This window comes from Candidatus Woesearchaeota archaeon, from assembly GCA_021735165.1.
GTDB lineage: Archaea > Nanobdellota > Nanobdellia > Woesearchaeales > 21-14-0-10-32-9 > JAIPET01.
On the sequence record JAIPHP010000008.1, the window covers coordinates 1 to 50,189 of the forward strand.

At 30.5% G+C, this 50,189-nt stretch carries 53 protein-coding genes; 24 read left to right on the plus strand and 29 right to left on the minus strand.

Translation table 11 applies throughout. The features are described 5' to 3' along the window. The coding region (locus K9L97_02805) for a hypothetical protein (GenBank protein ID MCF7871940.1) at positions 1-988 on the plus strand (988 nt) is incomplete at its 5' end. Beyond that, complete coding sequence (locus tag K9L97_02810; protein ID MCF7871941.1) at positions 989-2,179, plus strand: hypothetical protein; 1,191 nt, start codon at positions 989-991, stop codon at positions 2,177-2,179. Positions 2,180-2,182: 3 nt separating this feature from the next. On the opposite strand, the gene K9L97_02815 is transcribed toward K9L97_02810, so the two are convergent. Both K9L97_02815 and K9L97_02820 read right to left on the minus strand, forming a co-directional pair. Further along, positions 2,183-4,120, minus strand: a complete 1,938-nt coding sequence (locus tag K9L97_02815; GenBank protein MCF7871942.1) for a methyltransferase domain-containing protein — start codon at positions 4,118-4,120, stop codon at positions 2,183-2,185. Positions 4,121-4,391: 271 nt separating this feature from the next. After that, the gene (locus tag K9L97_02820) at positions 4,392-5,021 is read right to left on the minus strand and encodes a hypothetical protein (protein ID MCF7871943.1); all 630 of its coding nucleotides are present in this window, start codon (positions 5,019-5,021) and stop codon (positions 4,392-4,394) included. A 106-nt stretch (positions 5,022-5,127) separates the two neighbouring features. Between K9L97_02820 and K9L97_02825 the strand changes: the two genes are divergently transcribed. Continuing rightward, positions 5,128-7,374 (plus strand): DEAD/DEAH box helicase, encoded by a 2,247-nt coding sequence (locus K9L97_02825; GenBank protein MCF7871944.1) that lies wholly within the window; start codon positions 5,128-5,130, stop codon positions 7,372-7,374. After that, the gene (locus K9L97_02830; protein ID MCF7871945.1) at positions 7,361-7,681 is read left to right on the plus strand and encodes a hypothetical protein; all 321 of its coding nucleotides are present in this window, start codon (positions 7,361-7,363) and stop codon (positions 7,679-7,681) included. Before K9L97_02825 ends, K9L97_02830 begins: the two co-directional genes overlap by 14 nt. Here K9L97_02830 and K9L97_02835 read toward each other — a convergent pair. Continuing rightward, a complete protein-coding gene (locus tag K9L97_02835) occupies positions 7,678-7,890 on the minus strand; it encodes a hypothetical protein (protein MCF7871946.1) in 213 nt (70 codons plus the stop codon). The two genes, K9L97_02830 and K9L97_02835, sit on opposite strands and share 4 nt — an antisense overlap. A 10-nt stretch (positions 7,891-7,900) precedes the next feature. On the opposite strand from K9L97_02835, the gene K9L97_02840 reads away from it, so the two are divergent. Then, positions 7,901-8,266, plus strand: a complete 366-nt coding sequence (locus tag K9L97_02840; GenBank protein MCF7871947.1) for a hypothetical protein — start codon at positions 7,901-7,903, stop codon at positions 8,264-8,266. Here the strand turns inward: K9L97_02840 and K9L97_02845 are convergent. After that, on the minus strand, positions 8,162-8,515 hold the full coding sequence (locus K9L97_02845) for a type II toxin-antitoxin system VapC family toxin (protein ID MCF7871948.1): 354 nt from the start codon (positions 8,513-8,515) through the stop codon (positions 8,162-8,164). The genes K9L97_02840 and K9L97_02845 overlap by 105 nt on opposite strands. Positions 8,516-8,538: 23 nt before the next feature. Next, positions 8,539-8,778, minus strand: coding sequence for an antitoxin VapB family protein (locus tag K9L97_02850; GenBank protein MCF7871949.1), 240 nt, complete (start codon positions 8,776-8,778; stop codon positions 8,539-8,541). Positions 8,779-8,914: 136 nt separating this feature from the next. Here K9L97_02850 and K9L97_02855 point away from each other — a divergent pair, with 136 nt between their 5' ends. Continuing rightward, on the plus strand, positions 8,915-9,655 hold the full coding sequence (locus K9L97_02855) for a hypothetical protein (protein MCF7871950.1): 741 nt from the start codon (positions 8,915-8,917) through the stop codon (positions 9,653-9,655). A gap of 157 nt (positions 9,656-9,812) precedes the next feature. Here the strand turns inward: K9L97_02855 and K9L97_02860 are convergent, their stop codons facing one another. Both K9L97_02860 and K9L97_02865 read right to left on the minus strand, forming a co-directional pair. Then, positions 9,813-10,364 (minus strand): hypothetical protein, encoded by a 552-nt coding sequence (locus K9L97_02860; protein ID MCF7871951.1) that lies wholly within the window; start codon positions 10,362-10,364, stop codon positions 9,813-9,815. 88 nt (positions 10,365-10,452) lie between these two features. Then, on the minus strand, positions 10,453-11,325 hold the full coding sequence (locus K9L97_02865; GenBank protein ID MCF7871952.1) for a hypothetical protein: 873 nt from the start codon (positions 11,323-11,325) through the stop codon (positions 10,453-10,455). Between the two features lie 136 nt (positions 11,326-11,461). Here K9L97_02865 and K9L97_02870 point away from each other — a divergent pair, with 136 nt between their 5' ends. The 5 genes from K9L97_02870 (at position 11,462) to K9L97_02890 (ending at position 13,789) form a co-directional block, all read left to right on the plus strand. After that, on the plus strand, positions 11,462-11,860 hold the full coding sequence (locus K9L97_02870; protein ID MCF7871953.1) for a DoxX family protein: 399 nt from the start codon (positions 11,462-11,464) through the stop codon (positions 11,858-11,860). Positions 11,861-11,880: 20 nt separating this feature from the next. After that, positions 11,881-12,327 carry a multicopper oxidase domain-containing protein gene (locus K9L97_02875; GenBank protein MCF7871954.1) on the plus strand — a complete coding sequence of 149 codons (447 nt, stop codon included), beginning with the start codon at positions 11,881-11,883 and terminating at the stop codon, positions 12,325-12,327. 42 nt (positions 12,328-12,369) lie between these two features. Next, positions 12,370-12,801 (plus strand): DUF192 domain-containing protein, encoded by a 432-nt coding sequence (locus K9L97_02880; GenBank protein ID MCF7871955.1) that lies wholly within the window; start codon positions 12,370-12,372, stop codon positions 12,799-12,801. 4 nt (positions 12,802-12,805) lie between these two features. Further along, positions 12,806-13,003 (plus strand): hypothetical protein, encoded by a 198-nt coding sequence (locus K9L97_02885; protein ID MCF7871956.1) that lies wholly within the window; start codon positions 12,806-12,808, stop codon positions 13,001-13,003. A 255-nt stretch (positions 13,004-13,258) separates the two neighbouring features. After that, positions 13,259-13,789 carry an SET domain-containing protein-lysine N-methyltransferase gene (locus tag K9L97_02890; protein MCF7871957.1) on the plus strand — a complete coding sequence of 177 codons (531 nt, stop codon included), beginning with the start codon at positions 13,259-13,261 and terminating at the stop codon, positions 13,787-13,789. On the opposite strand, the gene K9L97_02895 is transcribed toward K9L97_02890, so the two are convergent. The 4 genes from K9L97_02895 to K9L97_02910 form a co-directional block, all read right to left on the minus strand. Beyond that, complete coding sequence (locus tag K9L97_02895) at positions 13,781-14,230, minus strand: hypothetical protein (GenBank protein ID MCF7871958.1); 450 nt, start codon at positions 14,228-14,230, stop codon at positions 13,781-13,783. The two genes, K9L97_02890 and K9L97_02895, sit on opposite strands and share 9 nt — an antisense overlap. Positions 14,231-14,257: 27 nt before the next feature. After that, on the minus strand, positions 14,258-17,431 hold the full coding sequence (locus K9L97_02900) for an ATP-binding protein (GenBank protein MCF7871959.1): 3,174 nt from the start codon (positions 17,429-17,431) through the stop codon (positions 14,258-14,260). A gap of 74 nt (positions 17,432-17,505) precedes the next feature. Next, positions 17,506-18,081, minus strand: coding sequence for a TATA-box-binding protein (locus tag K9L97_02905; GenBank protein MCF7871960.1), 576 nt, complete (start codon positions 18,079-18,081; stop codon positions 17,506-17,508). A 376-nt stretch (positions 18,082-18,457) separates the two neighbouring features. Next, the gene (locus K9L97_02910) at positions 18,458-18,865 is read right to left on the minus strand and encodes a hypothetical protein (protein ID MCF7871961.1); all 408 of its coding nucleotides are present in this window, start codon (positions 18,863-18,865) and stop codon (positions 18,458-18,460) included. A gap of 260 nt (positions 18,866-19,125) precedes the next feature. Here K9L97_02910 and K9L97_02915 point away from each other — a divergent pair, with 260 nt between their 5' ends. Then, positions 19,126-19,533, plus strand: a complete 408-nt coding sequence (locus K9L97_02915) for a translation initiation factor IF-2 subunit beta (protein MCF7871962.1) — start codon at positions 19,126-19,128, stop codon at positions 19,531-19,533. Positions 19,534-19,737: 204 nt separating this feature from the next. Here the strand turns inward: K9L97_02915 and K9L97_02920 are convergent, their stop codons facing one another. The 7 genes from K9L97_02920 to K9L97_02950 all read right to left on the minus strand — a co-directional run bounded on the left by K9L97_02920 (position 19,738) and on the right by K9L97_02950 (position 31,646). Next, a complete protein-coding gene (locus K9L97_02920; GenBank protein ID MCF7871963.1) occupies positions 19,738-20,415 on the minus strand; it encodes an SDR family oxidoreductase in 678 nt (225 codons plus the stop codon). A 133-nt stretch (positions 20,416-20,548) separates the two neighbouring features. Further along, positions 20,549-24,010: a DNA polymerase II large subunit gene (locus K9L97_02925; GenBank protein MCF7871964.1), complete on the minus strand. Its 3,462-nt coding sequence runs from the start codon at positions 24,008-24,010 to the stop codon at positions 20,549-20,551. A gap of 20 nt (positions 24,011-24,030) precedes the next feature. After that, entirely contained in the window at positions 24,031-25,602 is a 1,572-nt protein-coding gene (locus tag K9L97_02930) for a metallophosphoesterase (protein MCF7871965.1), read from the minus strand. Between the two features lies 1 nt (position 25,603). Beyond that, positions 25,604-26,842: an ORC1-type DNA replication protein gene (locus K9L97_02935; GenBank protein ID MCF7871966.1), complete on the minus strand. Its 1,239-nt coding sequence runs from the start codon at positions 26,840-26,842 to the stop codon at positions 25,604-25,606. A gap of 891 nt (positions 26,843-27,733) precedes the next feature. After that, positions 27,734-29,407 carry a phenylalanine--tRNA ligase subunit beta gene (pheT, locus tag K9L97_02940; protein MCF7871967.1) on the minus strand — a complete coding sequence of 558 codons (1,674 nt, stop codon included), beginning with the start codon at positions 29,405-29,407 and terminating at the stop codon, positions 27,734-27,736. Between the two features lie 10 nt (positions 29,408-29,417). Next, entirely contained in the window at positions 29,418-30,035 is a 618-nt protein-coding gene (locus tag K9L97_02945; GenBank protein ID MCF7871968.1) for a TIGR00725 family protein, read from the minus strand. A gap of 75 nt (positions 30,036-30,110) precedes the next feature. Next, complete coding sequence (locus tag K9L97_02950) at positions 30,111-31,646, minus strand: phenylalanine--tRNA ligase subunit alpha (protein MCF7871969.1); 1,536 nt, start codon at positions 31,644-31,646, stop codon at positions 30,111-30,113. 83 nt (positions 31,647-31,729) lie between these two features. Here K9L97_02950 and cysS point away from each other — a divergent pair, with 83 nt between their 5' ends. Then, positions 31,730-33,118, plus strand: a complete 1,389-nt coding sequence (gene cysS, locus K9L97_02955; GenBank protein MCF7871970.1) for a cysteine--tRNA ligase — start codon at positions 31,730-31,732, stop codon at positions 33,116-33,118. A gap of 180 nt (positions 33,119-33,298) precedes the next feature. Here the strand turns inward: cysS and K9L97_02960 are convergent, their stop codons facing one another. From K9L97_02960 to K9L97_02980, 5 genes are all read right to left on the minus strand, one after another. Beyond that, entirely contained in the window at positions 33,299-34,081 is a 783-nt protein-coding gene (locus K9L97_02960) for a hypothetical protein (protein ID MCF7871971.1), read from the minus strand. A 76-nt stretch (positions 34,082-34,157) separates the two neighbouring features. After that, positions 34,158-34,973 (minus strand): hypothetical protein, encoded by an 816-nt coding sequence (locus K9L97_02965; protein MCF7871972.1) that lies wholly within the window; start codon positions 34,971-34,973, stop codon positions 34,158-34,160. A 77-nt stretch (positions 34,974-35,050) separates the two neighbouring features. Beyond that, a complete protein-coding gene (locus K9L97_02970; protein ID MCF7871973.1) occupies positions 35,051-35,929 on the minus strand; it encodes a hypothetical protein in 879 nt (292 codons plus the stop codon). Continuing rightward, positions 35,926-36,702, minus strand: a complete 777-nt coding sequence (locus K9L97_02975; protein MCF7871974.1) for an inositol monophosphatase — start codon at positions 36,700-36,702, stop codon at positions 35,926-35,928. Before K9L97_02975 ends, K9L97_02970 begins: the two co-directional genes overlap by 4 nt. Beyond that, positions 36,696-37,727, minus strand: a complete 1,032-nt coding sequence (locus K9L97_02980; GenBank protein ID MCF7871975.1) for an mRNA surveillance protein pelota — start codon at positions 37,725-37,727, stop codon at positions 36,696-36,698. The genes K9L97_02975 and K9L97_02980 overlap by 7 nt, the downstream gene beginning before the upstream one ends. Positions 37,728-37,783: 56 nt before the next feature. On the opposite strand from K9L97_02980, the gene K9L97_02985 reads away from it, so the two are divergent. The 7 genes from K9L97_02985 to K9L97_03015 all read left to right on the plus strand — a co-directional run bounded on the left by K9L97_02985 (position 37,784) and on the right by K9L97_03015 (position 42,589). Next, on the plus strand, positions 37,784-38,569 hold the full coding sequence (locus K9L97_02985) for a patatin-like phospholipase family protein (protein ID MCF7871976.1): 786 nt from the start codon (positions 37,784-37,786) through the stop codon (positions 38,567-38,569). Positions 38,570-38,788: 219 nt separating this feature from the next. Next, on the plus strand, positions 38,789-39,112 hold the full coding sequence (locus K9L97_02990; GenBank protein MCF7871977.1) for a hypothetical protein: 324 nt from the start codon (positions 38,789-38,791) through the stop codon (positions 39,110-39,112). Positions 39,113-39,145: 33 nt separating this feature from the next. Then, entirely contained in the window at positions 39,146-40,087 is a 942-nt protein-coding gene (gene radA / locus K9L97_02995; GenBank protein MCF7871978.1) for a DNA repair and recombination protein RadA, read from the plus strand. 101 nt (positions 40,088-40,188) lie between these two features. After that, positions 40,189-40,614: a TRAM domain-containing protein gene (locus K9L97_03000; GenBank protein MCF7871979.1), complete on the plus strand. Its 426-nt coding sequence runs from the start codon at positions 40,189-40,191 to the stop codon at positions 40,612-40,614. Positions 40,615-40,715: 101 nt separating this feature from the next. Next, a complete protein-coding gene (gene thpR / locus K9L97_03005; protein MCF7871980.1) occupies positions 40,716-41,237 on the plus strand; it encodes an RNA 2',3'-cyclic phosphodiesterase in 522 nt (173 codons plus the stop codon). Positions 41,238-41,373: 136 nt separating this feature from the next. Then, positions 41,374-41,970, plus strand: a complete 597-nt coding sequence (rpsB, locus tag K9L97_03010; GenBank protein ID MCF7871981.1) for a 30S ribosomal protein S2 — start codon at positions 41,374-41,376, stop codon at positions 41,968-41,970. 70 nt (positions 41,971-42,040) lie between these two features. Next, positions 42,041-42,589, plus strand: coding sequence for a hypothetical protein (locus K9L97_03015; protein ID MCF7871982.1), 549 nt, complete (start codon positions 42,041-42,043; stop codon positions 42,587-42,589). A gap of 22 nt (positions 42,590-42,611) precedes the next feature. On the opposite strand, the gene radB is transcribed toward K9L97_03015, so the two are convergent. From radB to K9L97_03030, 3 genes are read right to left on the minus strand one after another with little or no spacing between them, the layout of a single operon-like run. After that, entirely contained in the window at positions 42,612-43,295 is a 684-nt protein-coding gene (radB, locus tag K9L97_03020) for a DNA repair and recombination protein RadB (protein MCF7871983.1), read from the minus strand. Between the two features lie 44 nt (positions 43,296-43,339). Next, on the minus strand, positions 43,340-43,732 hold the full coding sequence (locus tag K9L97_03025; protein ID MCF7871984.1) for a hypothetical protein: 393 nt from the start codon (positions 43,730-43,732) through the stop codon (positions 43,340-43,342). 20 nt (positions 43,733-43,752) lie between these two features. After that, positions 43,753-44,142 (minus strand): hypothetical protein, encoded by a 390-nt coding sequence (locus K9L97_03030; GenBank protein MCF7871985.1) that lies wholly within the window; start codon positions 44,140-44,142, stop codon positions 43,753-43,755. Positions 44,143-44,355: 213 nt separating this feature from the next. Here K9L97_03030 and K9L97_03035 point away from each other — a divergent pair, with 213 nt between their 5' ends. Then, a complete protein-coding gene (locus K9L97_03035) occupies positions 44,356-45,417 on the plus strand; it encodes an NFACT family protein (GenBank protein MCF7871986.1) in 1,062 nt (353 codons plus the stop codon). Here K9L97_03035 and K9L97_03040 read toward each other — a convergent pair. Together K9L97_03040 and K9L97_03045 are read right to left on the minus strand one after the other, a co-directional pair. Next, the gene (locus K9L97_03040) at positions 45,414-45,614 is read right to left on the minus strand and encodes a hypothetical protein (protein ID MCF7871987.1); all 201 of its coding nucleotides are present in this window, start codon (positions 45,612-45,614) and stop codon (positions 45,414-45,416) included. The two genes, K9L97_03035 and K9L97_03040, sit on opposite strands and share 4 nt — an antisense overlap. A 5-nt stretch (positions 45,615-45,619) precedes the next feature. Beyond that, a complete protein-coding gene (locus K9L97_03045; protein ID MCF7871988.1) occupies positions 45,620-46,615 on the minus strand; it encodes a hypothetical protein in 996 nt (331 codons plus the stop codon). 249 nt (positions 46,616-46,864) lie between these two features. On the opposite strand from K9L97_03045, the gene K9L97_03050 reads away from it, so the two are divergent. The 3 genes from K9L97_03050 to K9L97_03060 all read left to right on the plus strand — a co-directional run bounded on the left by K9L97_03050 (position 46,865) and on the right by K9L97_03060 (position 49,429). Next, a complete protein-coding gene (locus K9L97_03050; protein ID MCF7871989.1) occupies positions 46,865-47,749 on the plus strand; it encodes an RsmB/NOP family class I SAM-dependent RNA methyltransferase in 885 nt (294 codons plus the stop codon). After that, positions 47,743-48,234, plus strand: a complete 492-nt coding sequence (locus K9L97_03055) for a phosphatase PAP2 family protein (GenBank protein MCF7871990.1) — start codon at positions 47,743-47,745, stop codon at positions 48,232-48,234. Before K9L97_03050 ends, K9L97_03055 begins: the two co-directional genes overlap by 7 nt. Positions 48,235-48,364: 130 nt before the next feature. Next, positions 48,365-49,429 carry a hypothetical protein gene (locus K9L97_03060; GenBank protein MCF7871991.1) on the plus strand — a complete coding sequence of 355 codons (1,065 nt, stop codon included), beginning with the start codon at positions 48,365-48,367 and terminating at the stop codon, positions 49,427-49,429. A gap of 233 nt (positions 49,430-49,662) precedes the next feature. On the opposite strand, the gene K9L97_03065 is transcribed toward K9L97_03060, so the two are convergent. Continuing rightward, the coding region (locus tag K9L97_03065) for a hypothetical protein (GenBank protein ID MCF7871992.1) at positions 49,663-50,189 on the minus strand (527 nt) is incomplete at its 5' end.

Genomic DNA, 50,189 nt, shown 5'->3' on the forward strand with positions numbered 1-50,189 from the left:
AGAACAATCTGACTCTTGGTATTGCTACAATGGAACTAATTGGGAAGAAATAAGAACAACAAACACAACACAATCAGGATACATATACGAAGAAGCAATGTTCTGGGCAATAGAAACAACATACGAACAAGGAATACAAATAAACCTAGACAACATAACAAACGAATACTTAAACCCTGAAGATGAATGGATATTCAGTTGCCAAGCAACAGATATAAATGGCTTGGTTGGAGAATGGACAAACAGCACAACAACAACAATACAACAAAGCAACACACCGCCAACAATTCCAATACCTGACTATCCTGATGATGGCGATATATTTTTCATAAACAGAACACCAACGTACAACTGGACAGAAAGCACGGACGAACAAGATGACAATCTAACGTATGACTTAGAAATCTCCACAGACGAAACATTCACAGTCATAATATTAAACCAAACAAACATTTCAAACAATAACCACACTCAACCGACAGAACTTGATTTTGACACATATTATTGGAAAGTCAGAGCCTATGATGGTTCATTATATAGCAACTGGAGCAACACAACTAATTTCACATTAGTAACAAACGTAGATATACTAATAGTTCAAGACAATGTTAGTTTTGGAACATTAAATCCGAAAGAATCAGATAACACAACAGATAACAACCCAGAACCATTCCAGTTCATAAGCAACAGCAACACATACATAGATTTGTATAACACAACGCCAACACAATCTTTGTGGACAACAGAAAGTCTAGGAACCGAATACTGGAAAATAAAGGCAAGAAACGAAAGCACGGGAAACTATAATGAATCTGGATCTCTAATAAATTGGCTGAACGTAAATGAAAGCATACCCGACCTAATAACTTATTTAAATTATTCGACAAACAAAAACAACGCCAGCATAGACATATACATAAAAGGACCCGATTATGAGCCACCCGGTTCAAAACAATCAACAATAAACTTCTATTGGGAGGCATCATAAATGAATAATAAAAAAACAACATTAACAATAATGATGCTTCTAATAATATTAACAACAAATGTAACAGCACTAAGCATAGCACCCGCAACAAAAGAAATAATAATAGGAAAAGAATCTGTAGAATACACCATAAGAATATTTAACAAAGAAAATATAAACAAAAATTATGTTGTAGAAGCAACAGGAGAACTAAAAAATATCATAAAAATTCAACCACAAGAATTCGAACTAAAAACAGACCAAGAATATCAAGACATAATAATAACAATAACCCCTGAAGAAAAAATAATGGGCGGAGAATACACAAACAGAATAATCATAAAAGAAAAAGATACAACTACAACAACTTTAGGAGCAAATATAGGAATAGCCTCAAAACTAACAATAATAAATCCTGCTAAAGGACCTAATATAAAAACAAGATTAATAGCTCCAAACTTTGAAAAAAACAAAGCAAATCATTTTGCTATAGAGGCAACAAACACAGGAAGTTCAGAAGCAAAAGAATGCGAAGCAATAATAACAATAAAAAATCCTCTGCAAGACACAATAAATATTCTTACGCACACACCTAAAAACATAATGAGCGGAATTACAGAAACATATCACTTAGCATGGACCCCGAAAATAAACAACGGAAATTACATAATAGAAGCAACAATAAACTGTGAAAATGCTCAACAAACAAAAGACCAGAGAACAATAAATGTAGGAGAACCTAAAATAACAGTAGAAGACATACAATATGATGAATTTAAACTGGGAAACATAAACAAATTCAAATTAATACTTGAAAATCAATGGAATAAAAAAATAGAAAATGTATATGCCGAAATACTCCTATTAAAAGATAGCAAAACCTTGCAAGAACAAAAAACAATTACACAAAATTTTGAAGCACAACAAAAGAAAATTTTAGAATTCTATTTAGAAACGGAAAATTATATCGAAGGAAGCTATGAGCTTTTAATAAACATCCACTACGCAAACAGCGAAAACACAGAAATATACAAAACAATATTCAAACAAGAAAGCATAGAGATAAATGGACTTACAGGGAAAATAACGGAAAATACGTCGAATGAAAAAACATCGACTTCGACAGAAAGTTTATTAGCACTATTAATAATTTTGGTAATAATAATAATAAACGCAGCATTATTTTATATTATACTAAGAAAAAAGAAATAAACCTCATTTCTTTTTCAAAATAAACAAAGAAAAACCATCAAGAACGTTTTTTATAAAGCTAACAATCTCAAAAACATTTTGATTTAAAATATGTTCAACGCCAACATTGATTGATGCAATCTTATCACTAAAAATAGCTTCATCAAAATCCTTAGAATTTTTTCTAAGAATTGAAGACTTCCAAGAACTAGTAGATTCAGAGGCTTCTAAAATAAAAACAAACCCCTCCTTAGCCAATACAGAATTTAGCTTTTTTAAAACCGAAGAAAAATCTTTAAAATAATGCCAAGAAAAAATAAAAGAAACACAAGAGAATTTATTATCAGGAACAAAATCAAAAAAATCGCAATTAGCAAAAGAAACATTTTTTTTCTTAACAATAGACTTTGCTTGCTTAACCCTATTAGCATCAAGTTCTAAACCGACATAAGAATTCAACTTGTTAGATAAATACCTAGATTTTTTACCATCTCCACAACCAACATCTAACAAAGAACACTTAGATAAAACAACATATTTTTTAAAATTTTCAAGCAAAAAATCCGCGATAATTTTATCCTTATTTCTAGCCTCCAATTGATCCTTAGTCAAAGAAGATTTGCCCTTAGAACTCCTATCCAAATCAAATTTCAACTTAGAATACTGCAAAGGATTTTTTATTTTAGAACAAAAAGAATCAGGAGTACAAACTTGCAAATCTTGATAATAACGCTTGCAATTATGAGGCGGAACAACGCCTTTGTTTTTCTTTAACTGCCTTAACTGACCATTCAAATAAACTTGACGCAAAGGCTCAGCATTTAATTTGTTCCAATCATTCAAACGTTTATCAATAGCGTCATAGTCCCAGCCACAACCTCTCAAAAAATTAACAAGAGTAAACAACAAACGCTTTTTGCCATCTTTAACTCCTAAAAAAGCATTCTTTATACAAGGAGGAAACAACTCCTCACGAATAGCTTCTTCTGGCAACTTAAATTCTTTTTTACCAAGGGAATCGCTGATTTTTGACTCATCAAAATTAAAATCATAAGCATTAACAAACAAACGACCAGCTTCACCAGAAACAGCAACAGACCTATCTAAAAAAGGAATATCAAAAGAAACACAATCAATCTCCGCATCAGATTTCCTAAATTTCAAAATTTTATCAACATTAACAGGAACACTGACAAGTTCAGATTTTTCATGCAAAGAAAAAGGCATCCTATACAAATGTCTAGAAGCAATCAAAACAGTATCAATCTCTAAAAACTCATCAACCATCAACTTATCAGAAACAGAAGAATCGTCAATAACAGCACGTTCATCTTTTTGAACAACTAACTTATCATAAGCAATACCTGTTCTGCGCACAATATTATTAATATCGTTCTTCTCATACTTCAAAATAGCTTTCTCAAACAAAGGCCTAAGCTTATCCCTAAGATAAAAAGCAATCTTTCTAGGCGCCTCAGGAAACAAATCCTTAACAAGCTTGCCGTTGAACTCATCAGGAAAAGCTTCGAAAGGAACCCCAATATGAAACCCTTTATTACCTGAAAACTTACAAGTTGCGCAACTGATTCCTTGGTCCTTTAAAATCTTAATTAACAAATGAGTTGCAATTTTACTGTAAACAAAATGATGACAATCAATATCCAAAATAAGATCCCAACCAACTCTTAACGCATCAAGATCTTGCTTTTTCATAGAACTGTTAATCTGCAAGGGATTGCTCCACAATTCCTCAGAACAATGAAAACTACTAGCTTTTTTTTTAGCAAGCTCTAAAACATCTGCCTCATACATTAAAGTATCTGGCCTTTTACCAAAATAATCTTCAAAACGAATAGCAACCTCCCTATTCTTAGAATAGTGAACTAAAAGTCTCTGAACCTCCCTTCTTTTATAAAATTTTAACGTCTTAGACAAAAGCATACAAGAAAGAATGACCAGCATTATATATTATTTTCGAACACAAAAAAACAATAATTAATTTCAATATAGATAATAAGTCCAAAACAAAACTTATGACACAGATATTCAATCCTGAACATAAAAATCAATGCTCTAAACTGCTTAGAAACAAAAAAAGCACACTAAACACACTAAGACACGAAAAGTATCAACTGTGTATCTCTGCTCCAAATGCACAGAAACATAATATTTTTTAGAACAACAAAAAGAAATCACACAGCACATTCTTTTAAAAAAGTCATTAAACAAAAAATTATAAATTTTCTAAACTTTTGCTAAACTTATAGCTTAAATTATCTACTGTTCGTTCTGATTGCCCCCTAAATTCAACCTCATATAAGCCCCTAGATTTTTTATTCAGGGTCAATTTGACTTCAGAAATAAATGGCACATAAAAAGATATAAGTGGAAGAGATCTCGGACCACTTTGAATTATTGCGTAATCTATAAATGAGTCTTTTATATTATCAAAAGGAACAAATAAAGAATTAGTCTTTCTCACAAAATCTGCTAAGTCCCATTTGAAAGAATCTGAACCTAATTTTTTTAGTTTATCGATCGTCTCCAATAAATTATTTATTTCAATGTTTTCAAAAAATGTTCCAATATCAGAAATTGGGTTACTATGAGAACACCTCGTCGCATATTTGTTTTCTGGACAGGTGTTTCCAAGCAACATAAAGTCTATAACTGTTCCATTTGGTTCTTCTAAAAAACCTGCTCTAATAGACTTAGCATGCAAAAAAGAAACTTGTTTTTTAAACAAAGAATCATAAATCTGCACAACCTCATGCATTCTCAAATAACCACTAAACTCTTCTTGTTTTAATACCGGTAAATACAAACTTTCAAATTTTTCATGCACATTTTCCAAATCCATCATAAAAGAAAGCAAACAAAATTTATAAATATTGTCACTTTAAAATGATCAACTTATTCACTGGACATTCCCACAGATTATTTAAAAAAGCAACAATTACCTTTAAAACATGCTAAACGGATTAACTCCAAGACTATATCAAGAAACAATACTTAACACAGCAGTAAAAGCAAACACACTCGCAGTACTCCCGACAGGACTAGGAAAAACAGCAATAGCTGCAATGTTAATGACACAAAGAATAGACAACTATCCAGACTCCAAAATGCTTTTTCTAGCACCAACAAAACCCTTGGCACAACAACACGAAAAAACTCTTAAAAAATTCTTCCCTAAACTAGAAGAAAAAATAGTATTATTCACAGGAACAATAAAACCAGAAAAAAGAAAAGAACTATTTGAACAAAACCAAATAATAATAAGCACACCTCAAGGACTAGAAAACGATATAATTTCAAGAAGAATAAAACTTGAAGAAGTATCTTTGTTGATTTTTGACGAGGCTCATCGCGCCGTAAAAGACTATGCTTACGTTTTTTTAAGCAAAAAATATCATGAAAAAGCAAAACATGAACGAATACTCGCATTAACCGCGAGTCCTGGAAGTGATCAAGAAAAAATCTTAGAAGTCTGCAAAAATTTATTCATAGAAGAAATAGAATACAGAAGCAACGAGGACCCCGACGTAAAAGAATACATACAAGAAATGAGACAACAAACAATAAACGTAGAACTGACAGAAGAAATGCTAAGAATACACAAATTCCTAAAAAATGCACACGAAAGCAAAATAAACGAAGCAATAAACCTAGGCTACTTACACGGAGCAACCACAAACTACAACAAAACCACCCTCCTAAAAGTAATAGGAGCGCTGCAAGGAAAAATAGCGAGCGGAGAAAAAGAATACGAAATACTAAAAACAATATCTTTAATAGCTGAAGCACTAAAAATAGAACACGCACTAGAACTACTAGAAACACAAGACATTCAACCACTATATACATACCTAACAGACCTAGAAAAACAAGCAAACACAGGAAAAGTAAAAGCGGTTAAAAACTTAGTAAGAGACATAAACTTTAGATCCGCGAAAATACTAACAGAAAAACTCCTAGAACAAGGACACAGACACCCAAAACTGGATAAACTAAAAGAAGAAACAAAACTGCAAATATGGAATGATAAAAAAAGCAAAATAATAATATTCACACAATATAGAGATTCTGCAACAAAAATAAAACAGATCTTAAACGAAGAAAAAATAACCTCTGAAATATTTGTAGGACAAGCCAAAAAAAAAGATACTGGCTTAAGTCAAAAACAACAAAAACAAATGCTAGAAGACTTTACAAAAGACAAATTCAACTGCTTAATAGCAACTAGCGTGGGAGAGGAAGGATTGGATATCCCTGAAGTAGACTTAGTAATATTTTACGAACCCATACCTTCTGCAATACGCACAGTACAAAGAAGAGGAAGAACAGGAAGACAAAAAGAAGGAAAAGTCATAACGCTACTGACAAAGGGAACAAGAGATGAAGGATACAAATGGGCAGCACATCACAAAGAAAAAAGAATGTACAAAGCCCTAAAAAATATAAAAAACACACTCCACGAAAAAAACACACAACAAAAACAAACATATAAAACGCATAATCCAGGATTCATAACACAAAACAACAAACAACTAAACGAATACACAAGCGAAGAAGAAATCACAATAAAAACAGACTACAGAGAAAAAGGCTCTCAAGTCATGAAAGAGCTGCTAGAACTAAAAGTAAATTTAAACCTAGAAGGCCTACAAATAGGAGATTATCAACTGTCAGAGCACGTAATAGTAGAATACAAAACAGTAAAAGACTTTGTAGACAGCATCATTGATGGACGATTACTAAGCCAAGCAAAAGAACTCAAACAATTCTTCAAACCACTAATAATCATAGAAGGAACAGAAGACATATACAGTCAAAGAAGAATACATCCAAACGCGATAAGAGGAATGCTGGCAGCAATAACAATAGGCCTGAGAATACCAATAATACAAACAAAAAATGCAAAAGACACCGCTGCACTACTAAGACAAATAGCAAAAAGAGAACAAACCACAGATCAAAAAGACTGGCAGATGCACACAACCAAACCTATGAATGATAAAGAAATACAAGAATATATAATTTCAAGCATACCAGACATCGGACCAAGACTTGCACCCGCACTACTAAAACAATTTAAAACAATAAAAAACATTGCAAATGCAAAAATAGAAGAATTACAAGAAGTAGAACTCATAGGAAAAATCAAAGCAAAAAGAATCAAAGAGCTCATGGATAAAGAATATGAAAATAACTGAAATCAACGCCAAAACAATAATAACAAAAAGCAACTTACCAAACACAGACTTCGTCATAAATCCCTACACAGGATGCTCTCACGCATGCATCTATTGCTACGCAGACTTCATGAAAAGATTCACAAACCACAACAATGAAAAATGGGGCTCATTTATCGACGTCAAAAAATTTGATGTAGACAGCATAAACCTCGAAAAATACAATAAAAAAATATTACTATTCTCAAGCGTCACAGACCCATACCAAGGAATAGAAGCAAAATACAAAAGAACAAGAACAATTCTAGAAAAATTCAAAAACACCTAAGTAAAAATAGAAATACTCACAAAATCAGGACTCGTAAAAAGAGACATCAAATTATTCAAACAAATACCCAACATAAAAGTAGGAATAAGCCTATCCATACTAGATGAAAAAGACTCCAGACACATAGAACCCTTTGCATCAACACCCAAAATAAGAATAGAAGCACTAAAACAACTAAAACAAAACAAAATACCAAACTTTCTTTTCATATCACCATTCATGCCAGGCCTAACAGACTTCAAAAAAATAATAAAAGAAACAAAAGAATTCACAGATGAATACTTATTTGAAAACATAAACATCAGACCAAACAATCAAAGAGCAATCAATAAATACCTAAAAGAAAACCACCCCGAACTAACAAAAATCTACAACTCCCTAACCAAAGAAAAATGGGATCAAATAGAAAAAGAAATAACAGAATACTGCAAAAAAGAAAAAATAAAACATACTTCCACCATGGTGGATTCAAAAAAAATCCTAATAACTAATAACTTCTATACCAGGGATATTTTCAAAATGCTTCTTGTTCCTAGTAATAATCTTATTAATTCCAAAGTTTTGCATCATTCCGACAATCAATAAGTCCATGCTCCCTATTTTTATGCCTTTTTTCTTCAAAATTCCAGAAAGAACCGCGGCATCAAGTGCAAAATTTGTAGTGGCAGGAATCAACTCTATGTTTTCTAAAAAATCAATAAATACATTAAATTCTTTTTTTGAGCCATGCATCATAATACCTGCGCCTATTTCAAAAACATTAATTTCAGAAATGTACAAAACTGCTTTGCCTATTTTCTTAAGAAGCTTTTTTGGTTCTTCCTTACCTTTCATATAATCAATTATAAAAGTCGAATCTAAGCAGTAAATTGTTCATCCCTCCATTTTTCTCTTTCTTTATTTCTTTCTCTTAGTTCGAGAATGCTTTTTTCTACTAAATCTGCGAATTCATCACTCCAAACACCAAAGAACTTTTCAATATTAGTTTCTTTATTGGCAATTCTTCTAATAACATCTGAAAAAGATTCATCATCTTTTTTTGCTTTTCTCAATAATTCATAAGCATCTTCCATTATAGTTATGGTCTTTGTCGTCATAAACATATGTGTATGTGTACACTTATATAAATATTATGAATAACAAATTATTTTCAATATAGAAAATAATCAAATGACCACTTAAAAGTAGTAAATAAACGAAAGTTTTATATATTAATAATAAAAACCTAAAAACATGAAAACTAAACTAACTGCAATAATACTAACAATCCTGGGTTTAGGAATAACAACCACAACAAAAGCGCAAGATCTAACAGCATATTTAGAAAAAAAAATAATAAACAAAAATATGTTCTATGGGATGAACTTTGTTGATGAAAAAACAGGAAAAGACAAAGCCATGATGCAACCATACATAGAAATAACAAAAGGACCGATAACGTATGCAAACTGGACAAATTTTGATCTAAAAAATGGAAGAACAGATGAAATAGACCACACACTAAAACTAACAAAACAATATGAACTAGGACAAAAAGACAACATAACAATAAGCCCCTCAATAGCGATGTACACATTTCCAAACTCAAATCTAAAAGACGAAAAAGCAATAGCCCTAGAAACAACATACACAGGAAACACAATGCCTTTTGATATAAACATAAGAATAGAAAAAATCCTAAACGGACAAAAAACAAACGGCGTCTTAATAAACTCGACAATATCAAAAACAACAAACATAACAAACAACATAACATCAACTGCAAAAACATCAACAGCATTTAACAACAAATATTTCTCAAACAATTCAGGAATAACACACTTTGATATAAGCGCCAACATAAGCTATAACTTAGGAAAAGGACTCGCAATCACTGCTGAAGGAACATACCAACAAAAAATAGACAAAGAATTCAAGCAACTCATAAAAACAGAACCATATTTCAAATTCGCAATATCAAAAAGCATAGAATAATGAAAATCATGACTCGTTGCCTACTTAAAAACACAAAGAGATATCTAGGGAAAAATGCACAAAAAGAACAGACTGCGCACCTTCAAACTTAAAAAATGAATACAACAAACATAAAAAAATTCGTATTAAAAACCTCACAACATCAAGCAACAAAGACCTAAACATCGTTAAGAAACTCATAAATCTTACGTCCATGCGCAAAAACAAAATCAGAATAATCCAAACGCTCACCATCAAATTCGTACAAATCTCCATTTTCTAAATCAGCAACTAAAAAATCATCAACATACAAACTCAAAAACTTAATATCGTCCTCTCCGAAATAATCTAAAACTCTTTTAAACTTTTTAGCAAAACGCCCAAACCTATTTTGCAAACCATTTAAATCAGAATCTAAAACAGTTTTCAAAAAATAATGTTCATTAAAAGATTTATAAATCTTGGCAGCATCCCAAAAAAACTTAACACTCTCAAAAACCAAATCATCCAAAAGACCATAAACCTTGCTTTTAGTATTAGGATAAAAAGTGACAGAATATAAACGATTCTTTAAAATATTAGAATGACCAGGAATTTTATCAATGGCAAACCCACGAACATAATCAGACAAATACCCAAATTTAAGCAAAGAACCCTCTTTCACAAAAGAAGGATCATAACCAACCTCTAACTTTGCGAAACGACAATCAAAAATCTTTTTTTCTAACATAAAAAAAGCAAAAACAAAACAAATTATAATAACTTACTAAAAAAAGACCGGAAGAAATTCAAGAAAACAAATAAAAAACCGAAAAAAACTAAATATATGGCTTGCTTATAACCTTGTCAGGAAATAAAACACGCAAATTATCAACTAAAACAGGTTCAAACTTATCTCTATTATTTAAACCATAACTAACAAAAAAACTAGACAAATCAAGAACAAAAGACAACTCATCCTTAGAAAAACCATTATCAAAACCAAAATACACCTCGCTTAACTCATAAAAAGAAAGAGACTTTCCATCATAAAAATAAACATCCCTGCGACTAGGAAAACTACTAACAACATCTTTATTGACATTATTGTAAACCGAAGAAAGAGATAAATCTAAAAAAGAGGCAACATCAAAAACAGAAAAATCACCTTTAACCAAAACATTATTTATCCTATCAGAGTATATGTTCCTTGACTTTTTATCAACACTCCTAAAAAAAGAAGAAAGACCTCCAAATTCAAGCACTCTGCAAGCAGTCATCGCATTAACACCAACACTTCTAGCAATAAAAGAAAAAGACTTTTTAATATTAGCATCGGAAAGCTCCTTATATAACTGATAAATTTTAAACGAAGAATCAAAATCCAATCCTTTCTTAGTATTCATAGACTCATAATCAAAAGCTTTCTCATAAGCCCAAACAAACTCAGAAGAAACCTTAGACAACGCAAAATCTTTAACAAGCCCCGCAATGGAACCTCTTAGAAAATTCATTTCTTTATGAACATTATTGCTAATTTTAATTTTTTCTGCTCTAATACGCTTAACTTCATCTAATAAACCTTCACGTCTAAGATGCATTCTTAAAGTAACGTTAGAAACGCCAAAATATTTAGCCCATTCACCAATAGAATTGCCAAGTTCTAAATTATTTTTCAAAAAGCTCAACTTTTCAGCACCAAACTTAACCATAAAAAAAAGAAAACAAAAACAACTAATAAAGCTTGCTAAAAAAAAAGAAAAACTTGCAAAAAAAGTAAATTCTCCAAATACAAAAAACAACTAATAATTCATATAATTTAAAAAGAAGAAAAAATCGAACAAAAATATGTATAAACAAAACATAAAAGATTATGCTCCAATAACCCTAAGAATAAGCATCTCATTAATGTTTTTATGGTTTGGAATAAATCAAGTACTAGATGCAAAAAATTTTATGGGCTATCTGCCAGAGTTCATACTATCAACTAACAATCCAGAAATATATGTAATAATTAATGGGCTCATAGAAATTCTACTGGGCGCAGCACTAATAATAGGTATATTCACAAGACCTGTCTCCATTTTACTATCAGCGCATTTATTAATAATATCTATAAGTTTGGGATATAATGATATAATGATAAGAGATATGGGACTTACATTAGCAACAATTGCAATATTTCTATATGGACCAGATAAATGGTCTTTAGATACATACAAAAACAAATGGAGGCAAAAAACATGAACAAAAAAACAACGTTAATAATGCTGCTTTTAATTGCGACAATTACGCTTGTTGCGTGCAACCAAAGTGCAAAAACAAGTAGCCCGCAAGAACAAACACAACAAGCGCAAGTAAACATAGACATTTCTAATAAAACCCTGCAAGAATCAAAAAATACAAACACAGAAACAACAAAATCAAAAAAATTCCATTTAAACGGGATAAATTATGCATTCGTAATGAACAATGAACAAGCACCAGATATAATGGTTAACGAAGGAGACTTAGTAACAATAGAATTTGAAAGCCAAGAAGGGTTTCATGACTGGGTTGTAGATGAATTTAATGCGGCAACAGAAAAAGTCAGACCTGAAGATGGAATGACAACAATAACATTCATAGCTGATAAAAAAGGAACATATGAATACTATTGTAGCGTGGGAAGCCACAGAGCTCAAGGAATGTTCGGAAATTTAATAGTACAGTAAAAATACCAAACATTTTTATTGTCTTTTTTATTTATAAAATAAATGAATAAAAAATTAATATGGATTTTGCTTCTTCTAATAACAATAATTATGTCTAGCTGCACAAAACAACCAACCGCATGCATAAAAGAACACTGCTTTGAAATAGAAATATCAAAAACGCAACAAACAAGAGAAATAGGTCTAATGCACAAAGAATACATGGAATCAAACAAAGGAATGCTATTTATTTTCGATAGACCAGACAATTATCCGTTCTGGATGAAAAACACAATAATACCGTTAGATATAATTTGGATAAATTCAAATCAAGAAATAGCCCACATAGAAGAAGCAATACCTTGTAAAAATGATCCCTGTCAAATATATAATCCCAATAAAAAAGCACTATACGTGCTAGAAATAAACCAAGGCATATCAAAAAACTACAAATTTGAAGAAGGAAACAAAGTAATATTAAAAAACATAAACTAAGAACATGATAGACATAAAAGAAAAAATAAAAGAAGCAAAACAAGAAACATACTTAACAATAGATGAAATAATCAAAAAATACGAAATAATCAAAAAAACACACAACACAATACATGCAAAACCACAAAAAGAAAAAAAAGAATACATATTCATAAAAATAAACAACAAATACAAAAAAGCCGCGACATACTACAAATCATAAAAAAACAAGAAGAACAAAGTATGCATCAAAAAAAGGAACATAAAGAAAATTCTTCAAAATCGACGATTACACACTCAAAAATCAAATTTTCTAAAAAAAACAAACCACAACAACATACAAAAGACGTGAATTCTTAACCACTCAACACAAAAAATGAATACGTACTAAAACTTAACACACAATTAAAATGCGCCCTAACGCCAACTAAAAATAAACACAAGCTTTTTAAAACAAACAAAAACCAAGTCAAATAGCATGAATACAACAAACGAATGGATAAAAATTAAAAAATCAAAAGTGCACGGCACAGGAGTATATGCAATAAAAGACATTCCAAAAAACACAAAAATAATAGAATATTTAGGAGAAAAAATAACAAAAAAAGAATCAGACAAAAGAGCAACAAACCAAATAAAAAAACATGAAAAAAATAAAAAAGAAAACGGTGCAGTATATATATTTGAATTAAATAAGACTCATGACATAGATGGAAATGTGCCTTGGAACACTGCCAAATACATAAACCATGCTTGCGAAACAAATGCAGAAACAATAAATGAAAATGGACACATATGGATAATCTCCACAAAAAAAATAAAGAAAGGAGAAGAAATACACTACAACTACGGATACGATATAGAAAACTTTGAAGATCATCCATGCAACTGTGGTTCAAAAAAATGCATAGGATATATAGTTGCAGAAAAACACTGGTCAAAAATAAAAGAAAAGGTTAAAAAAAAGAACAAAAAAACAAATACAAAAAAACACAAACAATCAAAATAATTTATCAATAGTTCCAGAAACAGGTACACTAACAGACCCTTTAATACTAAAATCTTTAACAACACCTAAATAATTATTCTCAGAATACAAAATCTTAAGCAACCCAGTATAATTAATATCTGCATCATTAAAAAAAGCAAACCCAGAAAACTTACCGATCAACCCCTTAGAAACTTTCAAATAAAAAGAAAGACCTAACTCGGAATCATCATTAATATCATCATGCAAATACAACCCATTAACACCCACTCTAGAATCAAAAAAACCTTTTAAAGGAATTTCCAACAAACCATTAAAATCATGCTGAAAAATAGAAAAAACACTAAAATCAGAAAATAAGTCAAACTCACCACTAAAATATTTATTATCATCAACACCTAAATACATACCCCTAAAAGAAAAATACTTATACAAATCACAACTAAATTCTTCATCAACCATCTTCAAAAAAACACCTGCAAACAACAATCACATCCTTTTAACAACACCGTGTTTAGGATTAAAAATATCTCCCTTTCTTTTGAGATTGTTCAAAATCTCTTCTGTTTTATCACCACTCATACCTTTAATCTCAGCTTCCCTAATAATATCTTCAATAGGAACAACATCCGTATTAAGTGCCTTTTCTAACTCGACAATAATCTCTTTAACAGTATGCACGTTTCCTCTTTGAGTTGCAGTTATCCCTGTTGCAATCCTATCAATATCAAATTTTCCAGTTTCCTCATCCAAACCAATCAAAGTCAAGCAATGATGCAACAAATCAATAGCTCTTCTTGCATCAGCTTTAGTAACTGTTTTAGAAAGCCTAGTTTTAGCACTTGCCTCAGAAAGCCTAACCAAACCTTCTAATTGTCTAGCACTTATAGGAACAGACTTTATCTTCTCATCACCGCTCCCTGAATTCCTCATACTAACAAAATAATCCTTAATTTCACTCATAGCAGGCTCAGTTAAAACAGGTTGAATTCTTTGCTTTGCATAAGCAACATACAACTTAATAAGCTCTGAACTAACAGGAGTATCCTCAGAAATCTGATCCTTGTGTAATTTTAAAATAAAACTGGCAAGACGCTCGTCCTTATCTTTATCGGGCAAGTCCTTAACAGGAAAAATTAAATCAAACCTATTAATAAGAGGCGGCGGTAAATCAATTTGTTTAACAAGAACCTCATATGGATCGAATCTGCCAAACTTTGGATTGGCCGCGGCCAAAACGGTTGTTTCAGACCTTAAAGTAGCTTGAATGTTAGCTTTGCTAATACTAATGCTTTGTTGTTCCAAAGCTTCGTGCATAGCGCTAGTATCTTCCGCGCTCATCTTATCAAGCTCATCAATGCAAACCATACCTTTATTTGCTAATACTAAAGCCCCGGCTTCTAAAGCCCAACCACGAGTAAATTCATCACGAACAACAGCAGCAGTAAGCCCTGCACCAGATGCACCTTTGCCAGATACAAAACGAGTTTTAGGTGCAACAATAGACACTCTTTTTAATAATTGAGATTTTCCTGAATTATGACACAATATTCCGTTTGCTATAAATGATTTCGTTGATGGAACTTCAAAGTCATAAACATCCTCAAAACCTTCTAATTCTATTGAAACAACGCGTTCATAAGTTTGAGGCTTTTCTCTCATTTGTTGATTGTTCTTTATTTTAATATAATCTAATACTTGTCTTAGTTTTTCTTTTTTCTTCTTCGATTGAAATCCTATTTCTTTAGCAAATTTCTTTATATTCGAAGATCTTCTTATTGTTAAGTTGTCTTCTATTATTCTCCCTTGTATTCCGAAGTATAAAAGAAGTATTTGCACATCTTTTAACAATTGCTCATTTTTTGATTTTAACTGAACAGATAAACTTCCACGCCCTTTTCCAAAAACACAACCATCAGCTTCAAAAATCCAACTCAAAAATTCAGAAACGACTTCTTTTTTACTTGAAAAAATTTTCTGAGGAACTTTTTTTTCAGATAAAAAACTTAACGCATTTGTTATTATTTTGCTGTTTATATCCAAGGTTGTTAATTTTTGTTCTCTGTTTATTTTTCTTATTTTTCCTTTTTCTTTTATTTCGGTTTCTTTTATTAAGTTTTTAGTTTTATATATTGATGGTTTTATTCCAAACTCTTTTATTACAAATTTTGATAATATATCTATCAAATCAAGTTCCTCTTCATTAACGTAACAGGAAATCCTCTGTTTTTTTGAATGGATATTGCCATCTCCTAAAATATATCCATACAGACCTGCAAGTTCTTTGGTTAATTTTTTGGGAAGCACTACTACTTTCGACTGATTTGCAGCAGTTATTTTTTTAAAATCTGTATCAACCAATTTTTTTACATTATTAGGTATTTTTGGCATGACTCTTATTTTCGATTCAGTAGAAAGATGATCCGCACGAGTCCAACCTTTTTTTGTCATGAATGGTTGATTAAATGTGCACACCATTTCTTTTCCAGTTTCTGTTTTTATCTTGAGAACTGGTTGTTTTTTATAATGTTGAAAATTTGATGTGAACGCATAAGGCTTGTCATTTGGCCCTTTCCTTATTTGACATAACGCTTCTTTTATTTTCTGTTTGTGTTTAATTCCAAAGTCTTTAATTTGAACCATTCCTTTTGAATGAGTAGCCACTTGAGAAGTTCCGTGAATACAGCCAGGATCACCTATTAATAAAATATGAATATCTCCTCTTCTCTTAACACCATCATCTTGTTCTTTTAATCTTCCTCCAAACATTTGAAGCAAAAGAGCTTCTTTAATCCGATCATGACCATAAATACTAGGCGCAATACTCCTAACAAGCTTATCATAAACCTGCGGATCCTTTGACAAAGCTAAGATCTCTTTTTCTTTCTCCTTGGAAACTTCCAAAGTCTCAAACTCTTCTTGCAACGGATTAATATAATTAACTTCTAACATCAGCTCATAACGAGTACTTTTACCACCTGTTTGAAGAGTTATAGGAACTTCTTTAATTACACCCGTAACAACAATTTTAGAACCAGGATTTGTTTTCTTATCAGATATGGGACTTACTAAATCATTTTTCAAAAAAATATTTATTCTTTTAGGTTGTTCACCTCCCTGCATATCCTCAGGATCTTCTTCTAGAACAATTTTTTGAGCATCAACTAACTCTTTGCTAAGAAGATTAAACTTCCCCTTTCTACCACAAACATTACAACTATTGGGCTCTCTGAACTTTTGATCAAGCTGAAGAACAGGAATTATATTACCACAACTAGGACACTCAAAACGAGCACTAGTAACCTGCGGTCTAACATCTGATTTTTGCCTAACCAAACCTTTAAATTGATACATCTTGTTCAAATTCTTACTTCTTATATCTCTGACTGAAAGATGCGAAGAAGATGGTAAATCAAAAAATCTTACATTTAATTTGACGTCATCAACACCGAATTCGAATTTACTAATAGAATATTCTGCAGCTTTAATGACATCCTCAGGAGTTTCTAATAAATCTTCGGCTAATTCAACATCAAATCTTGCCAAATCAGAAAAAGGAATAGAAATGTGTTCTTCACCTTTATTTGCAGCACTAAGTAAAATATCCCTATAATTGGTGTCAAAAAATTCATTAAATTTTTGTATTTGTTCTTTGGCATCCAATAAGCATCCCCTCAAAAGTATAAAAAATCAAATAAAAGAAAAAACTAACTAGTAAATAACCGGAAAACCTTCGATTATTTCTTTAATTTTAGCAAATTTTCAATTAACATATCTACTGCTTTATGAACCATTTCTTCTGATTTTGTTCCTGTACAAACAATTTTACCGTTGCTAAACAACAAAAATGTCGCTTTAGCCTCCATTAATTTGTAAACAAGACCTGGAAACTGCTCAGGTTCATATTCAGTATTGTCTAATTTCATTGCTAACGTATTCAAATTCAAATCCATCCCTATGTTGCCTGAAGCAACTATGTTTTGAACATTAATCTTAGGTTTTATTTTAATTTTAATACCTATTTTTTCAAGACTTTCAATTATTCTTTGAATACTTTCATCAACTTTTTCTAAACTTCTAGCTCCTGTGCAAACCACATTTCCTGAACTGAATATGAGTGCAGAAGTTTTAGGTTCCTTTATTCTAATAACAAGACCTGGAAACTGTTCCGGGTTGTATTCCGTATTTGATAATGTAGCTGCCATCTTCTCCAAAGGAACATCATGTTCTAAACTGGTAGAAACAACAATATTCACAACTGTGATGTTCTCGTGTGGGTCAAAGTCTTTGCCGGTGTTCTTTTTTACGGGCATATTTATACCTCCGTTCAAGCAAATCCAGACAATTATCTATGTATTAATTATTTTTCTACACTGGAAAAATACTTGTTTTTATTTATAAAGAAATGCCCTCTTCTTTATAAATGCTTTTATATTAATAAAGATATTTTCAAACACCACACATTACAAACATCAAACCCCCTTCATTTCCTATGGAAAACAACACATTCAGAGCCCGAGAGCCAAAAACATACCAATACAAGTATGCCAGTATACAAAAGACACCCCTTTGTTTCCTTTGGAACTTCTGGTAAATAAATGCAAAACAGTATACAAAAAACACAAAAAATGAGAAATTGTTGCTCCGAGTTCATTTTTTATATACTCGAAGCTAACACAACAACAACAACTAGTAAACTGCGCCCAGTTGTTCAGCCTTCCTATAATAACCTAGCCTTCCACCATCAAAATGAAAATAAGTTATATATTCAGCCAACAATTCGGATGATACTTTCAAGGAAACCAGCCAATTGAAAATGTGTTCCGTGTAACAATAAGGACAAACATCCATTTTCTTACCAGTTACTATGCAAAAATCATCGCCATAGCTTCTTGATAGAAACTCATCTGTCTTATTATTCAAAGCCTTAATTAACTCTGGCTTTGATTCAGCCAACCAAGTTGTCATTTGCTCAGCCAGCCTTTCCGGGCATAACGGATTTGTTATTTGCTGCCCACACGTAACACATGCTCCCATTTTATCCACCTCCGGATTTATTTGTTGGTTTTGTGTTTTCTCTACAGGCAAAAGAACCATTCAAAAAATTGATGGAATTACAACACTCTAAGAAATCTTCCTCGCGCATCGCAAACCCAAAACAATCAAATGGCTCACAATACCCAAGGAGTATTAATCTTGTGAAATTTAATCAGAGATCTAACTAAGTTCATACAGTTAAAACAATATAACTCTCTAGTTAAATTTTCACTCATAAAAACTATTTAAAAAGACTAATATATAAATTTTATTAAAAAAACGCCAAAGGATTTATAAAAACAAAACAAATTCTCAAAAACATGAATTATGAAGACATGTTAAAACAGGCCAGAGAAAAAATCCCTGAACCTTCTAAAAATACAGAGAGATTTGAAATTCCAAAAGTTAGAGGACAAATAGAAGGAAATAAAACAATAATATCAAACTTCAACCAAATAGCAGAACACATAGCAAGACCTGCGCAGCATCTTCTTAAATATGTACAAAGAGAACTTGCCACACCAGGAATATTTAGAAAACAAGCAGTAATCTTTGGATCAAAAATTTCCGCTTCTAAAATAAATGATGCAATAACTAACTACGTAAATGAATTTGTAATCTGTAAGGAATGCAACAAACCAGACACTAAACTAAATAAAGAAGGGGACATATATTACATGAAATGTCAAGCTTGCGGAGCAAAACACACATTTACATCAAAAATATAATGAAAATCGCTGCTCCAATTCTGCTAAGAAACTAAAAGTTTTTGCACACAGAAATCAAAACTGATTTCTTCGTGTATTTCCGTCCTAAATGCACAGAAACAAAGTTTCTGGCACAACAAAAATGAACGAACATTTTTTTGCAAAGCGAAATATTAAGCCTGTTAGGATGGCGCGCAATAAAAAAAACACGCAAAACAAAAAAAACTAATAATGATTTCTCACATCGATATCTGCGCCAGATTCTAAAAATATATCTCCAGAACAAACACCAATAACAACTTTTGATACTTTTTCAGGAGAAACCCCTTTATGGTTTGTCATATCTGTGCTTGTAAGACCGGGACTTACACCGTATATTTTGATATTGTCAGGCAATTCTTTAGAAAGCGCTTTAGTAAAAACTTTTACTGCTGCTTTTGTGCCAGAATATGGAGCTAGTTCTTCAGGAGCATATTCAGCGGCAATACTGGAAATATTTAATATTATGGCGCTCTTTTTTTGTTTTAAAAAAGGCAAAAACGAAAGAGTATTTTTCATCAAACCCAAAAAATTAGAAAAGACTTGATCGTTTAAATCATCAAAAGATTGATTTTCAAAACGCTTCCATCTTATAACTCCTGCATTATTAACTAAAATATCAACTTGCAGATTCTTTTTTAATAAAAAATCAACACAATTTTTTATAGAAGAATCGCTGCAAACATCTAATTTTAAAGAAAAAGAATCTTTGTTACACAAACCAACAACTTTATTTGCTGACAATTCATCATTCTTATAACAAACAACGACCTTGCAACCTTTTTTAGAAAAATCTTTACAAATAGAAGCACCTATACCTCTGCTCCCCCCAGTCACTAAAACCACTTTGTTTTTCAAATTCAAAAAAACCACCTCTTACTAATATTTAATAAATTTTTCATCCGCAGTACTAAAAAGCATTTTACATTCTTTAGTTACGTGCTTAAACACGTATTGCTAACAAAAAAACACGAAATCAAAAACGAACACATAAAATTCATATAAATCCAGCCAAACCTGTTTGAATTTCTTTTTCTTTGCCAAAAACAGACTCAATTCTTCTTTTTGTTAATTCAACAGCCTGCCTAGTATATAAATCTAAATCATATTTGTTAACTAAATCCATACAATAATCAATATACTTAACAATACTACCTTCTGAAATAGTAAATATTATTTTACCGCCACAATTAGTACAATTGCCTGCAAGAGGAGGTCTACGAAATTTTTCATTACATGCAACACATCTAAATTGCTGAAGTGAAAATTTTCTTAAATTTCCTTTTGTATCTCTAATAAAATGCTTGTTTATTATTAATTTGGCAACATCGGCTTCATCGACAGCTCTTAATTTTATTGCTAAATCCATTTGGGCTTCAACTTTTTCACTCATACTAGGCAATAATTTATACGCAGAACAAAGAACGCCTTCATTAAAATCAGAGGTGTCGTGAGTAAAACCCATATTTTCATATTGATCTTCTGTATCTAACAAATTACCTATTCTTTTTATATTAATCTTAAAAGGCATTTCGTAGGCTTCCGCGGATCTATACAACGCTAAGGGGTATTTCCAAGCAACATCCATATTAAATATCATATCGTCTACCTCGCTTGGAAGTATTGCTGTTGTTAAAACAAGAGGTGCATCCATAACGCTGCCTCTGCTGCTGGGTAAATATTTTTGAGAAAAATTTAAGAAAGCATCTAAAGCTAAAGTCACGCAAGACTCATCTCCATCGCAATCTCGCCTCATAGCAGCATGAACATAAGGATGGGCGAAAAAGGCCTGTGTTTTAGAAAACCCTATAATTCTGGTTATTATTCCTGCGCTAGTATGTGGGGCAAGGCCGATTGTCAAATGACCTGCCAAATCATCTTTTGAGTTTAAATTATAAAATGGTTTCATACCATAAAGATTTACAAGGATTTCATCAATAAATTTAGAAGTCCTAAAAAGTATTTCATCAGCAGGTTCATCAGGACTTGAAGGACTACAAGGAATAACTATGTCTTGAGCTTTCAGTTCCAAAATCTGATCTTCAGAAACTAAAGGTTTTCCATAAATATCGCAATCATATCCCAAATCCAACAATTTTTTTATTGAAGTCCTTATTTCTTTTGGTTTAAAATGTGTTAGTGTGACTTCTGAACAATCATATCTTACAGTTCCATCTTTATTTACAGAAACTTCGTGTTTAGCTCTTAAGATTCCTTTCATAATGTGTTCTGCCACATGTTCTTTGTTACTTGTTCCTCTCACACCTTTTATCAAATCAGGTATTATGTTTGTCCTTAATCTTTTTTTCATATCATTCATGATTGTTTGTATTTTTATATTTATTTGAGATACTTCTCTCTCAATTTCTTTAGTTTTATTATCACAAGATTCGCATCTTCTAAAAGGTGTTTCTTTATTACATTTCTCGCAATAATACATTTTTGTTTCTGCACGAATTTTTCCTGCTTCTAATGCTGCTTGAAAACTTCTTAACCTTCCGCCTTCTTCACCGACAGGAAAAAGAACGTGAGGAGAACCTGTTAATTTTCTCATTTTTGCTTTCTCTGGCCTGCCCATTCTAGATCCTATAAATATGCCTGATTTATCTTTTATTTTTATGGGACTTAACAAATTTATAATTTTTAAAACATCTTTTTCTGATTCAAACAAAGAATTATTTATCTCGGAATCTAGATTTAAAATATAAAATAAAACATTTTTTAACTCCATATCTAAAATTAAATTGTTAATTTCTTTCTTGTGAGGCACACCTAATAATTCTAAAGTTCTTTTTGAATCTGAATTTTTTAATATGAATTTATCTTCGTTTTCTGTGCCTGATTTTAACCAAACCCTGAGATTTTTAAGTTGCTCGGCAGATATTTCTTTCCAAAAAAAAGTGTGTTGAGGATGTAATGCAATATTTAAAAGTTGACTTATTTGTTTTGCTGCTTGAAAAGATATCTTGGTCGTTAAATATTTACTTAGTAATTTATTTATTTTTTCAGAATCTATATTAAGCAACTCAGATAATTTTTCAGAATCTATTGTCCAAAAAAGATTTATTGCTGCTTCTTCAAATTCTTGTATCCAATATTCTTCGCAGTAACCTGCAGGAATTAACTTGTGCGCTCTATCAAAAAAATCTCCGAAATTTATTAACACATCTCCTGCGTACAATATTTCTTTTACATCTTGTTTGTGAAACTTTGCATCATCTTCATTTGAAAATTTTAAAACATCACCATTATTGAGTTTTACAATGGGTCCTTCTATAGTATCACAAGCAGTATAAGCAGCAGCCTTACCAGGTCGTTCTACTTTTAATTGGGTTCCTGTTGCTACAAAATTATTAAGAACTTGCATAGAAGCAGGATGTATTGATTGTGCAGAAAATCCTGATGTTCTTGATCTTCCATATCTAAGTCTGAAAGCTCCACTTCTCATAGGATGACCCAAAACAGGTCTGCCGCCAACTAAATCTTTCACATAAGTATAGTCAGGATATATTGGTGCTGAATCTTGTGCTTTTGATTTTTTACCTTTACTTTTAGCTTTTGCTTGTACTTCTTTAATGTATTTTTCCAAAAAAGACCAATGTTCCATGCCTAAATCTTTGTTCCAGCTAACCAAATTTTTCCATAATTTAGGTGCTTTTAAAGGAATGCAAGAACTGTGTATTAAACAATATCCGCTTCTTAACAGATTGGTTGATATTCTTGGTATGTCTTTGTACAAAGCACTAGAAATTTCTCTTTTCTCAGAAGGGTCTCCTGAAATTTCTACCGGAATGTTTTTCATTAAAAATGCAGATTCTTCTTTACTTGGAAAATATTGTAAATTGGCAACATATTCATGGTAGTCTTCCAACTCTGCCGAGCATCGATTTATTTCTTTTTCTGTGGGATCATATTCTTGATATCCCATGTGTTTTCTAACGTAATCTGCTATTAATACAGATACTGCTGCGCCAGTTCCTCCTGCAGCTCTTATAGGTCCTGCATAATTTAAACACATATATTTTCCTTTTCCGTCCAATCTCTCTTTTAGTTCTAATCCTGTAAAGCCTTCTAGTGGCGCAGAAACAACACCTAAAGTTACATATGCAAAACCAGTTCTTATACCTATCTCCATTGCTTCAACAACATCTTTAAATTTGCAGAATTTTTCTTGAGCTATTTCTAATGCAATAATCATGGCAACCCTCCAATCTTGGGGAGAAATATCTTTTTCTAGTTCTAAAATTCTTTCTATAGCTCCGGATCCTTCTATTTGTGGTGCTACTGCGCTTATTAGTCCAACTACTCGTTCTGCTAAGTTTTCTGCTATTTTTACTTCCACAAAATCTTCAGGATCATAACTTTTTTTTCTTGCTTCTGTCGCTAGTTTGTGTAATTTGAGAGATTCATCTTTAAGTAATTTAAAATACTCTTTTGTTTTTTTGCTTGCTATAATCATTTTATTTTTTTGTTTTCTTTTTATTGATTTGTTGTTATTTCTGAGTCTTTAATCTGCTTTAGTTTTTCTTTTAATTCTTTTTCTTCTTTTTCTTTTTGTTCTTTTAATTCCTTTAATATTTCCTCTTCTTTTTCTTTTGTTTTTTTACTCATGAAATTAAGCATTTTTACATTTCTTGTTCTTAAATTTATTAAAGGCAACCTTGCTGGTTGAGGTTCTAATCCTCTTTTTATTTGATCGTCTGTTGTTTGCGTCCAACAAGAACCATTTATCATAGTTATGTTTCTATAATTTTTAACACTTGCTCTGTGTATGTGTCCTGTAATGAAAAAATCAGGAACTATATCTATTATTAAAGGGTCTACATCTTTATCAGGTATATATAGTGTAGAACCGTGTGTTGGAGCTAAATGTCTTCTTTGTAATAAATATTTCATTATTAAATCTGATCTTTTTTGTCCTCCAGCAGCTCTTATATTAGGTATGTTTTCAGAATAATAAATGAGTGATCCGCCGTGATATAACAAGCAATCAAAACCAGGAAAATCTTTTGTTTTCCCTATATTTACAACAGAAGGATTGCTTAAAATTGTCATGTTTGACATATTCCATAAAGGTTCGGTTATATCTTTAGGTAATGGTTCTTGTGGTTCAGCTAATCGTCCTGCATCGTGATTTCCAGAAATCATTATTATTTCTATATGTTTTGGTATTTTTTTAAGCCATTCTGCCGCTTGAGAATATTGTTTTTTTATATCTATTATTTCTAAATCGTCTTCTTGACTGGGATATACTCCAACACCTTCTACTAAATCTCCTGTGTGTATTATGTATTTTAGTTTGTTTGCTATTTCTCTTTGCTCTGGGGATCCATATTCTCCTTTTGTCCATTCGATAAATTTTTCAAATTCTTCTTTCATAAATACTTTTGAACCGAAATGTATGTCTCCAAGTATTGCTAAATATTCTTCTTCTTTTTGTTTTTTTAGTTCTTTTGTTGGGGGTATATCTGGAAATATTATTTTTTGAGCAAATATGGCATCATTAAATTTTTTTCCTATGACTCCTATTATTTCATCTAGAGAAACGTCATCAACAATAGAAACTAATTCTTTATTTCTTTCATCATTTTTTATTATAACTGTGCAAATACCTGTTTTGTCTTCTAATTTTAAAACATAATTATTGTTTTTTGTTATGTTTTTTTCTAAAACCATGCCAATTATAGATATTTGTTCATCAGAATTTTTTTGCATAACTCTTGATATGCTTGAAGTTCCTATCATGTCTTGCCTAATCATTAGAATGTTTGAAATTGTTTCAAATCTTCTATTTATAACACTTACAAAATCTTGATAAGACCTTTTTTTAGGTGGCTTAGTATAATTTTTTATTATTGTTATTGAAGAATTTTTTTGTTCATTAATCTTTTTGAATTCTTCTAATTTTGTTTCATCTAAAATATCTAATTCGGATCCATAATGATTTATTAAATTGTTTAGAAAATCTGAATCTATTTCTTTGTCCATAATATCAGGATTTACTAAAATTCCTTTCTCTATTAAATTTAATAGAATTTCTTTTGATTTCATTTTAGACTTGTATTTTTGCTCTTGTAGAGTCTGATATTCCTAGTTCTTCGTCTAATATATTTATTATTTTTCGTTCAATAGATTTGCTTATGCTTAAAGATATTTCTCTTGTTCTGCCAAATCTTCCTTTACTTATTACTTTCGCGTTTATTATTCCTATCATATCTAATTCCGCAATAATATCGGAAACTCTTCTTTGTGTTAGCGGTCTTAAACTTGCAACTTGACAGATGTCTTTGTATAATTCATAAATATCTCCTGTAAATATATTTTTTTGTTTTTTTTGCGCTAATAATAAAATAGGATATAATGTTGCTTGAAATTGTTTAGGATGGGTTTTTACCATATCTATCAATCTATCTCTTTCTATTTTGTCTTCTGCTTCATCTATGTTTTCTATTTTGATTTTTTCTTGATTTTTTCTTTCTGCTACTTCTCCAGCAACTCTTAATAATTCTAATGCTCTTCTAGCATCTCCGTGTTCTCTTGCAGCATATGCAGCACATTTTTGTATTACGCCATCTTCCAATATATTTTCTTTGAAAGCATTTTCAGCTCTTTTTTTTAGAATGTCTTGTATTTGTATTGCATTATATGGTGGAAAAACTAATTCTTCTTCACTCAATGATGATTTTACTCGAGGATCTAAATTGTTTGCAAACATCAAATCGTTAGATATTCCTATTATTGATAATTGTGATTTTTTTAAATCACTATTAATTCTTGTTAAATTATATATTATTTCATCTCCTGCTTTTTTTACAAGCTGATCTATCTCATCCATTATAAGAATTATTGTTTTTTCTTCATCTTCTAGTGCTTTAAAAAATACATTATATACTTCATCTGTTGGAAGTCCTGTTGGAGGTATTGCTTTACCAAAAAATCTTGCTAATTCAGCGATTAATCTATATTCTGTATCCGCTATTTTTTTTAATTTACAATTCAAGTAAAATATTTGAAGAGGTATTCCTTTTTCTTTAGACAAATTTTCCATTTGATCAGCTACATATTTAGTTACTAATGTTTTGCCAGTTCCTGTTTTTCCATATATGAATAAGTTTGATGGTCTATCATTTTTTAATGCTGGAGCTAGTATTTGAGCTATTTGTTCTATTTGTCCATCTCTATGATTTATTTCTCCTGGCATATATGAGCTTTGTAACACTTTTTTGTTTTTGAATAAAGAATCTTTTTTTAAGAACTTTTCAAAAAAATTATTTAGATTATTTTGTACCATTTTTTCCCCCTCAACAAAATTCCAGAGGAAATGGTGGTTATATAAATATTCTTCTTTTGGAACTTCTATTTTATAATATATCTTATAGGAAATATAGTACACTCCCCTTTATTTCCTTTGGAAATGTTTTTTTAAAAAATGATTTGAGATTGTATCATATTTATGTAGTCTTTTAGTGGTCTTTTAGTAGTCTTTTAATGGTCTTTTAGTAGTCTTTTATTGATATTAATATGTTTATGAGTATAATATAATAATATAAATAATAATAATATAAATAATAATAAGATTTGTTAAATAACAGTATTAAAACTGACTTATTTCCATTGAAAAAAAATCAGCAACAAATAAGATGAATTAACTTCTATATAGAATATAATTGTATTTTTGTATTAATATAATATAATATAATTAGAATGTTTATAATAATATAATAAATGATAACCTTTTTATTCCTTTATTTCTTTTTATTAATATAATAAATAAGAACGCATTTTATAATATGATGTATTATTCAAATAAATAACTAAATAATGATGTTGACTTCTTAAGAATTTAATTTGATAATTGTTAATCATTTTTATTGTTATCTTATTTTTTTATTATCTTTTTTTTATTAATATCTTTTTATTAATATCTTTTTTTTGATATTAAATCAAATTTAATTTATAATCAAGTTAACTTATAATTAAGTTAATTTATAATTAAGTCAGATTCAAATCAAAAGTAAGTAGTGTTTAATTTTCACTAATTAACAATTATTAGTTAACAACCATTATTTGATAATTATTATAACAATTATTAATCTTTATCAAAAATTTAATGAATTCTTTTTTTACAAAAAAAATCTCTAAAAGAAATGAAGGGGTGACACCTATAAATTTAATTACAAATTCAATTATTTTTTTTCTTTAAAACATTGATTAAATTATCAAGTTCCAACTCAAATCCCGAACAAGGCATTTCAAGTTCAAATAAAGAAATAGCTTCTGGAGAAATCTCACCAACATGTCCTATTATTTGATCATTAAATATTATTTTGCCACTTCTTCCTTCCATATAAATCTTCAAATCCCCTTTTTTTACATAATATTCAAGATCCAAAGCTTGAAATAAGGAATCTAAAGCTTGTTTTGCAGTTGTAAAATTAGAATTTTCAAAACAAAATATGACTGCTAAACTATTGAATTCTTTGATTAAATTTTTGCAAGAAGAATCCTTTTTAAAAACAACACCTATTTCAAACAAATTTTGAGGATAATCATACATTTTATTATTTTTCAAATTATAGAGGAGATTGATCATTATATTTCTTCTCATTGAATTAAATTCAGAAGAAAAAGAATTTTTTATACAAACAAAATCTTCTACTAATTTAGTTTGTATTTCTTTTGATACTAACGAATAAGTATTGGTTTCATTCATACCAAGTCCAACAAAATGTTCTCTTATCTTTCTAAATATTTTTTCTGAATAATTTTCCTTTCCTAAACTATAAACCCTATTATTATCTTCTTCTATATTATCATAACCATATCCTATAGCAAGATCTTCTATTAAATCTATTTGGTGAATAATATCGGTTCTATAACATGGTACAAATACATCAAAAAAATGTTTTTGAACTTTCACACCAAAACCCATTTTTTCAAGACATTCAACAACTTTTTCATCAGAAAGCTCAAGCCCCAAATATTTTTTTATATAATTTTTGTTAAGAAATGTTTTTTCAAATTGTAATTTTGGAGTTACTATTTTTCCCAGAGAACTATGTTCATAATTTAATGTAACACCATATATTTTTCCTCCCATATCATTTAAAGCAGTAACAATAATATTTATTGCTTTACTTAGCACTTCAAAATTAAAACCAGAACATTCTATGAAAACATCTTTTGTAGATTCTGATATTTTTCCTGTTTTATGAGAATTTATTATAGGAGGCATACTTAATATTTCGTTATTTGCATCTATAAAAACAGGATACATTTCTTTTCCTTCAAGAAGATGTGCATATTCTTTTCCTTTTTCGTGTTTTTCAATAATTTGTCTTCCAGTTAATTCTTCTGTTTTTTCCAAGGGCACGAATTTTATTTCATCTGGTTTTTTTGCAGTATATGTTATAGGCCATTTAATATTTTCCATAGGATAAATTCCTATAGCACATTTTTTTCTATTTCTGCCATAAGTAACATGAAGTTTTTCTTGTATTTCTATAATGTCTTTTAATTTATTTTCATCAATTTTTAATCCTTTAATTACAGCGCATGCAGTATATGGTCTGACTTTTTCAACTTCTTTTTTTATGTATAAATTATATTTGCTGTTTTCAGATTTATATTCTTTTAATCCTGTTTTTTCTCCTATAAAAGAACCAAAAGACCTAGAAAATCCTTCATCTGATAACAAATCAGGTCTATTTGGAAAAATTTCTACTACAATTTCCTCTTCATTAATTTCTTCAAGGTCTGTGCCTAAATAGGGTATTAATTCTTTTAATTTTTCATCAGACAAGTCTTTACCAATAAGTTCTTTTACTCTTTCTTTATTTAATTTTATTGTCGGCATTTTTTTCTAATTATTTAATTTTTTTATTCAATATTATTTTTTTATCTTCTTTCCAATTATTTTTAAGTTCTTTTTTTAATTTCGTATTAATTGATATTTTTTTGTTTTTTTGTTTATTTTTAATTAATTTAATAATTAAATTAACAGCTTCTATAGGGGAATTAGAACCATAAATATACTCTGTTTTTCTGACATCAAAATATTTGTTTGTTAGTTCTTCTGCCATGCCCCCACTAGGTGTCAATGCAACAATTGGTTTACTCATCATATATCCATATGTGGCTTCATTAAGTGTTCCTGCTCCTCCACCTACAAGTATTGCACCATCACAACTATTAAGATTTATAGCATCTCTTGACCAACCTATGCCTGTCGCTATAACAAAATCAGAGTAATCATTCACCCGACTCATATCTTCCCAAGGAATTATAGAAATTGTTGTTCCTTTCTTGCTTTTTGCACCTTTATGAGCTGCTTCCATAACACCCAAGCCGCCGCCAGTTAATGTAACAAATCCTTTTTTTGCAATTTCTTGACCGACTTCATAAGCATAATTATACGCTTTCTTTGTAGTTATGACTTTGCTTGAACCCAAAACTGCAATAACAATATTTCTCTTGGATTTCATAATTTTTATTTTTTGATAATTTAACGTTGAGTAATCTTTCTGTTTGTTTTGTTTTTTATCCATTTTTTTACCTCTTCATTTTAAAAACGCTTTCATATTTCTTAATTGTTCAAGATCATTTTTATACAGATCTCTAAGATCTGTTAAATTATAATAAGAAACTATTATTCTTTCCATACCTAATCCCCAAGCAAGAACAGGACATTCAAAACCCATAAGTGTTTTTGTAACTTCAGGTCTGAATATGCCGCAACCACCCATTTCTACCCATTGTTTTTTTATAGGGTTATATACTTCTACTTCCGCGCTTGGTTCTGTATAAGGAAAATATGCAGGTCTTATTCTTACATCACTATAACCCATTTTTCCAAAAAATTCTTTGAGATATCCTTTTAACTTTGCAAGTGTTCCATTCGGGTCTACAACTATTCCTTCAACTTGTTGAAATTGAAATAAGTGTTTCCAATCAACAGCTTCATTTCTAAACACTTTTCCAATTTTAAAGAATTTTTTCGGCAAATCTTCTTCTTTTAATTTATTTATGGTTAATGCGCTAAGAACTGTTGTGTGAGTTCTTAAAAGAACTTGCCTACTTACATCTTTTGAAAAATCGTATTGCCAACCTTTTGAACCCGTTTCTCCTCCAGTTTCGTGTACAGCTTTAACTTTCTTAAACAATTCATAATCAAGTTCTGCGTTTTCTAAGTCTAAATAGAACGTGTCTTGCATTTCTCTTGCCGGATGGTCTTGAGGAACAAACAATGCGTCCAAATCCCAAAACGCGCTTTGAGATTCTGTTCCTTCCATTTCCTCAAAACCCATTTCAAGCCATAATGATTTCATGTATTCTATTGCTTCATTCACGAAATGTTTTCTTCCTTTATTTTTGTGGGGAACTTTGCTTTGAACATCAAAAGATCTAAATTTCTTATTTTTCCAAGATCCATCTTTTAACATCGCAGAAGTTAATCTTTCTTCATAAACAGAAGAATCTTCTTTAATTTCCTTTGCTGCATCTTTTCCTTCATTAGTTATGTGTGCAAACCAATATGTTTTTTTGTCTTTCTTTAAATTGTTTCTTTTTTCATGTTGCAGAATGTCATGTTCTGAATTTGCAGATAATAATTCAGATCTTTTAATAGGAAATTCATGTTCTAATATGGCTTGACTTGTTTTTTGCAGGTTTTCTAAAACTTTTTCTGTGTTTTTTGTTATTTCAAATATCAAATCTTCGTTTGTCTTTGTTATTGTGGCAGCATCATCTTTTCTAAGAATTCCTATTGTAGGACCTACTTCTTCTAGTTCTAAAATTTTATTATTTATTATTTGAGTTTTGGAAATTTTCTTGTTTTTTTTTAAATATTCCAATAATCTGATTTCTGGAACTTTGTTTTTTTTATATGTTCTTCCTCTATCCGTAATATTTTCATATTCCTCTTCTTGTTTTTCAAGTTCTACCAAACCTTTATTTGAAAGCCATTGAGCAGCTCTTTGAACTTCTACATCTTTTAATTTAGATATTTTAACTATTTTTTCAAGCTTTTTTTCTTTAACTAATAAAGGAAGGATTTTTAGTTCTAAATTGGTTAATTCTGATATAATATTTGACATGCAGTTCGTATTAACCATTTATTATATAATGTTTTTGCATTTTCAAGAATAAATTTATATAATTTGGGTGTGTTTTAGTTCTAATGGAAATAAAACTAACAAATTCACTAGGTAAAGAAAAACAAATTTTTAAACCAATAAAAAATGGAGAGGTCGGCATTTATAGTTGCGGTCCAACAGTTTATAATTATGCACATATAGGTAATTTAAGAGCATATGTTTTTGCAGATATATTAAAGAGGGTTTTTTTATTTAACAATTATAAGGTAAAGCACGTTATAAACATAACTGACGTTGGCCATCTCAGTGATGATGCTGACGAAGGAGAGGATAAACTTGAAAAGGGTGCTAAACGAGAAGGAAAAACGGTGTGGGATATAGCTAAATTTTACACAGAAACATTTTATTCAAATATGAAAGATCTTAATATAATAGATCCTGATGTTTATTGTAAAGCAACAGAGCACATTCAAGAAATGATTGATATGAATTTAAAGCTTGAAAAAAAAGGGTTTACTTATGTTTCTGAAGGAAATCTTTATTTTAACACTGCAAATTTTGATAATTATTGGAATTTAATAGGTAAAAAACAAGATGAAGATTCTCAAAAATCAAGAGTTGATCATGATGAACACAAAAAAAACAAAACAGATTTTGTGCTTTGGTTTACAAGACACAAACACGGCAATCACGCTATGGAATGGAATAGTCCTTGGGGGGTGGGATTTCCAGGCTGGCATATAGAATGTAGTGCTATGAGCTCAAAATATTTGGGAGAAACTTTTGATATTCACACAGGAGGAATAGATCACATCCCCATACACCACACTAATGAAATAGCTCAAGCTGAGTGCGCTTTTGGCCACAAATGGGTAAATTATTGGTTGCATAATGAATTTTTAGTTGTTAAAGACTTAGAAAAAATGTCTAAATCAAAAGACAATTTTTTAAGGTTGCAGACTTTAAAAAACGAAGGATATTCTCCGTTAGATTATAGGTATTTTCTCTTAGGAACTCATTATAGAAAGAAAATATTATTTAGTTGGGAAGCGTTAATTGGCGCTAAAAATAGTTTAAAAAAATTAAAGAACAAAATCTTGGAATTAAAAAAAGAAAATTCAGATTTTAGAGCTGAAAAATTTAATGAGTATTTGTTAAAATTTAATAGTTCAATAAATGATGATCTGAACACGCCTCAGGCATTAGCGATTATTTGGGATTGTTTAAATGATGAAATTGGATCTAAAACTAAATTAAAATTAGTAACAGAATTTGATAAAGTTTTAGGTCTTAAATTGCTTGAAGAAGAAATTGTTGATGTGCCTAAAGAAATAAAATTGATTGCAGAAAAAAGGTGGGTTGCCAAACAAAACAAATTATGGGAAGAATCAGACAAACTTCGTGATGAATTAAAACAGAAAGGATACGAGATTTTGGATTCTAAAGATTCATATCAAATAAAACGCATTTAATGAAACTTCGTAATATTTTATTTTTTTAGCTTATTGCGCGCTAGCGAAGGGGGTTTAATACCCCGACTTTTAGGTCGATAGCACGCAATCTGAAAATCCCGTCTTGACGACTGATTCTTAATGCTCCGTCCTTTAGGGCGGAGATAGACTCGGAGCAGGGATTTTCATTAATTTACACCTTTATTTATTGTGTGTTTCTATACACTTAACATTCATGAGCAATTCGTGATTTTTTGAGGTTATTTTTTTATTTTTTAAATCTTCATAAGCTTTTTTTATTATTTGTTCAGACTTAAGATAATTTACTGCTTTGTTAACATCTAATTGAACTTTTAATATGGTGCTGTCCGGCACAGGTTCACGATCACAACCTATATTAAACCAACCACCAACCGTCGATATTATGTTGTTTTTTCTAGTATATGATTTTATGGAAAAATACGTTTTGTCTTCTTTTTCATAATATTTTAAAATACCTATGCTTGTAGCAGTCCAATCAACAAAATATCCTTTTTGTTTTATATCTCCACGAAAGATTATTGTGTTTGTATCTATTTTTAGTTTAGAATTATTATATAACAATGTTGTCTTTATATCATATTTTATCGAATCTTCATCTTCTAACTTTAGTACGGATATCATATTTTTATTATTTTCTAAAAACTCAGACTTGTAATTTTCTTCTTTTAGTGCAGATTGTGATATCCACGTTAATAAATCTAGATTGTTTGTAGGATGATTTATTAGAATTTTTTCTAAAGATTCTTTCTTAATTTTTGCGTGCAAAGGAAATTTTTTTTCATAATGTGGATTTTCAATTATGTTTATGAATTTTTCAGCATCTTCTTTTTTAGAAAATAAATGATGTATTGATTGGGTATTTAAAGAATTAATGATTGGTTCTTCTTGACTAAAAAGTGTAGAAGTCAAATATAATAATAAACTAACAAAATATTTTTTCATATTGTTGTTTTAGATATAAGAGTATATTAAATTTGTGTTATATAAAAAATAAGAAAATAAAAATAAAACGAGTGTTTTATTTGGCTTTAACTTTAACTTCTTTTAAACCCTTCCAAGCAACATCGAAAAGACTTTGTATGCTTGAAGCAAAGAAAGGTGTGTTTATCCAAATACCTATATCGTATGTCGGATGCACTTCAGAATCATCCATTAACATAAATACAATTTCTTTACCGTCTACAACTATAAATCTTCCACCGCCTGTTGTGTGTCTTATTTCTGCAAGACCTGCTAGATCTTTTGCTGCCTTTTCCGTTTCTTTATTCATAGGCGCAGCTATTCTTATTTTAACTCCTCTTTTTTTAAGTTGTTCAAAAACTGGTTTGAATCCTTCAACCTTTCTTAGGAATCCTTGGCTTGTTGTCATTATAGTGATTGATTCTTCTGCGTTTCTTAAAGTCATATCTATGTGGTTGTATAAATTATGTCTTCCCTTTAGTGATCCAGACAAATCTGAAGGTTCTACAAGTTCTACGCCTTGGTTATGTAATGAATTTAATTCATCAACAATTTCAGTTCCTTTCAAGCTTTCTAAGGCCTTGATGTGGTTATCAGCATCACTCTTCACATTTTTTTTGACTCTTTCAAGAACTTCTTTTGGAGGAACCGCAATATACTTTATTGGTTTTCCTATTTTCATTACGACAAAACCTTTTTTTTCTAAAGATTCTAAAACGTCATAACTTCTACTTCTTGGCACATTAGCTATGTCTGAGAGTTCTCCCGCAGTACTAACACCTCTTGATAGAAGAGCAGTCCATATTTTAACTTCATACAAATTCAAGTTGAAGTATCTTCTTAATTTACTTAAAAATTCATCTTTAACAATCATTTTACATTACCCCCCACCGGTCAGGGTCTAACCCCACCTCTTTTTATGTTGTATTAAAATTAACTACTTTATATATGTTACGTTTTTTTACTATTATTAGAAAGTACTGTTTGTGGTTTTTTTAGTAAGTAGTAAATTTCAGGTCCTATTTCAAACTCGTGAATTTCCCAACCTTCAGAATTCTTTTGTTTTAGAGCTTCTAAGAACCAATGGCGTTTTCCTTTTATTACGTTTTTTCCGCTTATTGTTTTTGAAGGAAAACTTATAATTATATTTTTACAAGGTATTTTTAACAATAATTTAGTTGAACTTCCTTTTTTTAAGTATTCAAGGCTGTCTAAAGCTTTAAAGAGTAAACAAGTGTCATAATCTCTTATTTTTTTTATTATTTTTGATTGAAAATTTTCATTTGTTAAGTCTCCAGATGTTGTGTTTCCTTTAATATTTTGAGACGCAAAGAATTTTTGTATAAAGTCCAAATCTATTTCGCTTATGTCCGATGCAAGGTACTCTAAATTTAAATTCCAATAAAAATAGGAGAATGGGTTGAATCCACATGCTAAATCTGCGATTTTTTTTGGTTTTCCGCAAATTTCAATTATTTTTGAATAAACTCTATTAAAATAGGTTATGCGTTCTTTTGTTGAAAGATGAGATTTCAATATTTTTTCAAGTATGTTTTTTTCTTCTTTTGTTTCTTTTCTTAAAATTTCTAAATATTTTTTTCTTTTTGTTTCATTTAATTGTTGATTTTGAAAAACACCATATAAAGTTCTGAGTTTTTTTCTGATTACTTTTTTATATTCTTTGAATTCTTTTGATTTTTCATTAAAATCTTTTTTTTCAAGTTTTAAGTATATTTCCTGATTTTCTTTTTTTGATTCTTCTATTATTTTGTTTAGGAATTCTTCAGGTATGTTTCTGAGTTCTTTTTTATCTAAAATTTTTGAGTTCATTTTTCATTTGTTATTTTTAGAATTTGTCTATGCAGTATTGGATTTGCAGCAACAAGAGAACCGCAACCTGCTTTGTACTTATTTCCTTTGCTGTCTGTTACTTCGCATCCGGCTTCAGCCAAAAGCAGATACACCGTGTCCGAATCCCAAGGACAGGGGTTTACAACAGGAATAAATATCCAGTCAACTTTTCCACTCGCCACGTAAGTTATCCAGTTGCATACAGAATACCCAGAGTTTAATCTAATATTTCCTTTTGTTGCTTTGTAGAGTTTCTTTTCAAAATTTAATCTTTCTTTGTTTAATTTTGTTGATAAAAGCCCTGTGCTTGAAATTATTTGTTCTTCTGTTGAACAATTTATTTTTTGTCCATTCATAAAAACGCCTTTGTTTTTTTCTGCGTAGTACATTTCGTTTAAAGCAGGCATATAAATTGCTGTGTTTGTTATTTCGTTGCTTTTCATTAAAGAAATCATAACCCCATATCCTTCATGTCCATTTGAATAAGCTAATGTTCCATCTATAGGGTCAACAAGCCATTGTATTTTTGCATCTTTGTTATGTTCTTTTAGCTCTTCAGAGATTATTCCGTGGTCAGGAAACTCTTTTTTTATTTTTTTGATAATGAGTTCATTGCATTTCATGTCTGCATTTGTCGCGAAATCTTTTGGATTTTCTTTTATAGTTACTATTTTTGTTTTAGTACGCATTTTTAGAGCTATTTTTCCTGCTTCTCTAGCTGTTTTTATCATAAACTTTTTTATTTCTACCATCTCAGAGTACCTGCAATTCCTCCTAGAGAATCAAGTTTTTGCATCGGTTCTTTTCCTATGATAAAAGATATTTCTGATTGCATGCTTTGGGCTAATTTTAGCAAATTGTCTATCTCTTCGTATTTGTTTTCATCTTTCATTTTTTTTAACATATTTTCTGAAATAACAAGAAATTTTACAGCACCTTCATTTATTTTTTGTTTAGTTTCTTTTATTCCATAACATGCTTTTTCATGGTTTATTGCAGTCATTATGTTTTCTATTGCTTGTAGTTCTCTGCTAGTTCTCTCGTTTTCGAGAGCTTTGTTTAATTCCGGCCTTTTCAGAAGTTCATTAAAACTTGTTTTATTAACTTCACTTATGTTTGCTTTGAGAATTTTTTTCTTTATTTCTTTATTTATTTCTTTTTCTAAATATTCTTTCCAAAATGCGGGGCTTGCAATTATTATTTTATCAGGGGTGTATCTGGAGTTATATTCTTCTATTTGTTTGCTTATTTCTTTGTAGAAATTTCCTTTTTTTTCATCTTGTTCATCTTTTTTTTGAACGTCTCCTTTAAATTCAGACAGTAAATCATATCCATTTCTTTTTGTTATTCCAAACATTACTTCTTCTCTGTCAAATGCAACGAGCAATATTTGAGATTTTGGTTTGGTAGCTTCTTCTAATTTTTTTAAGTCATATAAAGCCCAGTTTTTTTCAATATTTATTGTGTCTCTAATTTCTATGTTAAAAGAATGATGAGATCCTATAGAAACTTCTTCCGGTCCTTCTATTATTGTTCCAAGAACTCTTAAAGAATTGTTTTCTGGTTCGTATTCTACTTTTTCTGTTTTGATTTTTAAAAATATTGTTTTTCTTACAACTTTAAAGTTTTCATCGGATCCTATTTTTATTTTTCTTTCGGTTTTTCCTCTGATTAAGTCTCCTTCGGATATTATATGGGATAAACTCCAAAGATCTTCTTCATCTGTAATTCGAATACCTATGTTTCCTTTTTTCAAATCTTTTCCTAATATTTTCATATGGCTTATTAAAAGAGCGATGTCTTTATATATTTTAGTTTATATTTTTTCAATATATGGCTAATTTGAGAAAATCTTTAGTTTTGAGTAGTAGTGGTTCAAGATTGTTTGTAGAGCTCGGTGTCTTAAAAAAATTATATGAAAAAGGTTTTAGTCCGCACGAAATAGTTGGTTGCTCTGGAGGTTCTTTGATTGGTGCTTGTTTGGCGGCAGGAAAGTCTATTGAAGAAACAGAATCTTATTTTTTTAAACAAAATCCTTTGAAGTTGTTAGATGTTAAGATAAATTCTTTAGGTTTAATAGATGGAACTAAAATTGTTAATAGTGTTCTTTCATTTATAGGAGTTAAGAATTTTTCTGAGTTAAAAATGCCTTTGAAAGTTGTAGCCACTAATATAAATTCAGGGAACGCAGTTATTTTTTCTAAAGGATCTCTTTTTGATGCACTTAGAGCATCGATAGCCGTTCCAGGCATATTTCATCCCGTTATTTTAGATGATGCTGTTCTTGTTGATGGGGCGGTTTCTAATCCTTTACCAATAAATTTGGTCAACAAGAGTAATTTGGTTTTGGCAATTGATGTTTCTTTTTATAATAGAAAAATAACAAGTAAATCTAAAACTTATGATTTATTAAATCAAATAATTTTTTTGAATCAAAATAAAATTGTAAAAAGAGAGGTCTCTGATTTTCCGAAGGATAATTTCATTTACTGCAGACCTGAAGTCTCTGATTATGGTATGTTCGAATATAAAAAAGAGAGGTTTTTAGAAATGATATTTTTAGGCGAAGCAGAAGCTAAAAAATTAGTAAGAAAGAGGATTTTTAAAAAATTTATTTGATTTTTTCTGCAGTGTTTTTTGAGTTGAATCGGAATATTATTTTTTCAAAACATTTATTGTTCATATGGAAAATAATTGTTTTCGGATTATTCACTGGACATCCACACACAGACTATATAAATAAAAAAGATTATCTATTATGCATGACACAAAATGTGTTGTACCCCACATCTAAATTGGTGTGATGAAATAAAAAGCGAAAAGCAAAGGGTGATATAAATGGAAGAAAAAAAAATAGATGAAGCAGGCAGAATAGGTGTAAAAGCACCATCTGTAAAAGACATATTAGGAAAAAAACATCCAGAAAAAAAATTTATAGCTGGATCAATTTCTGCAACGATATGGCTTAACACAAGCCAATCTGAAGATGGAAAAGAAATTTTCTATAGAACAGTAAATCTTGGAAGAAGTTATCTTGACAAAGAAGGAAACTGGCAAAATACAAGTTCTCTGAGAACATCAGATTTGCCTAAAGCAATACTCGTATTAAACAAAGCATACGAGTTTTTAGCACTAAAAGATACTGAGCAAGAAGACGATTAAACAATCTAAATAATAAACACAGAGGTGTAAACTATGAAAGAAGATGAGAGTATAAAAGTAACAGACCTACCGGGCGTTGGTGCCGCAACAGCAGATAAATTATCCGCTGCAGGATACGACGATTTATTATCAATAGCTGTTTCAAGCATAGGACAATTAGTTGATGCTGCAGGAGTATCAGAAGCAGTAGCAAGAAAAATGATACAATCTGCAAGAGAAAACCTAAACATGGGATTTCAAACAGGAATAGAAGTTCTAAAAAGAAGAGACACAGTTCAAAAGATAAGTACTGGAAGTCAAAGCTTTGACGATATGATGGGCGGTGGATTTGAAACAGGAGCAATAACAGAATGCTTCGGACAATATGGTTCTGGAAAAACACAAATAGGTCATTTACTGGCTGTAAGCATACAAAAACAAGATCCTGAAGCAGTAGCTGTATATATAGATACAGAAAGCACATTTAGACCTGAAAGAATAACGCAATTTGCAAAAGGTCTAGACTTAGAACCTGAAGATGTATTAAAAAACATAAAAGTGGCCAAAGCTTACAATTCAGACCATCAAATGATACTTGCAGAAAAAGCAGAAGACCTTATAAAAGAAGGTTCAAAAGTAAAACTAATAATAGTAGATTCTTTAACTGCACATTTTAGAGCTGAATTTATTGGTCGTGGAACATTAGCAGAAAGGCAACAAAAAATAAATAAGCACATGAGAACATTAGCACAACTAGCAGATAAATATAATTTAGCAATATATGTAACAAATCAAGTTATGGCAAAGCCCGATGCATTTTTTGGTGATCCAACAGAAGCAATAGGGGGACACATAGTCGGTCATAACTCCACTTTTAGAATATATCTAAGGAAAGGAAAAAAGAATACAAGAGTTGCAAAATTAATAGATTCTCCAAATTTACCTGATGCTGAATGCATATTTAACATAACAGAATCAGGACTTGAAGAAGCTTAAAACTTATTTTTTTTCATTATTTATTCCTAAAATTATTTAAAGAAATAGTTCTTTTTGGTGTTAGAGAGAGAAATCTCTTAAGATATAGGTGAAATAAGGAAATGCAAAGATTTGGAGATAGAAAAGGTTTTAACAGAGCTCCTCCAGTAAATGAAGGAGATGAGTTGGATGTAAGGATAGAAGCCGTTGGAGAAAAGGGCGATGGAGTGGCAAAAAAAGATGGATTTGTTCTATTTGTTCCGGGAGTGAAAGAAAACGACGAAGTAAGAATAAAAATTACAAGAGTCTTAAAAGCAGTGGGGTTTGCAGAAGTCATTGGAAAACCAGAAGGACCAATACCTGAAGCGCAACCTCCTCAACAAGAACAAAAAGAACGCATAAGAGAAGCAACACCTGCTCGTAGAGAAGAAGAATTTAACTACGACGAATCAAAAGATTCAGAAGATTTCGGCGAAGAATCAGAAGAACAATCAGAGAACTCGAATTTTGATGAAGATTCACAAGACGAAGACGAAGATAAAAATTAAAAAATACTTCTTTTATTTTTTTTAATATTCTTCAAACAACTAATAAAAAAATTTATTTCATTTATAATAAAATTTAAATAAACTCTTTCTAAAAATAAAATATGCGACTATTTATAGCAATAGACTTAACGAATGAAACTAAACAATTCTTATCAAAAATAAACACAGAAATCTCAGAAATCCAAGGGATAAAAACAGTAAACGCAGAAAATTTACATTTAACTCTTCTTTTTTTAGGAGAAAAAAATCCGAATGAAACAATCAAAACACTAAAAGAATTAAAATTCAAATCGTTTGAATTAGAACTTTCCAAATTCGGATTTTTTCCAAACAGAAGCCACATAAAAACTCTTTGGTTTGGTGTAGAAAAAAAACAAGAACTAATAATGATGCAAGAAAAAATCGCAAAAAAATTCAAAAAACAACAAGAATACAAACCACACATAACATACGCCAGAATAAAACACACAAATAGCACACAAAGAAAAAAAATATTCAAAACAATAGAAAAATTCAAAACCAAAAAACTAAAAATGTGTGTAAACAAAATAAGAATATACAGCTCAGAACTAACACCTCTAGGACCAATACACAGAGTGATAGACACAATAAATGCTTCATAAAACAGCACATTTATAAATAAAAATAGCTTTCTCTTACATAAAGCCGAAGCTGATCCGTTATAGGTTCACAATACGCGCGAGGCAAAAAAAAGCGTGGTATTACATTCTGATAATACTACAATGAGGATAAAATAAAATGGCAGAAGAAGAATTACTAATATCAAATGATGAATATTTAAAATCAGGAATACACATAGGAACAAAATTCAGAACAAAACATATGGAAAATTTCATATACAAAACAAGACCTGATGGATTATCAGTTCTAAATATACAGCAAACAGACCACAGAATAAAACTTGCGGGAAATCTGCTATCGCAATTCAAGCCAGAAGAAATATTAATTGTTTGCAGAAGAGAAAATGGTTGGAAATCCGTAAAAAAATTCGCTGAAATAACAGGAGTACAATATTTTGCAGGAAGATACCCTCCAGGCGTACTAACTAATCCATCGCTAAAAAATTTTATAGAAGCAAAAATAATACTTGTTGTTGACGCATGGCCAGACAAAAACGCAGTAGAAGACGCACTAAAAATAGGAATACCTGTAATAGCGATATGTGATACAAACAATCAAACAAACAATTTAGATTTGGTGGTTCCTTGCAATAATAAAGGAAAAAAATCATTAGGACTCCTATTTTATTTACTAGCAAAACTATACGCAACAAAAACAGGACTGATGAAAGAAACAGAATTCAAATACACAGTAGATGATTTCACAGAAGAATAAAACTATTGTTACGTCATAGAACCCGACACTAAGTAGGACGTAAAGTCTTACGGGTTATTTTAAATGCAAAATGAACAATTCAAAAAAAATATTGTATGTCGGTTGCGGATTTTCTATTCCAGGACATCATCAAGGTCCAAAATTCAATGAAAATAATAGATACTTCTGTGCAGACATAAAAAGTTGGCAAAGTCAAACAGGAAGATGCTATTATAAAAACTTACCTCTCGAAATCAAGAAGCACTCACACTTGATTTGGTCTGATGGAAAAAAACTATCTATAAAATCCAATTCAATGAATGAAGTCCACGCACACAACGTTTTAGGAGATCCAAATATATCTTCAAAACGCAAATATCTTTTTTTGGATGAAATGTTAAGAGTATTAAATAATACAGGAACAATTTTTATTGGAGAAACGGTGACTCCGCAAGTATATCCTCTGAATATCTTAGAAAATTTCGCTATGTTGGAAAATTTAAGTTTTACTTATCTGCTAACCCCCAAAAACTCTAACTCTATTGAAATAAAAAATGCAAAGGAAATTATGGGTGGTTTCGCCGTTACAAAAGATAAATTGGATGAAAAATCTTATCTAATCGCATTCAAGAAAAAATAATAAAATCATTTCTTTTTTTTAGTTAAGAGGCTTCCTCTACTTCTTCCAAACCACTATCAACTATCCTAAATTTAACAGATTTACCTTCAGGCAAAGACCTGTGCTTTCTCAAAATAGCTGTTTTAACACCATTTAAACTCTGAAGCTCAATTAAACACTTACTAGCATACTTTAAAATGTCCCCGCCAACCATATTAATCTTATTCTTATCCTCAAAATCACTATAAACCTGATTAGTAACAAGAATGGGAATATCAAACTTCCTAGAAATATGAACCAAATCAGCCAACTGAACGCCTAAACTCCTATTAACATTAAAAACATCCTTTGTCTTACCAATCTCCAAACGATACAACATAGCAATACTATCAACTATAATTAAACCAATTTTATCATTAACAATCTTTTTCAACTTATCAAAACAAGTCTTTTGATCCTCAAAATCAGTAGGCTTCAAAACGATTAGCTTTTTTAAAACAGATTCATAATCATCAGTTAATTGTTTTAATCTAGAAACACTAAAACTGCCCTCGGTATCAATGTAAATAATCTTATTATCACGATTCCTAGCTAAACAAATCATACAAAGATTGCTTTTGCCAGAACCTGGAGGACCAAAAACTGTAGTAACAACATCTTTTTCAAAACCGCCCTCAAGCAACCAATCAATTACTTCAGAGCCAGAACTTATCTTAGTTTCAATCATAAAACGAAGAAAAAACAACCACATATAAATTGTTTTCCATTAAATTACCGAACTTTTCCAATAGACTCAAACAAAGAATACAATCCCTGCTTTAAAGAACCCTTCTCGCTTACTAAATGATGATTTTTAGGATTTAAAGCCCAACTCTCACTTTTGTCCACATTAACAAAGTAAAAAACAACCCTAGAATCTTTCAAATTATCCCAATTTTCCAAAACCCAATCTACATTCTTTAACATATTGTAGCAAACAATTCTCTGATTATCAAGAGAATCAATATTTAAATCATTAAGATACCCAGAACAAACCCACTTAACAGAACTACCATCCTTATTATGAACCAAAACACCATCATTCTCAACATTCAAAGAATCAATTCTTCTAAAAGCAGTATCTTTATACTTAATAAATGCCTCAGTCCATTCAATAATGTTCATAAAAATAACAACATCAAAAACTATTTATTAATTTTTTCATATTTTGCAACGATGTGGCCCAAAAAATTAGGCAACAAAAAACAAAAAGCAAACAAAGACCCCGCACTAAATGAATGAGAAGAAACGTCAACAGGCAACAAATAATAAAGCACAAAAAAATTAAGCAAACTACCAAAAATCATAACAAACCAAACACCACCATGGTGATGGTGAGAAAAATCATCAAGACCCATAACAAAATTATTAACTAAGAAACCTGTAGAGACTCCTAAAATACCTAAAACCAAATAACCCCACCAATTAAATAAGACAAGAATAGGAACCACAACAAGAGCGCAAACAGCACTCAAAAAAAGCAAAGCTAATAATAACACATAAAACGTAGAATCTTTAACTAAAACATCACCCATAAACAACAAAACACCCAAACTAATATATAAATATTATTTAAATAAAAAATAAACTTAACAATCCTCATAATCTTGAATCAAAATATAAAATGATGTGCTCAAAACATTAAAACATCAAATATTTAGATAAAGACTCTTTGTAATCCAAAAAAACAAATTTGCCAAACAACAAAATAACATAAATTATAAAAAAAACAACTTTCTAATAATAAAATGACAGAAATATCAGGGTTAGATTTACATTTTTTAACAAAAGAACTACAAACACTAATAGGAGGAAGAATAGAAAAAATATATCAATGGAACAAACAAGAATTTCTATTCAAAATAAATACTAAAACCGGAAAAAAAGAACTAAAAATAAATCTTCCTAACCAAATTTTCATAACAAACGATAGAAAAGAATCTCCTCAAAAACCACTCCATTTCTGTGAATATTTAAGAAAACACATACAAAAAAGCACAATTGAAGAAATAAAACAACACGGATTTGAAAGAATACTCGAAATATACTTAAAATATAGGGATCAAAAACAAATTCTAATAATAGAACTATTTAGGCCAGGAAACATAATTTTAGTGGAAGGAGGAATAATAAAAAACTCGCTTGAAACAAAAAATTTTAAAGATAGAAAAATCGAGCCCAAAGAAAAATTTCAATACCCTCCCTTGAAAATAAACACAAAAACCTCTACCAAACAAGAAATACTAGAAATATTAAACACATCAAAAACAGAAATAGCAAAAACCTTAGCAACAAAACTAGGTTTTGGAGGAAAATATGCGGATGAGATAACTAAAAGAGCAAATCTGCAAAAAAATTTAAATTTTCAAGATTTAAAACAAGAACAAAAAGAAAATCTAATACAAAACATACAATCAATATTTAAGCAAGATTTAGAACCTGAACATGATGAAAAAGAAGCATACTCAATACACATGACAACAATACCAAATCTAAAAAAAACAAACACACTTAGCAAGGCAATACAAAACACACAAAACATCGAAAAAGAAAAACCAAAAGAAGACAAAAAAATAATAAAAGTAAAAAAAGTAATAGAACAACAAGAACAAAGAATGATAGAATTAAAAAAAGAAATACAAGAAAATCAACAAAAAGCAGAAAAAATATACGAAAAATACCAAGAGATCAAACAAATATTAGATGAAGCCAAAAAAACATTCAAAGAAAAAAATACAGAATCACTAAAAGAAAACGAAAAAATAAAAAAAATAGATAAGAAAGATAAAAAAATAACAATAAAGCTCTAAATTACATCTCCTATATTAACATTCTCGTCAGGATTAATAATTTCATCCTCAACAACGCCACCATCTTCTGCAGGAGAAACATCATCGCCTGCACCAGATACAGAGCCACCCGTTTGCGAATCAACTTCTGAATTAGAGCAACCAACAACAAAAAATGTTAGTAACAAAACCACAACTAAAATTGATAAATATTTCATATTAATTACCTCCTTCTCTCGCCGTTATTGGCATCATCAGGAATTTGGCCACCACCAACAATTCCTAATCGTCCATTCTCAATATTTTCTTTTAAAGCAATTCTTGCACTATTATTTAAAATTCTGGCTTGAATAGCTTCCTTAAATTCAGAATTCTCAAGTTTATCTCTAACTCTCTCTCTAACTTCAGATCTAATAAGACTGATTCTCCCGGCATTAGCCTGCAAAACACTCTTGGCATTCTCAATACCGACAGATTTGCCTTCTTCTCTTACTCTTTGAACAATTTTCTTTTGTACATCATTAGAAGCGTCTTTAAATTCAGTTCTAACTTTTTCTCTAACTTCTTGAGGACCGAGCTCTCCAGATCTAATTTTCATACCGATTCCTTGATCTTCCTTATTCATCTCACCCATAATATTTTCAAATTTACGAGCATTATATTCTCTGGCAACAGTTCTAGTTTCTTCCTTTAAAGTATCCAAAACAGAATAATCAGCAGAATCTAAAGATTCTTTTAAAGATGAAACATCCTCGGGAGTTAAATACTCTTTAGTCTTCAACCTAAATTCCTGCGTCAAATCCAAACCTTGCTTTTTCAAAGCAACATAACTCTCAACACTATTTTCAACTGAATCCTCCTCGCTAAGAGCTGAAGTTTCTTCTAAAACACTCTCCATTTCAGAAAGAATGCTTTCTAATTCAGAAACATCCTTACCGCTGTTATAAACATAATCAACAACAATTCTTGTACGAACAGCATTTTTTAAAATACTTCTTTCTAATTGCATCAACCTAATTTTAGCACCCAAAGGCACAGAAAATGCTTTGACTTCGCTAACCGTTTCATCTTCTAAAGACTCAAGATTTATAGAGTTTTCATCTAAAACAGTTTCATCGTCAACAGGAACATAAGTACCATTTTCTTCCTGAGCCAAACCAAAAGAACCTAGTGAAACCAAAAAAATCAACAAAATAAATACACCAAAAACATTTTTCATATTAACACCTCGCACGTTAATTAAAACAATGTGTGTTTACTTATTTAAAAAAATTGCGGACTAAATCAAATTTTTATCAACAAATTCAAATAAAAACTAAAATGGTGGTGGTCACTTTAAAGTAGTGTATTATTGTAAAGTATTAAATTTTTGTATATAAACAAAATAATTATGAAAATATTTCTTTGTTGTTTGTTGCTTTCATCATATTATGGAAAAATTCATAAAGTAAACAAATAAAACAAATATATGAATGAATTACTTGAAAGATATAAAGAACTAGGACACGAAATAAAAAAAATAAACCTAAAAATAAAAGACACAATAAGAATAAACACAATAAAAACAACAGAAAATGAATTAATAAAAAGATTAGAAAAAAAAGAAATAAAACTAAAAAAAATATCTTATTTAAAGCACGGATATGAATATAAAACAAAAATACCTTTAGTATCTACAAATGAATATCTTCAAGGATTAATATATATACAAGAAACAGCAAGTCAAATACCTCCTGAAATACTAGACCCTAAACCAAACGAAATAATACTTGATATGGCAGCAAGCCCAGGTTCAAAAACAACACAAATAGCACAATTAATGAACAACAAAGGAACAATAATTGCTTTAGACATAGATGGTAAAAGAACACAAAAACTAAAAAACAACCTAGAAAGACTATCAATAACAAACACAATAATAAAAACGTTAGATGGAAGACAAATAAAAAAAAATAAAATACTATTTGACAAAATACTCTTAGATGCTCCTTGTTCAGGAAATTACTGCATAGAAAAAGAATTCTTCACAAAACGAAAAATAAAAGATTTCATAAACAGATCATGGATACAAAAAGAACTCTTAGACTCCGCATACAAAGTTCTAAAAAAAGAAGGTTGTTTAGTATATAGTACTTGCTCCTTAGAACCAGAAGAAAACGAAATAGTTATAGATTGGTTTATAAAAAAATATCCAGATATGAAACTACAAACCATAAACAAAGAAATAGGAGAACCGGGAATAATAAATCCTTTCGGAAAATCATTAAGTGAAGAAATAAAAAAAACAAAAAGATTATGGCCTGAAAAAACAAAAACACAAGGTTTTTTCATAGCCAAACTAAAAAAATGCTAAAACTGCCCTTTAGAATAATAAGCTTGACAGCATCAACACCCATATTTATTCTGATAATAGCATATGCAACTTACATAAACATAATATCTTTAAACCACACAATACTAATGATTTTATCTTTTATAGCTTCAACAATAATAATAGCAACACTAAGAATGTTTTTCAAAAAAGAAAGCCGCAATCAAAAATCTTTTGAAACAACATTCATAAAAAAGTTTGGAATAACAAACAAAAGTAAAATTCACGAATTCTTTGAAAAAATAAAAAAAAGACAATTCATATCAGGACACGTAACAAGAACAACAATAATAGCATACACAATATTTCTAAATTCATTTACAGAATTCTACATTTATGCAGCAATATATATTCTAATAATATCGGCATCCAGAATAATACTTAACAGGCACAACGTTGTTGATTGCATACTAGGAATAATTCTCGGAATAATAACAACTCATTTCTTAAATTTATTTCTGTTCTGATTCTTTTATATGATCTTTTTCACGAATTATTATATTTTAAAATCCGCATTATTAGTCTTTTCAAATTCAATTTTTAGGATGAAGCCTTAAAAAGATAAATTATATAAATGTCTGTTTTTACAATTAATTCATGAGGGGGAGACGGATAGTTTTGTTGTTTGGTTTCTTGTTATTCTTAGTTTTAATGTTTTTAAGTGTTAGTGCTCAGGTTTCTCAGGAGGAAATTGATTTGAGTTTGGGTTTGCTTGGTCGTAGTAGTGGTGTTATGGATTGTTATGTTCATAATTTGTTGGAGCGTGGTGTTTCTTGTTTGGAGGGTTTTGATGTTAGTTGGGATTTGCAGCTTTCTGGTCATTTTAATCAGGCTCCTGGTCATGGTTTTTATTTGTGCTGCTCTTCTCAAGGCAGAGATGCCGCAGAGGTTTATGGTTTGAATTCTGTGGATTTTTTTGTTGCTAAAACCGGCCACGTTCGGAATTACAGTCAAGGCAAAAACTATAATGATAATGGTGGAGGTTTGGAAGAGGTTGATGTTGGTGCTTTGAGCTGCACTGTGAGAAATGTTAGTGCTTGTCTTGGTTATGAGGAAGAATTGTTAGCTGTTAGTAATCCTGTGAATGGGCATGTTGGCAGCACTTCTGATACGACGAGTGGTAATCCTGGTGATGATAAGTATCCTTATCCTGGTGGTCATAGTTTTAAATATAGTTTGTGTTGCACGACTCCTGAGCTTTGTTGGGATGGAACAGATAATGACGGTGATGGGTTTGTTGATTGTGCTGATCCTGACTGTTATGGGTCTGATATTTATCCAGGAACTGGAATTTATGGTACTAGTCCTCAGCTATGTACTGGCAGCCCTTTTGATACGAGTGGTTGTAGTACTGGTGTTGTTGGGCAGATTAATGAAAGTTGTCAAGGACCAAATGATGCGGATGATTTGCCTCAGCATTTTTATTGCAGCTACGGTTTATACGACGAATTCAATCTAAGAGATGATAACGGGGAGTTGTTGGATGATAGTAGTCAAGTTGGTGTGTGTTGTCCTGTGGGTATGAGTGCGTTTTATAATGATGTTGATAATTTGTGGGAGTGTAGGGAAAGGGATGAGTGTGGAGTTGCGCCTAGTTTTGTTTGCAAGTTTAGTTTTTTAGATGATCCTGATTTGGTAAATCGTAGTTGGTTTAATAAGTAGTCTTGGCTAGCAAGCACAGACTATTTTAATAATAATTTGTGTAATTCTCCGTTTTGGGTTGCTTCTCAATATACGCCAAGAGAATTAATGCCCCATTGGGAAGGCAAAAGCACAGCTTGCTGCAAAATGGAAAAATACGGCAAAACAGATTACTGGTTTGATAAAGATAACGTTAAAATATTTGGTTATCACGAACCTGAAGAAGAGGAAGAATGAAAACAAGAATGTTTTCTTTATCTTCCTAAGGGGTACCCTTGCGGTAATAACAGTTTTTGTTGTGTCATGCCCCAACAGGCTTCTGTTAACTGCGTATTGTTGTATCCGGCAATGTCTGTTGCAAGAAAATAATCCCCCACACCAAGACTTATTGTTGGTGGGTCTCTACAATTAAGTATTCCTGCAAATATCTCAGAAACTTTGTTACCGGGTGTTGAGTATGAACCAAAAGAAATATCTGCACGTTTCAATCTATATAAACTGTCAACGGATTGACTATTACCATCATGATTGCCAAAGTATATGTCAGCATAGTTATAGCCACCATATTCTTCCAATATCCTATCTTTCAAATCATTATCATTTATATCGTCAACCTTGTGTGGTCCAGAATAATTAACTCGTTTCCATTCTTCTAGGGGTGTACCTTCAAGGTTTAGAACTTTTTTTAAGTCTGTTAGTACTGTGTCTCTTTCTTGAATTTCGATTTCGTGTGCTGGTGTTCCGTAGTGTTGGTTGATGTCGCTTGTGATTATGAATAGTG

Coding starts and splice junctions, on each gene's coding strand:
- K9L97_02980 (MCF7871975.1), bottom strand. CDS start 37,727: ATGAAAATATTAGGAAAAGATTTGAAAAAAGGAAACATAGGTATTCGA.
- K9L97_02880 (MCF7871955.1), top strand. CDS start 12,370: ATGAATAAAAAATTAATATGGATTTTGCTTCTTCTAATAACAATAATT.
- K9L97_02815 (MCF7871942.1), bottom strand. CDS start 4,120: ATGCTGGTCATTCTTTCTTGTATGCTTTTGTCTAAGACGTTAAAATTT.
- K9L97_02875 (MCF7871954.1), top strand. CDS start 11,881: ATGCTGCTTTTAATTGCGACAATTACGCTTGTTGCGTGCAACCAAAGT.
- K9L97_02945 (MCF7871968.1), bottom strand. CDS start 30,035: ATGAAATCCAAGAGAAATATTGTTATTGCAGTTTTGGGTTCAAGCAAA.
- K9L97_02865 (MCF7871952.1), bottom strand. CDS start 11,325: ATGGTTAAGTTTGGTGCTGAAAAGTTGAGCTTTTTGAAAAATAATTTA.
- radA (MCF7871978.1), top strand. CDS start 39,146: ATGAAAGAAGATGAGAGTATAAAAGTAACAGACCTACCGGGCGTTGGT.
- K9L97_02850 (MCF7871949.1), bottom strand. CDS start 8,778: ATGACGACAAAGACCATAACTATAATGGAAGATGCTTATGAATTATTG.
- K9L97_02965 (MCF7871972.1), bottom strand. CDS start 34,973: ATGATTGTTAAAGATGAATTTTTAAGTAAATTAAGAAGATACTTCAAC.
- K9L97_03060 (MCF7871991.1), top strand. CDS start 48,365: ATGAGGGGGAGACGGATAGTTTTGTTGTTTGGTTTCTTGTTATTCTTA.
- K9L97_02820 (MCF7871943.1), bottom strand. CDS start 5,021: ATGATGGATTTGGAAAATGTGCATGAAAAATTTGAAAGTTTGTATTTA.
- rpsB (MCF7871981.1), top strand. CDS start 41,374: ATGGCAGAAGAAGAATTACTAATATCAAATGATGAATATTTAAAATCA.
- pheT (MCF7871967.1), bottom strand. CDS start 29,407: ATGCCGACAATAAAATTAAATAAAGAAAGAGTAAAAGAACTTATTGGT.
- K9L97_02950 (MCF7871969.1), bottom strand. CDS start 31,646: ATGTCAAATATTATATCAGAATTAACCAATTTAGAACTAAAAATCCTT.
- K9L97_03050 (MCF7871989.1), top strand. CDS start 46,865: ATGAATGAATTACTTGAAAGATATAAAGAACTAGGACACGAAATAAAA.
- K9L97_02985 (MCF7871976.1), top strand. CDS start 37,784: ATGGCTAATTTGAGAAAATCTTTAGTTTTGAGTAGTAGTGGTTCAAGA.
- K9L97_02930 (MCF7871965.1), bottom strand. CDS start 25,602: ATGAAATCAAAAGAAATTCTATTAAATTTAATAGAGAAAGGAATTTTA.
- K9L97_02960 (MCF7871971.1), bottom strand. CDS start 34,081: ATGAAAAAATATTTTGTTAGTTTATTATTATATTTGACTTCTACACTT.
- K9L97_02835 (MCF7871946.1), bottom strand. CDS start 7,890: ATGAAAAGAAAGTTTGGTATTTTGTTTTGTTTTAGTTGTTTTAGTGCT.
- K9L97_02870 (MCF7871953.1), top strand. CDS start 11,462: ATGTATAAACAAAACATAAAAGATTATGCTCCAATAACCCTAAGAATA.
- K9L97_02910 (MCF7871961.1), bottom strand. CDS start 18,865: ATGGTTCTTTTGCCTGTAGAGAAAACACAAAACCAACAAATAAATCCG.
- K9L97_02825 (MCF7871944.1), top strand. CDS start 5,128: ATGCTAAACGGATTAACTCCAAGACTATATCAAGAAACAATACTTAAC.
- K9L97_03045 (MCF7871988.1), bottom strand. CDS start 46,615: ATGAAAAATGTTTTTGGTGTATTTATTTTGTTGATTTTTTTGGTTTCA.
- K9L97_02935 (MCF7871966.1), bottom strand. CDS start 26,842: ATGGTACAAAATAATCTAAATAATTTTTTTGAAAAGTTCTTAAAAAAA.
- K9L97_02915 (MCF7871962.1), top strand. CDS start 19,126: ATGAATTATGAAGACATGTTAAAACAGGCCAGAGAAAAAATCCCTGAA.
- K9L97_03055 (MCF7871990.1), top strand. CDS start 47,743: ATGCTAAAACTGCCCTTTAGAATAATAAGCTTGACAGCATCAACACCC.
- K9L97_02905 (MCF7871960.1), bottom strand. CDS start 18,081: ATGCCCGTAAAAAAGAACACCGGCAAAGACTTTGACCCACACGAGAAC.
- thpR (MCF7871980.1), top strand. CDS start 40,716: ATGCGACTATTTATAGCAATAGACTTAACGAATGAAACTAAACAATTC.
- K9L97_02885 (MCF7871956.1), top strand. CDS start 12,806: ATGATAGACATAAAAGAAAAAATAAAAGAAGCAAAACAAGAAACATAC.
- K9L97_03025 (MCF7871984.1), bottom strand. CDS start 43,732: ATGAACATTATTGAATGGACTGAGGCATTTATTAAGTATAAAGATACT.
- K9L97_02895 (MCF7871958.1), bottom strand. CDS start 14,230: ATGGTTGATGAAGAATTTAGTTGTGATTTGTATAAGTATTTTTCTTTT.
- K9L97_03030 (MCF7871985.1), bottom strand. CDS start 44,142: ATGGGTGATGTTTTAGTTAAAGATTCTACGTTTTATGTGTTATTATTA.
- K9L97_02860 (MCF7871951.1), bottom strand. CDS start 10,364: ATGTTAGAAAAAAAGATTTTTGATTGTCGTTTCGCAAAGTTAGAGGTT.
- K9L97_02845 (MCF7871948.1), bottom strand. CDS start 8,515: ATGAAAGGTAAGGAAGAACCAAAAAAGCTTCTTAAGAAAATAGGCAAA.
- K9L97_02810 (MCF7871941.1), top strand. CDS start 989: ATGAATAATAAAAAAACAACATTAACAATAATGATGCTTCTAATAATA.
- K9L97_02990 (MCF7871977.1), top strand. CDS start 38,789: ATGGAAGAAAAAAAAATAGATGAAGCAGGCAGAATAGGTGTAAAAGCA.
- cysS (MCF7871970.1), top strand. CDS start 31,730: ATGGAAATAAAACTAACAAATTCACTAGGTAAAGAAAAACAAATTTTT.
- K9L97_02840 (MCF7871947.1), top strand. CDS start 7,901: ATGCCAGGCCTAACAGACTTCAAAAAAATAATAAAAGAAACAAAAGAA.
- K9L97_03000 (MCF7871979.1), top strand. CDS start 40,189: ATGCAAAGATTTGGAGATAGAAAAGGTTTTAACAGAGCTCCTCCAGTA.
- K9L97_02975 (MCF7871974.1), bottom strand. CDS start 36,702: ATGGTAGAAATAAAAAAGTTTATGATAAAAACAGCTAGAGAAGCAGGA.
- K9L97_02970 (MCF7871973.1), bottom strand. CDS start 35,929: ATGAACTCAAAAATTTTAGATAAAAAAGAACTCAGAAACATACCTGAA.
- K9L97_03040 (MCF7871987.1), bottom strand. CDS start 45,614: ATGAAATATTTATCAATTTTAGTTGTGGTTTTGTTACTAACATTTTTT.
- K9L97_02830 (MCF7871945.1), top strand. CDS start 7,361: ATGAAAATAACTGAAATCAACGCCAAAACAATAATAACAAAAAGCAAC.
- K9L97_02925 (MCF7871964.1), bottom strand. CDS start 24,010: ATGATTATAGCAAGCAAAAAAACAAAAGAGTATTTTAAATTACTTAAA.
- K9L97_02890 (MCF7871957.1), top strand. CDS start 13,259: ATGAATACAACAAACGAATGGATAAAAATTAAAAAATCAAAAGTGCAC.
- K9L97_03015 (MCF7871982.1), top strand. CDS start 42,041: ATGAACAATTCAAAAAAAATATTGTATGTCGGTTGCGGATTTTCTATT.
- K9L97_02855 (MCF7871950.1), top strand. CDS start 8,915: ATGAAAACTAAACTAACTGCAATAATACTAACAATCCTGGGTTTAGGA.
- K9L97_03035 (MCF7871986.1), top strand. CDS start 44,356: ATGACAGAAATATCAGGGTTAGATTTACATTTTTTAACAAAAGAACTA.
- radB (MCF7871983.1), bottom strand. CDS start 43,295: ATGATTGAAACTAAGATAAGTTCTGGCTCTGAAGTAATTGATTGGTTG.